Source organism: Belnapia sp. (assembly GCF_059504005.1).
Map to the genome: position 1 here is coordinate 1 of NZ_JCACHU010000002.1, position 51,116 is coordinate 51,116.

The 51,116-nt window shown below is 66.9% G+C and carries 44 protein-coding genes, 1 tRNA gene and 1 pseudogene; 30 read left to right on the plus strand and 16 right to left on the minus strand.

Annotation, left to right across the window (positions count from 1 at the left end; genetic code table 11):
• Positions 1-48: 48 nt before the first annotated feature.
• Together AC5JJ1_RS00245 and AC5JJ1_RS00250 are read right to left on the minus strand one after the other, a co-directional pair.
• A complete protein-coding gene (locus AC5JJ1_RS00245) occupies positions 49-489 on the minus strand; it encodes a CBS domain-containing protein (protein WP_495783108.1) in 441 nt (146 codons plus the stop codon).
• Between the two features lie 24 nt (positions 490-513).
• Positions 514-1,509 (minus strand): annotated as a pseudogene (locus AC5JJ1_RS00250) (SMP-30/gluconolactonase/LRE family protein).
• 65 nt (positions 1,510-1,574) lie between these two features.
• On the opposite strand from AC5JJ1_RS00250, the gene AC5JJ1_RS00255 reads away from it, so the two are divergent.
• From AC5JJ1_RS00255 to AC5JJ1_RS00275, 5 genes are read left to right on the plus strand one after another with little or no spacing between them, the layout of a single operon-like run.
• The gene (locus AC5JJ1_RS00255) at positions 1,575-3,263 is read left to right on the plus strand and encodes an acyl-CoA dehydrogenase family protein (protein ID WP_495783109.1); all 1,689 of its coding nucleotides are present in this window, start codon (positions 1,575-1,577) and stop codon (positions 3,261-3,263) included.
• Positions 3,263-3,886 (plus strand): TetR/AcrR family transcriptional regulator, encoded by a 624-nt coding sequence (locus AC5JJ1_RS00260; RefSeq protein WP_495783150.1) that lies wholly within the window; start codon positions 3,263-3,265, stop codon positions 3,884-3,886. Before AC5JJ1_RS00255 ends, AC5JJ1_RS00260 begins: the two co-directional genes overlap by 1 nt.
• A 49-nt stretch (positions 3,887-3,935) precedes the next feature.
• Entirely contained in the window at positions 3,936-5,090 is a 1,155-nt protein-coding gene (locus AC5JJ1_RS00265; protein WP_495783110.1) for a Gfo/Idh/MocA family protein, read from the plus strand.
• A gap of 3 nt (positions 5,091-5,093) precedes the next feature.
• Entirely contained in the window at positions 5,094-6,251 is a 1,158-nt protein-coding gene (locus AC5JJ1_RS00270) for a dihydrodipicolinate synthase family protein (protein WP_495783111.1), read from the plus strand.
• Positions 6,251-7,060 (plus strand): sugar phosphate isomerase/epimerase family protein, encoded by an 810-nt coding sequence (locus tag AC5JJ1_RS00275; RefSeq protein ID WP_495783151.1) that lies wholly within the window; start codon positions 6,251-6,253, stop codon positions 7,058-7,060. The genes AC5JJ1_RS00270 and AC5JJ1_RS00275 overlap by 1 nt, the downstream gene beginning before the upstream one ends.
• Here the strand turns inward: AC5JJ1_RS00275 and AC5JJ1_RS00280 are convergent.
• From AC5JJ1_RS00280 to AC5JJ1_RS00290, 3 genes are read right to left on the minus strand one after another with little or no spacing between them, the layout of a single operon-like run.
• The gene (locus AC5JJ1_RS00280; protein WP_495783112.1) at positions 7,032-8,291 is read right to left on the minus strand and encodes an alpha/beta fold hydrolase; all 1,260 of its coding nucleotides are present in this window, start codon (positions 8,289-8,291) and stop codon (positions 7,032-7,034) included. The genes AC5JJ1_RS00275 and AC5JJ1_RS00280 overlap by 29 nt on opposite strands.
• A 16-nt stretch (positions 8,292-8,307) precedes the next feature.
• Complete coding sequence (locus AC5JJ1_RS00285; RefSeq protein ID WP_495783113.1) at positions 8,308-9,888, minus strand: hydantoinase B/oxoprolinase family protein; 1,581 nt, start codon at positions 9,886-9,888, stop codon at positions 8,308-8,310.
• Positions 9,885-11,879, minus strand: a complete 1,995-nt coding sequence (locus AC5JJ1_RS00290; RefSeq protein WP_495783114.1) for a hydantoinase/oxoprolinase family protein — start codon at positions 11,877-11,879, stop codon at positions 9,885-9,887. The genes AC5JJ1_RS00285 and AC5JJ1_RS00290 overlap by 4 nt, the downstream gene beginning before the upstream one ends.
• A gap of 84 nt (positions 11,880-11,963) precedes the next feature.
• Here AC5JJ1_RS00290 and AC5JJ1_RS00295 point away from each other — a divergent pair, with 84 nt between their 5' ends.
• The 10 genes from AC5JJ1_RS00295 (at position 11,964) to AC5JJ1_RS00340 (ending at position 22,996) form a co-directional block, all read left to right on the plus strand.
• A complete protein-coding gene (locus tag AC5JJ1_RS00295) occupies positions 11,964-12,725 on the plus strand; it encodes an SDR family oxidoreductase (RefSeq protein WP_495783115.1) in 762 nt (253 codons plus the stop codon).
• Between the two features lie 55 nt (positions 12,726-12,780).
• Positions 12,781-14,376: an ABC transporter substrate-binding protein gene (locus AC5JJ1_RS00300; protein WP_495783116.1), complete on the plus strand. Its 1,596-nt coding sequence runs from the start codon at positions 12,781-12,783 to the stop codon at positions 14,374-14,376.
• A gap of 1 nt (position 14,377) precedes the next feature.
• Positions 14,378-15,400: an ABC transporter permease gene (locus AC5JJ1_RS00305; protein ID WP_495783117.1), complete on the plus strand. Its 1,023-nt coding sequence runs from the start codon at positions 14,378-14,380 to the stop codon at positions 15,398-15,400.
• On the plus strand, positions 15,397-16,242 hold the full coding sequence (locus tag AC5JJ1_RS00310; protein ID WP_495783118.1) for an ABC transporter permease: 846 nt from the start codon (positions 15,397-15,399) through the stop codon (positions 16,240-16,242). Before AC5JJ1_RS00305 ends, AC5JJ1_RS00310 begins: the two co-directional genes overlap by 4 nt.
• Positions 16,239-17,867, plus strand: a complete 1,629-nt coding sequence (gene nikE, locus AC5JJ1_RS00315; RefSeq protein ID WP_495783119.1) for a nickel ABC transporter ATP-binding protein NikE — start codon at positions 16,239-16,241, stop codon at positions 17,865-17,867. Before AC5JJ1_RS00310 ends, nikE begins: the two co-directional genes overlap by 4 nt.
• Positions 17,868-17,949: 82 nt before the next feature.
• Positions 17,950-19,158, plus strand: a complete 1,209-nt coding sequence (locus AC5JJ1_RS00320) for an acyl-CoA dehydrogenase family protein (protein ID WP_495783120.1) — start codon at positions 17,950-17,952, stop codon at positions 19,156-19,158.
• 206 nt (positions 19,159-19,364) lie between these two features.
• The gene (locus AC5JJ1_RS00325) at positions 19,365-20,177 is read left to right on the plus strand and encodes a 4-helix bundle domain-containing protein (RefSeq protein WP_495783121.1); all 813 of its coding nucleotides are present in this window, start codon (positions 19,365-19,367) and stop codon (positions 20,175-20,177) included.
• Positions 20,174-21,559, plus strand: coding sequence for a hypothetical protein (locus AC5JJ1_RS00330; RefSeq protein ID WP_495783122.1), 1,386 nt, complete (start codon positions 20,174-20,176; stop codon positions 21,557-21,559). The genes AC5JJ1_RS00325 and AC5JJ1_RS00330 overlap by 4 nt, the downstream gene beginning before the upstream one ends.
• The gene (locus AC5JJ1_RS00335) at positions 21,541-22,830 is read left to right on the plus strand and encodes a cytochrome c peroxidase (protein ID WP_495783123.1); all 1,290 of its coding nucleotides are present in this window, start codon (positions 21,541-21,543) and stop codon (positions 22,828-22,830) included. The genes AC5JJ1_RS00330 and AC5JJ1_RS00335 overlap by 19 nt, the downstream gene beginning before the upstream one ends.
• Before the next feature lie 89 nt (positions 22,831-22,919).
• A tRNA-Arg gene (locus AC5JJ1_RS00340) sits at positions 22,920-22,996 on the plus strand.
• A 111-nt stretch (positions 22,997-23,107) separates the two neighbouring features.
• Here the strand turns inward: AC5JJ1_RS00340 and AC5JJ1_RS00345 are convergent.
• From AC5JJ1_RS00345 to AC5JJ1_RS00355, 3 genes are all read right to left on the minus strand, one after another.
• Entirely contained in the window at positions 23,108-24,073 is a 966-nt protein-coding gene (locus AC5JJ1_RS00345) for a tyrosine-type recombinase/integrase (RefSeq protein ID WP_495783124.1), read from the minus strand.
• A gap of 457 nt (positions 24,074-24,530) precedes the next feature.
• A complete protein-coding gene (locus AC5JJ1_RS00350) occupies positions 24,531-25,289 on the minus strand; it encodes a peptidoglycan-binding domain-containing protein (protein WP_495783125.1) in 759 nt (252 codons plus the stop codon).
• Between the two features lie 404 nt (positions 25,290-25,693).
• Entirely contained in the window at positions 25,694-25,903 is a 210-nt protein-coding gene (locus AC5JJ1_RS00355) for a hypothetical protein (protein ID WP_495783126.1), read from the minus strand.
• Positions 25,904-26,159: 256 nt separating this feature from the next.
• On the opposite strand from AC5JJ1_RS00355, the gene AC5JJ1_RS00360 reads away from it, so the two are divergent.
• The 3 genes from AC5JJ1_RS00360 (at position 26,160) to AC5JJ1_RS00370 (ending at position 31,373) form a co-directional block, all read left to right on the plus strand.
• Positions 26,160-27,824, plus strand: a complete 1,665-nt coding sequence (locus AC5JJ1_RS00360) for a calcium-binding protein (RefSeq protein WP_495783127.1) — start codon at positions 26,160-26,162, stop codon at positions 27,822-27,824.
• 329 nt (positions 27,825-28,153) lie between these two features.
• Positions 28,154-28,864 carry an HNH endonuclease gene (locus tag AC5JJ1_RS00365; protein WP_495783128.1) on the plus strand — a complete coding sequence of 237 codons (711 nt, stop codon included), beginning with the start codon at positions 28,154-28,156 and terminating at the stop codon, positions 28,862-28,864.
• Positions 28,865-29,852: 988 nt separating this feature from the next.
• On the plus strand, positions 29,853-31,373 hold the full coding sequence (locus AC5JJ1_RS00370; protein ID WP_495783129.1) for a pentapeptide repeat-containing protein: 1,521 nt from the start codon (positions 29,853-29,855) through the stop codon (positions 31,371-31,373).
• A gap of 78 nt (positions 31,374-31,451) precedes the next feature.
• Here AC5JJ1_RS00370 and AC5JJ1_RS00375 read toward each other — a convergent pair whose 3' ends face one another.
• The 4 genes from AC5JJ1_RS00375 to AC5JJ1_RS00390 all read right to left on the minus strand — a co-directional run bounded on the left by AC5JJ1_RS00375 (position 31,452) and on the right by AC5JJ1_RS00390 (position 35,993).
• The gene (locus tag AC5JJ1_RS00375; protein ID WP_495783130.1) at positions 31,452-31,913 is read right to left on the minus strand and encodes a hypothetical protein; all 462 of its coding nucleotides are present in this window, start codon (positions 31,911-31,913) and stop codon (positions 31,452-31,454) included.
• A gap of 235 nt (positions 31,914-32,148) precedes the next feature.
• A complete protein-coding gene (locus tag AC5JJ1_RS00380; RefSeq protein WP_495783131.1) occupies positions 32,149-32,778 on the minus strand; it encodes a recombinase family protein in 630 nt (209 codons plus the stop codon).
• 716 nt (positions 32,779-33,494) lie between these two features.
• On the minus strand, positions 33,495-35,012 hold the full coding sequence (locus AC5JJ1_RS00385) for a DUF5906 domain-containing protein (RefSeq protein WP_495783132.1): 1,518 nt from the start codon (positions 35,010-35,012) through the stop codon (positions 33,495-33,497).
• A 519-nt stretch (positions 35,013-35,531) separates the two neighbouring features.
• The gene (locus AC5JJ1_RS00390) at positions 35,532-35,993 is read right to left on the minus strand and encodes a hypothetical protein (RefSeq protein WP_495783133.1); all 462 of its coding nucleotides are present in this window, start codon (positions 35,991-35,993) and stop codon (positions 35,532-35,534) included.
• A gap of 125 nt (positions 35,994-36,118) precedes the next feature.
• On the opposite strand from AC5JJ1_RS00390, the gene AC5JJ1_RS00395 reads away from it, so the two are divergent.
• Positions 36,119-36,325, plus strand: coding sequence for a hypothetical protein (locus tag AC5JJ1_RS00395; RefSeq protein ID WP_495783134.1), 207 nt, complete (start codon positions 36,119-36,121; stop codon positions 36,323-36,325).
• Positions 36,326-36,532: 207 nt separating this feature from the next.
• Positions 36,533-36,799, plus strand: a complete 267-nt coding sequence (locus tag AC5JJ1_RS00400; RefSeq protein WP_495783135.1) for a hypothetical protein — start codon at positions 36,533-36,535, stop codon at positions 36,797-36,799.
• Positions 36,800-38,265: 1,466 nt separating this feature from the next.
• Here the strand turns inward: AC5JJ1_RS00400 and AC5JJ1_RS00405 are convergent.
• Positions 38,266-38,844: a GNAT family N-acetyltransferase gene (locus AC5JJ1_RS00405; protein ID WP_495783136.1), complete on the minus strand. Its 579-nt coding sequence runs from the start codon at positions 38,842-38,844 to the stop codon at positions 38,266-38,268.
• Between the two features lie 161 nt (positions 38,845-39,005).
• Between AC5JJ1_RS00405 and AC5JJ1_RS00410 the strand changes: the two genes are divergently transcribed.
• The 3 genes from AC5JJ1_RS00410 (at position 39,006) to AC5JJ1_RS00420 (ending at position 41,599) form a co-directional block, all read left to right on the plus strand.
• On the plus strand, positions 39,006-40,241 hold the full coding sequence (locus tag AC5JJ1_RS00410; protein WP_495783137.1) for a CaiB/BaiF CoA transferase family protein: 1,236 nt from the start codon (positions 39,006-39,008) through the stop codon (positions 40,239-40,241).
• On the plus strand, positions 40,238-40,801 hold the full coding sequence (locus AC5JJ1_RS00415; protein ID WP_495783138.1) for a hypothetical protein: 564 nt from the start codon (positions 40,238-40,240) through the stop codon (positions 40,799-40,801). Before AC5JJ1_RS00410 ends, AC5JJ1_RS00415 begins: the two co-directional genes overlap by 4 nt.
• 84 nt (positions 40,802-40,885) lie before the next feature.
• Positions 40,886-41,599, plus strand: coding sequence for an SH3 domain-containing protein (locus AC5JJ1_RS00420; protein WP_495783139.1), 714 nt, complete (start codon positions 40,886-40,888; stop codon positions 41,597-41,599).
• A gap of 75 nt (positions 41,600-41,674) precedes the next feature.
• Here AC5JJ1_RS00420 and AC5JJ1_RS00425 read toward each other — a convergent pair whose 3' ends face one another.
• Both AC5JJ1_RS00425 and AC5JJ1_RS00430 read right to left on the minus strand, forming a co-directional pair.
• Entirely contained in the window at positions 41,675-42,595 is a 921-nt protein-coding gene (locus AC5JJ1_RS00425; RefSeq protein ID WP_495783140.1) for a PDR/VanB family oxidoreductase, read from the minus strand.
• Entirely contained in the window at positions 42,592-43,071 is a 480-nt protein-coding gene (locus AC5JJ1_RS00430; RefSeq protein WP_495783141.1) for an MOSC domain-containing protein, read from the minus strand. Before AC5JJ1_RS00430 ends, AC5JJ1_RS00425 begins: the two co-directional genes overlap by 4 nt.
• A gap of 235 nt (positions 43,072-43,306) precedes the next feature.
• Between AC5JJ1_RS00430 and AC5JJ1_RS00435 the strand changes: the two genes are divergently transcribed.
• The 7 genes from AC5JJ1_RS00435 to AC5JJ1_RS00465 are packed head-to-tail and all read left to right on the plus strand — an operon-like array spanning position 43,307 to position 50,394.
• A complete protein-coding gene (locus AC5JJ1_RS00435) occupies positions 43,307-44,086 on the plus strand; it encodes an ABC transporter ATP-binding protein (protein WP_495783142.1) in 780 nt (259 codons plus the stop codon).
• A complete protein-coding gene (locus AC5JJ1_RS00440) occupies positions 44,076-44,780 on the plus strand; it encodes an ABC transporter ATP-binding protein (RefSeq protein ID WP_495783143.1) in 705 nt (234 codons plus the stop codon). The genes AC5JJ1_RS00435 and AC5JJ1_RS00440 overlap by 11 nt, the downstream gene beginning before the upstream one ends.
• A gap of 4 nt (positions 44,781-44,784) precedes the next feature.
• On the plus strand, positions 44,785-45,657 hold the full coding sequence (locus tag AC5JJ1_RS00445) for a branched-chain amino acid ABC transporter permease (RefSeq protein WP_495783144.1): 873 nt from the start codon (positions 44,785-44,787) through the stop codon (positions 45,655-45,657).
• A gap of 5 nt (positions 45,658-45,662) precedes the next feature.
• On the plus strand, positions 45,663-46,688 hold the full coding sequence (locus tag AC5JJ1_RS00450; RefSeq protein WP_495783145.1) for a branched-chain amino acid ABC transporter permease: 1,026 nt from the start codon (positions 45,663-45,665) through the stop codon (positions 46,686-46,688).
• Positions 46,689-46,714: 26 nt separating this feature from the next.
• A complete protein-coding gene (locus AC5JJ1_RS00455; protein WP_495783146.1) occupies positions 46,715-47,926 on the plus strand; it encodes an ABC transporter substrate-binding protein in 1,212 nt (403 codons plus the stop codon).
• A gap of 25 nt (positions 47,927-47,951) precedes the next feature.
• Positions 47,952-49,160, plus strand: a complete 1,209-nt coding sequence (locus AC5JJ1_RS00460; protein ID WP_495783147.1) for an ABC transporter substrate-binding protein — start codon at positions 47,952-47,954, stop codon at positions 49,158-49,160.
• A 25-nt stretch (positions 49,161-49,185) separates the two neighbouring features.
• Entirely contained in the window at positions 49,186-50,394 is a 1,209-nt protein-coding gene (locus tag AC5JJ1_RS00465) for an ABC transporter substrate-binding protein (protein WP_495783148.1), read from the plus strand.
• A gap of 21 nt (positions 50,395-50,415) precedes the next feature.
• Here AC5JJ1_RS00465 and AC5JJ1_RS00470 read toward each other — a convergent pair whose 3' ends face one another.
• A complete protein-coding gene (locus AC5JJ1_RS00470) occupies positions 50,416-50,982 on the minus strand; it encodes a lipid-binding SYLF domain-containing protein (RefSeq protein WP_495783149.1) in 567 nt (188 codons plus the stop codon).
• Positions 50,983-51,116 lie beyond the last annotated feature (134 nt).

Sequence of the window (51,116 nt, forward strand, 5' to 3'; positions counted from 1 at the left end):
TCCTCTCGGACGTGCTGACCGCAGCAGCTTACTCCCTTTCAGTGAGGGTCAATAGCCGCTGCGCTGCTGCACGGCGGCCTTCAGCGCCTCGAGGTCGCGCTGGTGCAGCGTGATGCGGTGCTTCACCAGGTCGCGGATGCTGACGATGCCGGCGAGCTCGCCAACCTCCATCACCGGCAGGTGGCGGAAATAGCCGGCATCCATGATCTCCATCGCCTGGTCGATGGAGGTGCCCATGGAGATGGTGGTGACTTGACGGGTCATCAGGTCGCTTGCCGTCAGCTCCAGCACGCGGGCGCCGTGCTTGGCGAGGGCCTTCACCACGTCACGCTCCGAGACGATGCCGGCGAGGCCGCCATGGTCGGCGAGCACGACGACGGCGCCGATGCGCCGCGAGGCGATGATCGAGGCGATCTCGGCAATGGGCGCCTCGGGCGAGACGGAGACGACGTTGCGGCCCTTCTCGCGGATCACGGCGGCGATGGTCATGGCGTGCCTCCCTCCCTTATTGGCTCAGCCCCCGGCTGCGCCCTGGGTGTTCACGTAGAGAGCGTAGAGCGACTTGCTGGCCGGCATGAACAGCCGATTGCGGTGGCGGCCGCCGAAAGCGAGGTTGGCGCAGCGCTCGGGCAGGCGGATATGGCCGATCGGCGCGCCGTCCCGGTTCAGGATGCGGACGCCGTCCAGCTCCTCCCGCCCCATGCCCCATCCGCACCAGAGGTTGCCGTCCACGTCCACGCGGAAACCGTCGGGCGCCTCGCCCTCCTTACACTGGTGGAAGACGGGGCTGTTGGAAAGGCGGCCGGTCGCGCCGTCCATGTCGAAGGCGCGGATGACGCGGGGAGTAGCGGCGGCCTCGACGACATAGAGCTTCGACTCGTCCGGGCTGAAGGCGAGGCCGTTGGGGCGGCCGACCTCGCCGGTGGCGACGGTGATCCGCCCGGTCTGGCCGTCGACGCGGTAGAGGTTGGTTGGCAGCTCGGGCTGGGCCATCTCGCCTTCTTAAAAGCCGAGGATGCCGAAGGGCGGGTCGGTGAACCAGATGGAGTTGTTCGACTTCACCACCACGTCGTTCGGACTGTTGAGCGGCTTGCCCTCGAAGCGGTCGGCGATGACGGTGATGCTGCCATCGGGCTCGGTGCGGGTGACGCGGCGGGTCAGGTGCTCGCAGCTCAGCAGGCGGCCCTGGCGGTCGCGCGTGTTGCCGTTGCTGTTGTTCGAGGGGGCGCGGAAGGTATCGACCTGGCCGGTGCTCTCGCTCCAGCGGAGCTGGCGGTTGTTCGGGATGTCGGACCAGATGAGGCAGCGCTGGTCGCCGAACCAGGCCGGCCCCTCCGACCAGCGGGCGCCGGTCCAGAGGCGCTCCACGCCGGCCAATGCAAGTCGGTACCGGTTGAAGCTTGGGTCGAGAACCTGGACGGCCGGGTCCGGGTAGCGCTCCACGGGTTGGGCGAGGGCGGGCGTCGCAAGCAGGGCGGCGCCGATCAGGCCGCGGCGGGTGGCGGGCATGGGTTTCCTCCTCCGTTTTGCGGGGAGGCTAGCATGGACGGGGCCGGCGGCGGCATGCTGTGGGGATGGACAGCCTCCCTCTCCTGCCTCCTCCGACGGGTGCCGATGCGGTGCCGGACAGCCGAGGCCTGAACCTGTGGCGGGCCGACCCCTGGCTCGGGCCGCTGCTCGGCCTCTATGTGCCGGAGGGGCTTTTCCGCCATCTGCTGCCGCATCTCGACCGGATGGGGGCGCTCGCCGGCGGCCGGCTCGATGAGTTGGCCGGCACTGCCGACCGCAACCCGCCAGTGCTGCAGCCGCGAACGCGGCGGGGCGAGGATGCGGCGGCGATCGACTACCACCCGGCCTATCGGGAGATGGAGCGGGTCGCCTTCGGCGAGTTCGGGCTGGCGGCGATGTCGCACCGGCCGGGGGTGCTGGGCTGGCCGGAGGCGATGCCGCCGGCGGCGAAATATGCGCTGAGCTACCTCTTCGTGCAGGCGGAGTTCGGCCTGTGCTGCCCGCTCTCCATGACCGATGCGCTGGCGCGGACGCTCAGGCGCTTCGGCGATGCAGCGCTGGTGGCGCGCTACCTGCCCGGGCTGACGGCGACGGATTTCGACGCGCTGCGGCAGGGCGCGATGTTCATGACGGAGCAGGGGGCGGGCTCCGACATCGCCGCCACCGTCGTCATCGCCGAGGAGCAGGCGGATGGAAGCTGGGCGCTCTCCGGCGACAAGTGGTTCTGCAGCAACCCGGATGCGGGGGTGGCGCTGGTGCTGGCGCGGCGGGCCGGCGGGCCGGCGGGGCTGCGCGGCGTCTCGCTCTTCCTCCTGCCGCGGGAGCGGCCGGACGGGACGCGCAATGCCTACCGGATTGTGCGGCTGAAGGAGAAGCTCGGCACGCGCTCCATGGCCTCGGGCGAGATCCGGCTGGAGGGAGCGACGGCCTTCCTCGTTGGCGAGCCGGAGGCGGGGTTCAAGCAGATGGCCGACATGGTCAATGCCTCGCGCCTCTCAAACGGCATGCGGGCGGCCGGGCTGATGCGGCGGGCGGTGACGGAGGCAATGTTCGTCGCCCGCCACCGCATCGCCTTCGGGCGACGGCTGGTCGAGATGCCGCTGATGCGGCGGCAGATGATGAAGCTCGTCCTGCCGATGGAGCAGGCGCGGAGCATGGTCTTCCAGGCGGCCGACGCCCTGCGGCGGAGCGATGCGGGGGAGGAGGGCGCCTATGCCCTGCTGCGCATCCTGACGCCGCTACTGAAGTTCCGCGCCTGCCGCGATGCGCGCCGCGTCGCCGGCGATGCGATGGAGGTGCGCGGGGGCTGCGGCTATATCGAGGAATGGTCCGACCCGCGCCTGGTACGGGACGCGCATCTCGGCAGCATTTGGGAGGGGACGAGCAACATCGTCGCCCTCGATGTGCTGCGGGCGGCGCAGCGCGAGGGATCTCTGTCGGTGCTGCGGGCGCATCTGCTGGGGCTGCTCGGCAATGGCGATGCGTTGCCGGAGGCGATGCCGGCCTTCGGACGCGCCGCGGCACTGGCGGAGCGGGCGCAGGACCACCCGGCGCTGGCGCGGCAGGCGGCGAGCGCGCTCTACCACCTGACCTCGGCCGCGGCGATGGCCTGGGAGGCGGGGCGGCTCGGCGATCCTGAGCGGCTCGCGCTGGCGCGGCTAGTGCTGCGGCACCGGGTGTTGCCGCGCGATCCCCTGGCGGAGGCCGATGAGTCGGTGCCGGAGGCGCTGCTGGCGAAGGTGCTGGCGGCGTGATGGACGGGCTCTCGCCCCGCGCCGCCGCGACGCGGCAGCGCATCCTCGATGCGGCGCTCGCCGAATTCGCCGAGAAGGGGCTGGCGGGGGCGCGGGTCGACGAGATCGCGCTGCGGGCGGGCGCCAACAAGCGGATGCTCTACGCCTATTTCGGCAGCAAGGAGGAGCTCTGGCTCACCGTGCTGGAAGGCGCCTATGCCGCCAAGCGAGCGGAGGAGCGGGGCTTGCGCGTCGAGGCGCTGCCGCCGGAGGAGGCGATGCGGCGGCTCGTCGAGTTCAACCTGCGCTACACAGCGGCGCATCCGGAATTCGTCGCGCTGCTAAACCAGGAGAACATCCACCGCGCCGCCTATCTGCAGCGGTCGGAGGGGGTGCCGGCGCTCTACTCGCCGCTGCTCGGGCAGATCGGCGCGGTGCTGGCGCGGGGAGCGGAGGCGGGCGTGTTCCGCCGCGATGTCGATTCGGTGCAGCTCTACATCACCATCGTCGGGCTCGGGCATTTCTTTGTCGCCAACCGCTACACGCTCTCGACCGTGCTAGGGGCGGAGCTCGGGGGCGAGGCGGCGCTGGGTGCGCGGGAGCGGCATGCGGTGGAGGTAGTGCTCGGCTATCTGCGGCCTTGACTCCGTGTCTGTGTAACTGGATGGTTACCTAGACCAGGGAGAGGCGGCCATGGCGGCGAGGCGCATCGGCATCATCATGAACGGCGTCACTGGCCGGATGGGGACGAACCAGCACCTCATCCGCTCCATCGCCGCCATCCGCGCCGATGGCGGCGTCAGGCTGGCGAATGGGGATCGGGTGATGCCGGACCCGGTGCTGGTCGGGCGCAACCGGGAAAAGCTCGAGGCGCTGGCGCGCGCGCATGGCGTCGAGCGGGTCTCGACCGACCTCGGTGCCTGCCTCGCCGATCCGAAGGACGAGCTGTTCTTCGATGCGGCGACGACCCAGCTCCGCGCAGGGCTGATCGAGCGGGCGATCGCGGCGGGCAAGCACATCTATGTGGAGAAGCCGACGGCCGACAGGCTCGACGATGCGCTGCGGGTGGCGCGGCTTGCGCAGCGCGCGGGCATCAAGCATGGCGTGGTGCAGGACAAGCTGTTCCTGCCCGGGCTGCGCAAGCTGAGGATGGTGGTCGACAGCGGCTTTCTCGGGCGCATCTGCTCGGTGAAGGGCGAGTTCGGCTACTGGGTCTTCGAGGGCGACCTGCAGCCGGCGCAGCGGCCGAGCTGGAACTACAAGGCCGCCGAGGGCGGGGGCATCATCCTCGACATGCTCTGCCACTGGCGCTACGTGCTCGACAACCTCTTCGGCGAGGTGCAGGCGGTGAGCTGCCTCGGCGCGACGCATATTCCGGAGCGCATCGGCGAGGATGGCCGGCCTTACAGGGCCGATGTGGACGATGCGGCCTATGCGACCTTCCAGCTCAAGGGCGGCGTGGTCGCGCATATCAATTCGAGTTGGGTGACGCGCGTCAGGCGCGACGACCTCGCCACCTTCCAGGTCGACGGGACGCATGGTAGCGCCGTCGCCGGCCTGCAGAAATGCTGGACGCAGAGCCGCGTCAACACGCCGAAGCCGGTCTGGAACCCCGACATCCCGCAGGCGATCGACTTCTTCGCGGGCTGGCAGGAGGTGCCGAGCACGCAGGACTATCCGAACGGCTTCCGCGTCCAGTGGGAGATCTTCCTGCGCTACCTGGCCGGCGAGACCGCGAGCTTCCAATGGGATCTTTTCGCCGGCGCCAAGGGGGTGCAGCTGGCCGAGGCCGGGCTGCGCAGCTGGCGCGAGCGGCGGTGGATCGACATCGCGGCTTTGGAGGGCTGAGCAATGCCAAGCATCAACCTGCCGAAGGGCAATGCGACCGAGCGGTTCACGCTGAGCGAGCCACGGGTCTTTCCGAAGGCGCATCCGCCCTTCCCACGCATCGCGCTGGCGGCGGCGCATGTGGTCGCCGATCCGCGCGCGGAGCAGGACCCCTGGCTCGACATCAAGGTGGATTGGGACCGCACTATCGCCTTCCGGCGGCATCTCTGGTCGCTCGGGCTCGGCGTCGCCGAGGCGATGGACACGGCGCAGCGGGGGATGGGGCTCGACTGGGCGGGGGCGCAGGAGCTGATCCGCCGCAGCCTCGAGGCGATGCGCGACGTCCCGGGGGCGGTGATGGCGAGTGGGGCGGGGACGGACCATCTCGCGCCGGGGCCGGATGTCACGGTGGATGACGTGATCCGCGCCTATGAGGAGCAATGCGAATCCATCGAGCGGATGGGCGGGCGCATCATCCTCATGGCCTCGCGCACCCTGGCCAAGGCGGCACGCGGGCCGGCCGACTACGAGCGCGTCTATGCCCGCATCCTGTCCCAGGTGCGGGAGCCGGTGATCATCCACTGGCTCGGCGAGATGTTCGACCCGGCGCTCGAGGGCTATTGGGGCGCGGGCGAGCACTACAAGGCGATGGAGACGGCGCTCGCCGTCATCGCCGCGCATGCGGCCAAGGTGGATGGCGTGAAGATCAGCCTTCTCGACAAGGAGAAGGAGATCGCCATGCGCCGCCGCCTGCCGACCGGCGTGCGGATGTATACGGGCGATGACTTCAACTATGCCGAGCTGATCGCGGGCGATGCGGAGGGGCATTCCGATGCACTGCTCGGCATCTTCGACCCGATCGCGCCGGCGGTGGGCGGCGCGCTGGCGGCTCTGCAGGCGGGGGACCTCGCCGGCTTCCACGGCATCCTGGCGCCGACGGTGCCGCTCAGCCGGCATATCTTCCGGGCGCCGACGCGCTTCTACAAGACGGGCGTGGTGTTCATGGCCTGGCTCACCGGGCACCAGGACCACTTCACCATGCTCGGCGGGCAGCAATCGGCGCGAAGCATCGGGCACCTGGCCGAGCTGTTCCGGCTGGCGGATGCGGCGGGGCTGCTGCAGGACCCCCAGATGGCGGTGGCGCGGATGCGGGCGCTGCTCGCCGTGCATGGCGTCGCGTGATGGAGGGACTGTCGCTCAACACCGTCACCGTCCGGGACAAGTGGAGCCTAGCGCAGTGCATCGAGGGCTGCGCGCGGCATGGCATCCCGGGCATCTCGCCCTGGCGGGACAAGCTGGCGGAGATGGGCGTCGCCGCGGCGGCGCGGCGGATCCGTGAGGCGGGGCTCTTCGTTTCGGGGCTTTGCCGCGGGGGGATGTTCCCGGCGGCGGATGAGGCCGGGCGGCGCGCCGCCATCGAGGACAATCTCCGCGCCATCGAGGAAGCGGCGGCGATCGGGGCGCGCTGCCTCGTCGTGCTGGGGGGCGGGCTGCCGCCGGGATCGAAGGACCTACCGGGGGCGCGGGCGATGTTCCGCGACGGGCTGGCCGCGGTGCTGCCGGCAGCCCGGGCGGCGGGCGTCACCATCGCGCTGGAGCCGCTGCATCCGATGACCTGCGCGGACCGCAGCGTGCTCTCAACGCTCGGCCAGGCGCTCGACCTCGCCGAGGAATTCGGCGAGGGCGTCGGCATCGCGCTCGATGTCTACCATGTCTGGTGGGACCCAGCGCTGGAGCGGGAGATGCGGCGGGCGCAGGGGCGCATCGTCGCCTTTCATGTCTGCGACTGGCTGGTGCCGACCACCGACCTCGTCTTCGACCGCGGCATGATGGGGGATGGGGTGATCGACATCCCCGGCATCCGAGCGATGGCAGAGGCGGCCGGCTATCGCGGCGCCACGGAGGTCGAGATCCTGTCGCGGCGCTGGTGGGCCGAGGAGCCGGACCGGGTGCTGGCGCTGATCAGGGAGCGTTGCGCAGCCGCCTGCTGAGCATCTCCTCCAGCACGGGCAGGAGCTGCGGCTTCAGCGCCGGCCAGTTCTCGCTCATCGGGAAATGGCCGAGGCCGGGCATGATCGTGAGCGTCGCGCCGGGGATGGCCGCGGCGGTGGCGCGGCTGTCCTCCGGGCGGCAGGAATAGTCGTACTCTCCAGTGAGCAGGGCGACGGGGCAGCGCGCCGTGTCGATCCGCGCCAGCTTGGGGCGGAGGTCGCCTTCCTCGACGTAGAAATGCAGGTCGCCGCGGAAGATGCCGGGGCCGCCCTGGGCGTAGTGCCAAAGCGTCTCCCATTTCGAGGCTTCGGGCGCAGCGGGGCCGACGAGGCCGGAGACCATGGCGGCCGAGGCCTCGCCGCCATGGATATGCGGGTGGTGCAGGGCGCCGAGCTTGTAGTAGCGGCCGGTGAAGGCGCTGCCCTGCAACCCGATGACGCCGCCGAGCGCATCCGGGTGCTCGGCGGCGAGGTCGAGCACGATGCGGCCGCCGATGGAGCAGCCCATGACGATCGGCCGGTCGAGGCGGAGGGCGGCGGCGACGGCCATCACCAGGCCGGTATAGGCGGTGGTGGTGAGGCGGTACTCCTCGCGCTCCCAGCCCGGGGGCGGGCTCGACTTGCCGTGGCGGGGCATGTCGAAGGCGATGCAGCGGAAGCGGCCGGTGATGTCAGCGTCGTTCAACAGGTCGCGCCACTGGCGGCCGTCGCTGCCGGCGGTGTGCAGCAGCAGGAGGGGTGGGCCCGAGCCGGCCTCCTCGACATAGAGGCGGTGCGGGCGGCCGGCGATGTCCATGCGCAGGTAGCGGCCGGTGATGGGCTCCACCGTGACCGAGCCGAAGGCAGGCGCCTCGGTGGCGACCGGGGCGGGGTGGCCGGCGAGGAGGGCGAGCAGGCCCTTGAACCAGAGCAGATGGGCGAAGAAGAGGTCGGTATCGCCCTCGACGATAAGGGCGCCCTGGCGGCGGAGCGCCAGGAGGTCATGCCAGCCGGGCTGCGGTTCCGGTGCCGCGAAGCGGGCGAAGCCCTCGCCGGAGATGCGGAGCGCGAGGGTGGAGCGGGGCATCAGAAAGGGCCCGGCCTGGAGGGCGGCGAGGCGGCCGTTATGCAGCGAGAGCAGCCAGGCCGCCTCGCCGATCTCGAGCAGCAGCTCGGCGGTGAGGTGGCGGCCGTGCCGGGCCAGCGCCGGCTCGGCGAGGCGGGATGCGAGGTCGTCGGGGAGTGTCGGCATGCCTCGGTTCCTTTCCTCAGTCGGGCGAGCCGTAGCCGCCGCCGCCGCTGGTCTGGAGGACGACGCGGTCGCCCTCGCCGACCAGGAGGTTCGCCTTGCCGCGCAGCACCTCCTCCGTGCCGTCGGGGCGGCGGAGGAGGCAGCGGAAGGGCGCGCCCGGCTCGCCGCCGGCCAGGCCCCAGGGCGGGATGACGCGACGCTCGAACATGGTCGTCAGCGACATCTCGCGGGACAGGACGTGGTATTCCCGCTCCGTCCCGGCGCCGCCCAGATGCCGCCCGGCGCCGCCGGAGCCGGGGCGCAGCGCATGGCGCTCGATTCGGATCGGGAATTCCGCCTCGATGATCTCGGCAGGGGTATTGTTGGTGTTGGTGAGGTGGACGCGCGTCGCGGCGCGGCCGGGGCGGTCGTGCCGGGCACCCTCGCCGCCGCCATGCGGCTCATAGAGCGTTTTCCAGGCGCCGTCGCGGCCGGCGCCGCCGAAGATCAGCAGCCCCGCCGTGGTAGAGCCGCCGGCCGAGAGGCGCTCCGGGATCGCCTCGGCGAAGGCGCGGAAGATGGCATCGACCAGCCGCTGCGAGGTCTCGTGGTTGCCGCCAACAAGGGGCTTCTCCTTCGGCGGGTCGAGGAGGGAGCCCGGGCGCGTCACGACGCGGAGCGGGCGGTAGCAGCCGCCATTGGGCTGGATCTCGGGGCCGGCGATGGCCTTCATCGCGTAGTAGACGGCCGCCGCCGTCACATAGGGCGTGGTGTTGAGCGGGCCGGCGAGCGCGTCGTCGGTGGCGGAGAAGTCGAAGCGTGCCGTCTCGCCCTCGATCGCGATGCGGACGCGGATGCCGGCGGGGGCACCGCCCGGGCCGTCATCGTCGAGGAAGTCCTCGCCCTCGAACGCGCCCTGGGGGAGGGAGGCGATGGCAGCCCGCATGGCGGCCTCGGAGCGGTCGTGGAGGGCGGCCATGGCGGCCTCCACGACCGTCGCGCCATGGGTCGCGCAAAGGTCGAGCAGGCGGCGCTCGGCCGTCGCGGTGGCGGCGAGCTGGGCGAGCATGTCGCCCTCGCGCTCGGCCGGGCCGCGGATGTTGTTGAGGATGACGGCGATCTTCTCCTCGTCCGGTCCGTCCGCGGTGAAAAGGCGGAGCGGCGGCAGGCGCAGCCCCTCCTGCACGGCCTCGGTCGCGGCGGCGACATAGGAGCCGGGCCAGGCGCCGCCGATATCGGCCCAATGGGCGAGGCTGACGGCGAAGCCGAGCAGGCGGCCCTCGGCGAAGATCGGGCGGATGGCCTTCACGTCCGGCAGGTGGTTGCCGCCGAGCTCGGGCAGGTTGGTAAACCAGACATCGCCGGGGCGAAGGCGCTCGGCCGGCACGCGCTGGAGGAAGGCGCCGACGGTGAAGCTCATCACCCCGAGATGGACGGGGATGTCGCGGCCCTGCGCCACGAGCTGGCCCCCTGCATCGGTCAGCGCCGAGGAAAGGTCGCCTGCCTCGCGCAGCAGGGGCGAGCGGGCCGAGCGCATGACGACGAAGGACATCTCCTCCGCGATGCCGGTGAGGGCGTGGCGGAGGACTTCCAGGCGGAAGGGGTCGAGCGCGTTCATGCATCCTCCCGCAGCAGCAGGATATGGCCGCCAGGCCTGGCCGTTGCCGACCAGCCGGGCGGGACGAGGATGGTGGACCAGTCATCCTCGATGATGGCGGGGCCGGCGATGCGGTGCGGCGGGGGGAGCCCGGCACGCTCGTAGCGCGACGTCGGCACCGGGGCGCCGGGCGCGAACCAGCAGGGATCGGTGGCGAAGGGGCGCGGCGGCGCGGGCTCCGGCACCGGCGGGGCGAGGGCGAGGCTGCGCGGGGCGGCGAGGCGGAGGCGGAGGCCGAGCATCTCCCAGGCCTCGCCCGAGGCGAAGCCGAAGAGGGCGCGGTGCCGGGCCTCGAAGGCAGCGCCGAGGGCTGCGCCGTCCGCCGGGCCGGAGAGGGGGACGTCCACCGCATAGGACTGGCCGCGGTAGCGGATGAGGCCCGTCTCCTCCGCGGTGAGCGCCTCCTGGGGCACGCCCTGGGTGAGGAGGGGGGCCGAAAGCTCCTCCATCAGCGCGGCGCGGGCGGCGGCGAGGCGATCAGCATCGAAACCCTCGCCGGGGAGGCGGAGAGTGCGCTGGCGGGTGTAGCTCATCTCGGCGGCGACGCAGCCGAGGGCTGAGAAGGCGGAGGAGGCATGCGGCACCAGCACGCGCGTGATGCCGTAGGTGGCGGCGAGGCCGGCGGCATGCATCGGTCCCATGCCGCCGAAGGCGAGCAGCGTGGCGCCGCGGCCATCGACGCCGCGCTCCACGGTGATCTTGTTCAGCGCGCGGGCCATGGTGGCATCGGCGATGCGGAGGACGCCGAGCGCCAGCTCCACGACCGGCAGGCCGAGCTGCTCCGCGAGCGGGGCGAAGGCGGCCGTGGCGCGCCCGGCATCGAGGGTGATGGTGCCGCCGAGGCGGCGGCGGGGGTTCAGGTAGCCGAGGATGGCATTGGCGTCGCAGACGGTGGGCGCCGTGCCGCCGCGGCCATAGCAGGCGGGGCCAGGCTCGGCCCCTGCGCTCTGCGGGCCGACGGAGAGGCCGGCCGGCCCGTGGCGGATGATGGAGCCGCCGCCGGCGCCGATCGACTCGATGGCAACCATGGGCTGGCGGAGCGGCTGGTCGGCCAGGCGGGCATCGACGGTGATCTCGGCGCGGCCGTCGAGGATCAGCGCGACATCGGTGGTGGTGCCGCCCATGTCGAAGGAGAGGAGGGCCGCCTCGCCGGTCTCGCGGGCGGCGGCCGCCGCGGCGGCGACCCCGGCGGCAGGGCCGGAAAGGGCCATCAGCAGCGGCCGCTCGGCGGCGGCCTCGGGCGAGGCCATGCCGCCGGCGGAGTGCATCACATGGAGGCGTGCGGAGGCCGGCAGCTCGGCGCGAAGGCGGGCGAGGTATTCGGCGGCAAGCGGCATGACGGCGGCGTTCAGCACGGTCGCCACGCAACGCTCATATTCCCGCGCCTCCGGGTTCACCTGGTGGGACAGGGAGAGGTAGGGCACGCGGCCGCGGAGGCGCTCGGCCAGCGCCAGCTCATGCTCGGGGTTGGCGTAGCTGTGCAGCAGCATCACCGCGACGGAGCGCGTGCCGGTTGCCAGCGCGGCATCGATGGTGGCCCCCATCCCCGTCAGCCGGCGGAGGATGCCGCCGTCATGCGCCATCCGCTCGGCGACGGGAATGCGGCGCTTGGCCGGAACCAGGGGCGCGGGCTTCGGCGGAATGTCGAGGCGGTAGAGCTCCCGCCGGCTCTGCCGGCCGATCTCGATAATGTCCTCGAAGCCCTCGGTCGCCAGCAGGGTCACCGGCTCCAGCTTGTTCTCGACGATGGCATTGGTGACGCGGGTGGTGCCGTGGACCAGGTCGGCGATGTCGCCCGGGGCGATGCCGATGGCCTCCAGCGCGGCGAAGATGCTACCGACCGGATCGGCGGGGCGGGAGGGCACCTTGGCCGTGCGGAACTCGGTGTCCCGGGCGGCGACGATGTCGGTGAAGGTGCCGCCGATATCGATGCCGACCTGCCAACCCGTCATGCGCTTCCCCTCCCGCATCGCATCCTGACGGCGCCGTTGCAGGCTGGCTAGCCCTGGGCGAAGCTCCCCCGGCGGAGGTGGGCGATGCGGCTCAGGGACAAGGTGGCGGTCATCACGGGCGGCGGCTCCGGCCTCGGGCGGGCGAGCGCGGTGCTCTTCGCCCGCGAGGGAGCGCGGATCGCCGTGGTGGACCGCGATGCGGAGGGAGCGGCCGAGAGCGTGCGGCTGGTGGAGGCGGCGGGCGGGGAGGCGATGGCGCTCGCCTCGGATGTCGGCGAGCCGGGCAGCGCGGAGCGGGATGCGGCGGCGGTGCTGGCGCGCTTCGGGCGGATCGACGTGCTGTGCTGCTTCGCCGGCTACTCCTGCGGGGGGACGGTGCTGACGACCGACCCGGCGGACTGGGATGCGGTGTTTCGCGCCAATGTCGGCGGGACCTGGCTCTGGGCGCGGGCGGTGATCCCGGCAATGCAGCGCCAGGGCGGCGGGTCGATCGTCACCACCGCCTCGCAGCTCGCCCTGGCCGGTGGGCGGGGGAACAGCGCCTATATCGCGGCGAAGGGGGCTATCCTCTCGCTGACGCGGACCATGGCGCTGGATTTCGTCGGCGATGGCATCCGGGTGAATGCGCTGGTGCCGGGGGCGATCGACACGCCGTTGCTACGGCGGAGCTTCGCCCGGCACAAGGAGCCGGAGCCGGTGATGGCCGCCTCCCGCGCGCGGCATGCGATGGGGCGCTTCGGCAGGCCAGAGGATGTGGCGGAGGCTGCCTTGTTCCTGGCCAGCGATGCCGCGGCTTTCACCACGGGGACGACGCTGGCGGTGGATGGCGGGTGGCTGGCGGCCTAGGGCCGCTGGTACGGGGATTGCTGGTGCGGCGCGGCTTTTGACCGGGAGAGATGACATGAGGATCGGGCGTCGGGACATTCTCGCAGGGGCTGCGGCGCTGGCGGTGCCGGGCAGGCCGGCGCTGGCGCAGAGCCGGGCGGAGACGCTCAGGCAGGTGACGGGGAACACCGTCAACACGCTCGATCCGACCATGCCCGGCTCGACGCGCGAGGCCTTCGGCGTCAGCGTCAATGTCTATGACCGGCTGGTGGGTTTCGGACGGAAGCAGTCGGGCGCCGGCTGGGTCTTCGACCCGGACACCATCCGCGGCGAACTCGCCGAGCGGGTCGAGACCAGCGCGGACGGGACGACCTTCACCTTCCACCTCAGGCGCGACGCCAAGTTCCACGACGGGACGCCGGTGACGGCGGAGGATGTGAAGTGGTCCTTCGACCGCCATGTGACGGCGCGCTCGCTGGCGGCGGTGCAGATCCAGACCGGGTCCTGGACGAAGCCGGAGCAGTTCCGCGTCGTCGATGCGCATACCTTCGAGGCAAAGGTCGAGCGACCGGACCGGCTGGCGCTGCCCAATCTCTGCACGCTCTACTGCATGATCATCAACAGCAAGGTGGCGAAAGCGAATGCCACCGCCGACGATCCCTGGGCGCAGGCCTGGCTGAAGGACAATGCGGCGGGGTCCGGCGCCTATCGCGTCGAGAGCTTCAAGCCGGGCGAGCAGGTGATCCTCCGCCGCAACGACGACTGGAAGGGCGGGCCGCTGCCCTTCTTTCGCCGGATCATCAACCAGACCATCCCGGAGGCGGCGACGCGCGCCAACCTGATCGAGCGGGGGGATGCGGACCTGTCCATCGACCTGCAGGCGAGCGACGTGTCGGCGCTGGCGCAGCGGCCGCGGGTGAAGGTGGTGTCCACGCCGCAGTTCAACGCCTTCACCATGGTCGCCTTCAACACGCGGATGGCGCCCTTCGACAACATCAAGCTGCGCCAGGCGGTGGCGGCGGCGCTGCCCTACCAGGACATCTTCAAGGCGGCGCTGTTCGAGCGCGGGGCGGCAATGTTCGGCGCCGATTGGAGCGAGACGCCGCCGACCGCGCGCTTCCCGCAGCCGATGCCGTTCAAGACCAACCTGGAACGTGCCCGTGCGTTGATGGCGGAGGCCAGGTATCCGAACGGGCTGGACACCACCTTCTCCTTCAATGTCGGCTCGGCGGCGACGAGCGAGCCGATGGCGGCGCTGGTGAAGGAGTCGCTCGCCCGCATCGGCATCCGCGTCGAGATCCAGAAGCTGCCGGATGCGCAGATCTCGACGCTGGTGACGGAAAAGAAGCTGCCCTTCCTCACTGAGACCTCGATCGCCTGGCTGCCTTCGACCGACTACTTCTTCCGCAACTTCTTCACTGGCGAGCAGCGCTGGAACTACAGCAGCTGGAACAATGCGGAGATCAACGATCTGACGGCCAAGGCGCGGTTCGAGCGCGACCCGGCAGAGTATGAGAAGCTCTGCAAGCGGATGATCGCGGTGCTGGCCGAGGAGGTGCCGCTGATCCTGCTCTGGCAGCCGAACCAGGATGCGGTGATGACGCAGGCCATCGACGGCTACACCTACCAGTACCACCGGCAGGTGGATTACCGCGACCTGCGGCGGGTCTGAGATGAAGGGCGTTGCGGGGCGGGCGGGGCGGCGGTTCGTCTCCTCGCTGCCGGCGCTTTTCGGTGTTCTGGTCTTCACCTTCCTGCTGATGCGGGTGCTGCCGGGCGACCCGGCAATATTCTTCGCCTCCGGGCCGAATGCGGGGCAGGCGGAGATCGAGGATATCCGGCGACGGATGGGGCTCGACAAGCCGGTGCCGGAGCAGCTGGTACTCTACCTAAGGGATATCGGCACGGGGAATCTCGGGCGGTCGATGACCACCGGGCAGCCGGTGCTGAACGACCTGCGCAACCGGCTGCCGGCTTCGCTGGAGCTCACCTTCTGCGCGCTGCTGATCGCGCTGGTGCTGGCGGTGCCGCTCGGGATCCTCGCGGCGCTCAGGCCGGGCTCGGTGGTGGATCATGGGATCCGGCTGCTCTGCACGCTGGGCGTCTGCGTGCCGACCTTCGTCTCGGGGCTGCTGCTGATCTATGTGCTCTACTACCTGCTCGGCCTCGCGCCCGATCCGACGGGGCGGATCGACATCTTCGCCTCCCAGCCGCCGGAGGTGACGGGGTTCCTGCTGGTGGACGCGGCGCTCGCGGCTGACTGGGAGGCGTGGTGGGCGGCGGCGAGCCAGCTGGTGCTGCCGGCCTGCACCATGGCGCTCTTCGTGCTGGCGCCTCTGGCGCGGATGACCAGGGCCTCGATGCTTGCCGTGCTGACCAGCGACTTCATCAGGACGGGGGAGGCGCTCGGCCTGTCGCGGCGGCGGGTGATCCTCGTCTACGCGCTGCGAAATGCGTTGCTGCCGGTGATCACCATCATGGGCATCGTCTTCTCGACCATGCTGGGCGCGAATGTGCTGGTGGAGAAGGTCTTCTCCTGGCCGGGCGTCGCCTCCTATGCGCTGGATGCGCTGCTCTCCTCCGACTATGCGCCGGTGCAGGGCTTCGTGCTGCTGATGGCCTCGATCTTCGTGCTGGTGAACCTGGTGGTGGACCTGCTCTACGGCCTCGCCGATCCGCGGGTCTCGATCGGATGAGCGCGACCTTGCGGCATGCGGGTTGGGTGCTGCGGGGCAATCCCGTCACCCTGCTGGCTGGGTGCGGCTGCGGGCTGATGGTGCTGGCGGCGCTGCTCGGGCCCTGGGTCGTCCCCTATGACCCGATCGCCTCCGATGTGCCGAATGCCCTGCAGGCGCCGAGCGCGGCGCATTGGTTCGGGACGGATCAGTTGGGGCGGGACGTGTTCAGCCGGGTGCTGGTGGCGGCACGGCTCGACCTCGCCATCGCCGCCTCGGCGGTCAGCTTGTCCTTCCTCGTGGGCGCGACGGTCGGCAGCTTCTGCGGCTATGCGGGCGGCAGGCTCGACGCCTGGGTCGGGCGCTTCGTCGACGTGCTGATGGCCTTTCCGCTCTTCGTCCTCGCCATGGCGATGGTGGCGGCGCTCGGCAACCGGGTGGAGAACATCATCTATGCGACGGCGATCATCAACCTGCCCTTCTATATCCGCTTCAGCCGGGCGGAGGTGAATGTCAGGCGGGGCCTCGGCTGGGTGGAGGCGGCGCGGGCCTCGGGCAACAGCCATGCGCGGGTGGTGCTGCGCTTCCTGCTGCCGAACGTGCTGCCGGCGATGGCGGTGCAGATCTCGCTCAATCTCGGCTGGGCGATCCTGAATGCGGCGGGGCTCTCTTTCCTCGGCCTCGGCGTCAGGCCGCCGACGCCGGAATGGGGGATCATGGTGGCGGAGGGGGCGCGCTTCATCACCACGGGCAAGTGGTGGCTGGTGGCCTGCCCGGGGGCGGCGCTGATGTTCGCCGTGCTCTGCTTCAACCTGCTGGGCGATGGGTTGCGGGATATCCTCGATCCTAGGATGCGGACATGAGCGCGCTGCTCGAGGTCGGCGAGCTGCGGGTCGAATTCGGCACGCGGAACGGGGTGGTGGAGGCGTTGAGGGGCGTCTCGCTCGCGGTCGCGGCCGGGGAGACGCTCGGCGTCGTGGGCGAGAGCGGGTCGGGCAAGTCGGTGACGGCCTTCTGCGTCATGCGGCTGCTGGACCGGGCCGGGCGGATCACCGGCGGGCGCATCCGCTTCCGCGGGGAGGACATCACCCGGGCCGGGCGGCGGGTGCTGGCGCCGCTGCGCGGGGCGGCGATGTCGATGATCTTCCAGAACCCGCGCGCAGCGCTCAACCCGATCCGGCCGGTCGGGCTGCAGATCGCCGACGTGATCCGGGCGCATGAGGCGGTCTCGGCGCGAGAGGCGCAGGAGCGGGCGCTGGCCCTGCTCGAGGCGGTGCGCATCCGCGAGCCGGCGCGGCGGCTCGAAGCCTATCCGCACGAGCTCTCGGGCGGCATGTGCCAGCGCGTGATGATCGCCATGGCGATCGCCTGCGAGCCGAGCCTGCTCATCGCCGACGAGCCGACCACGGGGCTCGACGTCACCACCCAGAAGGCGGTGATGGACCTGCTCGCCGAGACCACGGCGCGGCGGGGGATGGCGATGCTGCTCATCACCCATGACCTCGGCCTCGCCGCGCAATATTGCGCGCGGATCGCGGTGATGGAGCAGGGACGGGTGGTGGAGGAGGCGGCGCCGGCGCGGCTCTTCGGCGCGCCCGGACATTCCTACACGCGGCGGCTGGTGGCGGCCTCGCCGCGGCGGGATTCGACCGTCGCCGGGCTGGTCGGCGAGCCGGAGCCGGCGCCGGTCGCGCCGACGGGGCGGCGGCTGCTGGAGGTCGCCGGGCTGCGCAAGGAGTTCGGCGGCGCGGCGGCGGTGGAGGGCGCCTCCTTCCACCTCGATGCGGGGGAGAGCCTGGGGCTGGTCGGGGAGAGCGGCTCGGGCAAGAGCACGCTCTCGCGCCTGGTTTGCCGGCTGCTCGACCCGACGGCGGGGAGCATCCGCTTCGAGGGGGAGGAGATCGGCGCCATCCCGGCCGGACGGTTCCACAAGAGCCCGTGGCGGCGCGAGATCCAGCTCGTCTTCCAGGACCATGGGGAGAGCCTCAACCCGCGCTTCTCCGCCTTCGACTCCATCGCCGACCCGCTGCGGCGGCTGCTCGGGATGCGGGAGGGGGCGGCGCTCAGGGCGCGGGTGGAGGAATGCGCCGGGCGGGTCGGGCTGCCGGGCGAATTGCTCGGGCGCTTCCCGCACCAGCTCTCGGGCGGGCAGAAGGCGCGGGTCGGCATCGCGCGGGCGATCGCGCCGGGGCCGCGGCTCCTGGTGCTCGACGAGCCGACGGCGGCGCTCGATGTCTCGGTGCAGGCCGTCGTACTGCACCTGCTGGACCGGCTGCGGCGGGAGGCGGGGCTCGCCTATCTCTTCGTCAGCCACGACCTCAACGTGGTGAGGATGATGTGCGAGCGCACCATCGTGCTGCAGGCCGGCCGCATCGTGGAGGAGGGGCGGAGCCAGGCGCTCTTCGCCGCGCCGCAGGCCCGGTACACGGCGGAGCTATTGGCGGCGATCCCGCATTTCGAGCCCGAGGTGGAACCGGCGCTGGGGTGAAATTTGGTCGATCGACCGTCCGTGTCGCTTGCCGGGGGGAGGGGGCGTGACTAGCTTCGGCTGATCTCGGAGGAGACCGGTCATGGCTGCTGCCGAACTCGGCGTGCTGGCGCCTGAGGCCCCGGAGAGGCTTTCCACCGCCGGGCCGGTGGAGCGGGCGCGGGCGCTGATCCCCCTGCTGGAGGCGGCCGGGCCGGCCATGGAGCAGGCGCGCGAGCTGCCGGCCGAGGTGCTGGAGGCCTTGCGCGCCAATGATTTCTTCCGCCTGCTGACCTGCCGCGAGATCGGCGGGCAGGCGCTGCCGCTGCCGGTCTATGCCGAGATCATTGAGGCGCTGGCAATCGGCGATGCCAGCGTCGCCTGGTGCGTGAACCAGGGCAACGTCTCGGCGATGAGCTCCGCCACCTACCTTCCGCCGGAGGTGGCGCGGCGCTTCTTCGGCGACCGGGAGTGCGGCCTGGCCTGGGGCGCGCAGCATACCCGCGCGGCGGCGGTGCCCGTCGCGGGCGGCTGGCGGGTGACGGGGCGCTGGGACTTCGCCAGCGGCAACCGGCATGCGCGGCTGCTCGGCGCCCATGTGCCGGTGGCGGAGGCGGATGGCTCGGTGCGTGCCGGCCGCCCGGAATTCGTCACCGTGCTCTTCCCGCGCGAACAGGCCAGCATCACCGAGGACTGGGCGGCACTCGGCCTGCGCGGCACGGGCAGCGACAGCTACGAGGTGCGCGACCTCTTCGTCCCCGAAAGCCATGCCTGCTTCCGCGACAAGCCGGAGGGGCGGCAGGAGCGGGGGCCGGTGACGCTCTTCTCCTCGCATCTCTGCTACGCGACGGGCTTCGCCGCGGTGGCGCTGGGAACGGCGCGGGGGCTGCTCGACCGCTACGTCGCGCTCGCCCGCGGCAAGGCGGCGCGGGCGGCGGCGCAGCCGATGAAGGAGAACCACTGCGTGCAGTCGGAGGTCGCCCGGCTGGAGGCACGGCTTCGGGCCTGCCGGATGTACTTGCTGGGGACGGTGCGGGAGGCCTGGGTGGAGGCGGAGGCGACGGGCGCGCTCAGCCTCGATGCCCGCATGGCGATGCGCCTCGCCACGACGACGGTGATGGGGGATGCGACCGAGGTCTCCATCGCCTGCTACCGAGCCGGGGGGACCACGGCGATCCTCGAATCCGAGCCCTTCGAGCGGCGGTTCCGCGATGCGATGTGCGTCTCGCAGCACCTCCAGGCCAGCCCGTGGCATCTGGAGATGGTGGGGCGGCACCTGCTGGGGACGGAGCAGACGGTCGCCTTCCTCTGAGAGGCGGCTTCGGCGAGATGAAATCCTTGCCATGCTTGCGGCGGCTTGTCGCAAGAATGGCGGCCCTGGGTGTCGTGGCGTCCAACCTCGCTGCAACCTTGGCCCATGGAGGATGTCAGCGCTGTAATCTCTGGACTTTGCAAGGTTGCGAGCGGGAGCGCTGATCCTCTAACGAACTGCGAGTAGTTCGCACTCGCGGTGGTCCCATGCAGCGACGATTCCTCCTCGCCCTCCCGGCCCTGATCGGCGCCGGCTCAGCCCTTCGCGCCATGGCGATGCCGGGGGCGCCGGCCCTGTTGCCGGACACGCCGATCTGCCGCGGCGGCCTGCGCCGCGTCGCCGAACTGCAGGAGCGGGACACCTCGACGCCTTCGGCGGTGGATGCCGATTACCTGGAGAAGGTCGGCCTGCTCGAGGGCCATCTGCTCGTCGGGCGGCGGCTGCTGGAGGCGGGGCAGGCCCGGCTCGCGGTGCCGCATTTCGGGCATCCGATCCGCGAGCTCTACACCTGGCTGGAGCCGCGCATGGCCCGCCGCAAGGTCGAGGGCTTCGAGGCGGAGCTGCAGGCGATGGAGGCCTGGGCCGAGGGCGGCAATACCGGCACGGCCGGGCGGTTCGGCGCGGCCTGGCAGAGCCTCCTGCCGAAGCTTGCCGCCGCGAAGGCGGCGATCAACCCGGCCTTCCGGGCGAGCCCGCGCTTCATGCTCGGCCATGTGGCGATGATGGTCTACGACGTCGCCTCCGACTACGGCGAGAGCATCGAGCGCGGCCGCATCGTCAATGTCGTGGAATACCATGACAGCATGGGCTTTCTCTTCTACGCGGCGAACACCGCGAAGGAGTGCCGCGCCGGCGGGCAGGCCGAGGCGGAATGGGCCGAGGCGGAGGCCATCCTCGAGGATCTGCGCCGCATCGCCTATCCGGAGCTGCTGCCGCCCGGCCGCGTGCCGACCAGCGTCAGCTCCGTCCGCAGCCGCTCTAACCGCATCCAGGCCATCGCGGAGCGCGTGCAGGCGTGACCTTGCTGAGCCTGGCCTGCCGGACGGAGGGACGCTGCCCCTCCGCGCTTCCCGCCAGGGGCCATGGAGCCCCTGCACGCGATCAGCCGGATCGCCCCGCACCGCGGTTCGGGGGCGCGCCGGAATGCAGGGCGCGGCGCCTCCTGCCCGCGCTGCTGCTCGCCCTGCTCCTGCCCGTCGCCCCCGCCATGGCGCAGATGCGCAATGTCGGGCCCGGCGTCGCGGACCGGACGAGCACGCAGACCCGCGGCGGCGGCGATGACGTCGTCTTCGGCGGCGAGATCCAGACCACGCTGGAGCTCGACATCAACGGCCGCCGGCGGCAGCAGCGCGCCTATGGCGACCTCTTCACCGAATCGCTGGCGGCCGCCTACCTGCTGCTGCCCTACGGCTTCGCGGTGAACGGGGTGCTGCGGCTGGAGCCGAACGACGCCGCGCCGGACGGGCGGGGGCGGTTCTTCCGCGACCAGGCGCTCTGGGCGGACGAGCTCTACCTGACCTGGAGCCGGGGGGTGCTGGACCTCTTCGGCGGCAAGATCCATCCCCGCTTCGGCAGCGCCTGGGACCGGGGGCCGGGGCTGTTCGGCACGGATTTCGGCCAGGAGTACGAGATCACCGAGAAGATCGGCGTCGGGGCGCGGCTCTGGGCCTCCGACCTGCTCGGGCTGACCTCGACGATCGGCTCGCACAATTTCATGGCGGAGTTCTTCCAGGCGGACCGCTCGATCCTCTCCTCCTCCGGCTTCAACCCGCGCTGGGCGCAAAGCCGCAGCGCGGTCGACCCGGATACGGGAGAGGCCGTGACGCGCACCGCCTTCCGCTGGCGGAACCGGCGCGGGACGGGCGGGCCGGACAATACCGATTTCCTCGGCGGCACGGTGCTGTCGCTCGCGGGGTACGGCATCCCCATGCCGCGGGGGCAGGCGGGCTATACCCTCTCCTGGTCGGCGCGGCGGCCGGGGCAGGATGCGGCGGAGGCCGGGCGGTCGGGGACGGAGCGCGGGTTCAGCGCGGGGGCCTTCTGGACCATCCCGCTGCCGATGCGGCTGACGGCGGCGCCCTTTGCGGAGTATACCCGGCTCGACCAGGCGGGCGGGTTCCGCGACCGGAACTCCGACTGGGTAACGGCGGGGTTCGACCTGCGGCGGACGCCCTGGACGGTGTCCTACGCCTACCTGACCAACCGCAACGAGGACAAGTCGGAGGGCGCACGGGGGAGGCGGACGGAGAATACGGCGAGCCTCACCTACGACCTCTATTTCGTGGTGCCCTATCCGGTCCTGCGCAGCGCCTCTCTCACGGTGGGGTGGCGCCGGCTGCGGGAGGCGGGCATCGCTGCGAATGATTTCGGGGGGCTTCTCGGGTGGGCCTGGAAATTCTGAAGCGGGGGGCGGTCGCCGCCTTCGCCCTGCTGCTGGGGGCGGCGGACCTGCCGGAGGGTTCCGTGACGGAGCCGGCGGTGGGGCGCTTTCCAGCGCAGCTGCTCCGGAGCGAGATCGCCGGCGGGCGGCAGTCCTTCCTCGTGGCGCTGGGCAACACCGCCTTCTCCTCGCCGCTGCTTTTCGGCGAACCGGCGCGGTCGGCCGGGATCTCCTGCAACTCCTGCCATGTGAACGGGCACAACAATCCGGACTTCTTCATCCCCGGGCATTCGGCACGGCCGGGGGGCCTCGACCCGACGGGCGGGCTGTTCAACCCGGCGGCGGAGGACGGCGTCGAGAACCATGTCGACATCCCGAGCCTCAGGGGCATCCGCTACCTGGCGCCCTATGGGCGGGACGGGCGGATCGCCTCGCTGCGCGAGTTCGCGCGGCATGTGATCGTCGTCGAGTTCGGCGGCGAGGAGCCGGCGCCGGCGATCCTCGATGCGCTCGTCGCCTACATGAACGAGTTCGAATTCCTGCCGAATGAGCGGCTGACCGGCGACGGGCGGCTGGCCGATGGGGGAAGCGAGGCGGAGCGGCGGGGCGAGCGGGTCTTCGCCGCGCAATGCGCGGCCTGCCACCAGCCGGGGACGGGCTTCACCGACGGGCGGGCGCATGACGTCGGCACGGACGGGCGCTTCCGCACGCCGACGCTGCTCAATGCGGCCGACAGCGCGCCCTACGGCCATGACGGGCGCTGGGCGGACCTGGCGGCGGCGGTCGACGGGCATGCGGCCGGGCCTGCCCGCGATCGTCCCGAGGGGACGCCCTCGGGACGCGAATCGCCGGCTCCGGGTATGACCGCGCAGGAGCGGGCGGACGTGCTGGCCTTCCTCGACGCCGCGGCGACGGTGGAGGATGCGGCACGGCCGGCGACCTTCCGGCTCGAGATGGGGGAGCTTGCCGCCTATGTCGGGCTGCTCGACGAGACGCTGCGGCGGGGCGATGCGCGGCTGACGCGCTTCGTTGTGGACACGGTGAAGGCGGAGATGCAGCGGGTGGCGCGGGCCTTTCCGCAGGGTGATGCGCTGCGGCTCGCCGCGCGGCCGGACCGGCACAAGGAGGTGCCGCTCGACTACGGCGCGCTCGATGGCGGGCTGGAGCGGGTGGCGGCGCTGGCCGAGGCGGGGCGGCGGGCGGAGGCGGGCGCGGCGCTCGACGCCTATCACGACATGGCGGAGCGGATGGTGGCGAACTATCCGCGGCCGGCGCGGCGGAGGGGCGGGTAGGCTGGCTGCCGCGCAAGCCGCCCCGATCGGGGTTTGCGCTCTTGGGGGCTTCCGTCCGGCGGCGGGCTGGGCTAAGGGAAGGGCGCGCTGGACCCGTAGCTCAGCTGGATAGAGCGTTGCCCTCCGAAGGCAAAGGTCGTACGTTCGAATCGTATCGGGTCCGCCATTTTCTTCATTGAAATCAAGCACTTAAAAAGGCACCCGGTTAGGGTGCCTTTTCAATTTTTGCGAGGATCGCAGAATTCCGGTACTTAGCGGATACAACCAGAGAACGCCGCTAGAACGCTAGAGCCTTGGCTGCACCGGCGACGAAGGCTGGCGAGTGGTGTCCGTAGACCCGCTCGATTACCTCCTTCGACGTGCTGGTGAACTTCGCAATCTCCTCAAACGTCATCCCGCCGTGGACCATCCACGTAATCGCCGTATGCTTCAAAACATGGGCGCTAATCTCCTCGACTCCCGCGCGGCGGCAGGCCGCCGCCATGGCAGTTTTGACGTCCTTCACCCTCTCGCCCCGGTATTCGATCACATAGTGGCTCGCGGCCGTGGCCTTGGCTGCTTTGAGGGCTTCAATCAGCCTCCCCTGACCTGCAATGGGCGTGGAGCCCCGCCGCTTGTTTTCAATGTCCTCACCAAAGTTGATGAACTCATGTCCCTGCATATGCAGGCTGACGCGGTCCCAGGTCAGGGAGAGGATTGCCTCCCGCCGCTTTGCCGTGGCGAGCGCAAGCAGAATGAAGAGGGCGAGGTGTGGCGCTGCTTCAGCCACCAGCTTATTGGCGTCCTCCTTCGTGATCCAACGCAGGCGCGTGTCTCCGCTCGACACCTCGATGCGAAAAGTCGGCAGGCGTTCAATCAGCCGTTCGGAAGCCGCCCAATTCAGCGCGGCGCGTAGTGCCCGAAGTTCCTTGCTGATCGTCGCCTCGCTTACCGGATCACCCTTCCAGCGCCCCGCCTTACGCTCTACCGGTTCGTCCTCGCGGGTCTCGATGTAGCTGTCTACCGTCGTCTGAGTAATGACATCGGCGTACAATGACCCCAGGTGCCGCTTGATTGGGCCGTACGAGTAAGGAAGCGTCTTCGGAGAGGCAATCAGAGGTGAGCGGTACGCCACGTAGGCATCACAGACTTCCGCCAAGGTGGGGCGCTTTGACACGCTCGGCTTACGGTAGTCATGGACGAACCTTGCCCTGAATGCCTCGGCCTCATTCGGGTCTTTGGTTCCCGTAGCCTTGTTCTTCACCCTGCCATTCTCAGTGTAGCGGATGTCGTAATACCCGTCTGCACGCCGCTGGAGGTTGAAGTTGGGGGTTTGGAGCTTAGTGCGTGGCATGCTCGATACCCGTCCGGCCAATGTGGGGCACGAATTTTAGACCGAAGCCGGAACAGCACAACACGTGTGCCGCTGCTGATGCTGCGACGAGCTTCACGATGAGGGGAATCATTTGGTTACTCCTAACTGCAACCCCGCACGTCCGGCGGGGGCAAAAAGGCAGTCAGGGTGTGTCGCTATAGTGGCTGGAGCCTTGTTAGAAGTGCATCCGCTAGCATTGCTCAGCAACATTTTCTGCCCGACGAAGGTCGCACCGGATCGCAGGCTCGATGCGACCAACCTTCGAAGCCTTTGCAAATGCTACCAAAGCCAGAAGACCAAAGCCGAGAATGCAGGGCAGCACGGCTGACCCTGCTAGTGGACCACCTTAGCGGAAGGTACTCTCGTATCTACTCCAGAGGGCTGGATTTATGATGTCCAATACGCCTGATTGGAAGCGCCGCTGTGTAAACAGTCGGCCAATCTCACTGCCATCATCCAGCGCAAAGACTTTGCTATTCACATATTGCTCCGCAGAGCATGTAGAGTCTGACCTGCTTCTACGCAGCATCGTGACCCTCTTTGCGCGCGTGTCGATGTATAAGGTGTTTGTGACGCACAGATGAGCGATCTCAGCCTGTATCTCAGTGCTTGTCCATCGCATGATCTGATATTCGTTGATGAAGGAGTGTAGCGAGATCAAACCTGAGCCAAGGTCCACGTATGAAAACGACTCCGTGCAGATTCGCTTTTCCTGACTGCACTCAATCCTTGCACTGTTGAGCGGGATAGCGTGTCCTTCGGTCGGTTCCGTCCAAGTGCCTTCAGCGACGACGTAGCCTTCGACTCCCCGCACCCTTTTCGGCCCAAGATTAATTGGTGGAGAGCTGAGTAGCTTGACTGCCTCATTGACTCGCCGAACTTGCTCGACAGTCAGCTCACCTGATACAGGCGCTCCGATCCGGCGTTGGAAGGCACCCGCAGCCTCGCGCAACTGCTCGTCCGACGCGTCCTCAATGCCGAAACTACCATAGCCAAGCTGAGCTAAGCCTCGCTGTACCAAAAATCGATGTGCGCCAACGCGAGCTGGTTCAAATGCCCGGATCATAGCGAGGTAGCTGAGGCGGTTGGCGCTGGCCTCGTCCATCGCTTCAATCTGAGCCCGCGTGTATGTCTGAGGTGATGCAGAGGCAGCAAACGTCAGCCCCAAGACGAGAAGCCAAGCCCCCGAAAATCGCGCCACGCCCATCGCAAACTGCCTGTGTTGATCAACCATAAGCTTGTATCACAACTTCGGTGTTCACCATCGCGGTTTGCGCTTGAATCCTTCCGAGTCAAGTGGGTCGCCGCCTAGGCGCTGACTTCCGCAGCACCACGAAGCGCCTGTCACGCAGAAAGCGAGCCTGCCACTCAGCCGTAGCTAGGGCATCCACCCTCTCTTGCCACGACCGCTGCTTGCCCTTCTCGTCGAAGCACAGGGCCGAGTAGAGGGCATCAGCCAGGTCAGCCAACTCGACCTCGCTCAACGCCTCGGGATCGGCAGCCCGCCGCCTAGGCATGGTTGCGCAGCGGCGGGCGGCGCATTACGACGAAGCGACTGCGGATCAGGTGTTCCACCAGCCACTGCGCAGTCAGATGGTCGTTGGCTCTAAGCTTGACGCCTCTTGGTTTGCCGCTCGCATCCCAGCCCAGCGCATACTGAATGCAACAAGTGACCTCTTGCAGGTCGGCAAGCATGAGGAGTTTTTCATCGTCGGCCATGATGAGAACAAATCACGAACTGAGTCAGAGTTCAAGATTGTTCCACAAACCTCTTTCTGTGGATACAACCGACACACTCTACGGCCTCGCCGTCACTCGCGTCGGGTCCTGCCATAACTTGTCTCAATTTAGTGATTTAATGCAACTTTGTAGCATTAAACGTTGACTAATTGTTAAGATCTAGCATCATTCCGATAGCGCCCCTGGGATGTGCGCAGCGCGGAGTAATCAAGCCCGCGTGCAGGTGGGACCAGACATGTCAAAGAAGATCAAAAACGGCACCAATGGTTCCGAGTGGATGAGTGACGTCATCACGGCGCAAGACATCGCCAATGGCGTCGACGGTCTTTGGATCAACGCCATGGGAGGCAATGATGGCGTGAATGGGTCACACCTTCATGACTCCTTGGAAGGCGGCGATGGTAATGACCAACTCTTCGGCAATGCTGGTAATGATACACTAATTGGTGGCGCTGGCCTTGACACCCTTTATGGTGGCGACGGCGACGACGTCCTGAAAGACCAGTTCGGCACCGAAGCTGCGGTGATGTTCGGCGGCATCGGCAATGACTACATCGAGGCAGCCGACGGCAACGACACCCTCTACGGTGAGGCCGGTGGCGATTACATCCTCGCCAAGGCCGGCAACAACGTGGTCGATGGCGGCGAAGGTGGCGATTATATCGTCGCACTGGACGGCAATGACAGTGTCGTTGGTGGCCGCGGCAGCGACGAGATCTGGACCTTTGGCGGCAAGGACACTGTCTTTGGTGGTGACGATGGTGATTTGATCGTCTCCGGGGAAGGTGATGACAGTGTATCCGGCGATGGTGGCAATGATACCATCGATGCTGGCGATGGTAACGACACGGTCTATGCTGGCTCCGGTAATGATTACATCAATGCTGGTATCGGCTCCAACCTCGTGGTTGGCGATGCAGGCAACGACACTGTTCATTCCGGTATAGGTAACAACACGATCTTCGGAGGGGCCGGCGATGACTCTATCCGAGCCGCTTTTGGCCAACATTTCATCACTGGCGATGACGGCAACGACCAGATTTATGCTGGAGAGAGCAGCGGCCAAATCTTTGCGGGCGCTGGTGACGATCTAATCGTATCACAGGGCGGCTCGACCTTTATCACGGGCGATGCTGGCAATGATTTCGTGATCCTGTATACCGATACGAACCAAGACACGGTCTTTGCTGGCGACAACGATGATCTGGTAGTAATCCAGAAAAACAGTCCTGTAGGTGGCCCACTCGATATTGTTGATGGCGGCAACGGCCAGGATGTGCTGCGCTTGAATGTTGGCAGCGAGATGGGTTCCGCAGCTTTCCAGCAGCAGTTCACGGCCTACAAAGCACTGATGGCGAGCCGGCCTTGGGAGAGCTTTGACTTCGGCACCATTGGCGCCAAGGTCTCCGGATTCGAGAAGGTGTATTCTGAGGGTTGGTTGACCTTTGAGGACGCTGCAACGCTTGCTGACGGACAGGAACAGCCACTCATCACCTATGGCGGCTTTACCTTCACGCAGATGGGCGTCTACAATCCCGTCGAGGGTGGCGCCCTTGGCTACAGGGCAAACGGTAGCAACCTCGCATTCTTTGCCGAGGCGATCCCAGCCCAAAACCTCGATCTGCCTGGCTACCCGGGCAACCCTGGCGATCCGATCGTCATGCAGCGAGCCGATGGCAGCGACTTCTCGCTGACCCAGGGCCTCTTCTCCTCGGCCAACATCGACCACCTTGCAGTATCGGTTAAAGGCTACAATGACGGCGTACTCAAGTACGACCTGGTCCTAGACGTTGGCAAGGGGGTGTTTGACTACAAGTACCTGAACCTGCAAGGCGTGGACAAAGTTGAGTTCCACGCCGACAACTACTTTGGGATGGATGATTTGAACGTCATCATCTGACTGCCACTCAGTCAGAAGGAAGCCGGGCCCAAAGGCCCGGCTTCGTCGTCTGTGATAGCCAGAGAGCACCCTCGCCCTCAAAGCTGTGTCCGCGTAGCGCATTGCAGTTGACCCATCTCAGTGATCCTGTGAGGGGCGCGTAGGGGCTCCTAGGGCACCCTCAGGGGTAAGGGCAGGGGGCATATGCCCCTTCAAAGCTAGCAACCATCCATAGAGCTATCGCCCCCCAGTCAGTTTCCTGCCAGTGCAATTGACGAACCTTTTCCACAACGCATGGTTTAACGCATAGTGCGACGATAACGACAGGTTGGGTTAAGGGGCGGGTGGAGATGTCATTTCCGGCTTCAGTAAAGGTGGCGGCGCTGGTCGCGTGTGGCCGCCACTGCTGCATCTGCCACAAGTTTGCAGGAACGAAGATCGAGCTACACCACATGCAGCTTGCTAGCGAGGGCGGAAAGGACGACTTCGACAACGCGATCCCGCTGTGCTTAGACTGCCATGCAGACCAAACAAGCTACGACCATAAGCACCCCAAGGGTACGAAGTATACCTCACAGGAGCTAAGACAGCACCGCGACCTTTGGTACGAGAAGATGCGTGCCTCACCTGCTGTGCGATCCGACTACGACAAGAAGCCGGCTGATAAATCCCTGTTCCATGAGATCCAGGAGGCACTGCCTTGGCAAGCAGTGCAATTCGTTGATGAGCACGACTTCGGTGCTTTCTTCTGGCAGAAAAGTCTTGCGCCTTTCGACAACTTCCTCGACAGGCGGAGAGATCCAACGTTCCAGTTCCTTGATGCTGACCTTGAAGGGCTTCGCGCAGGACTCGTATCCCGCATAGACGCGTTCCTTGAGGTGGTATTAGCAAACACGTTCAGCGTCGAGCGGAGGCCTGGTATCTTGAAGCTTCCGGATGATTGGCGCAGCACAGCTCCAGAACGTCGGCGCAAAGCACATCTTGATATGAACCTAGCGGCTCGCGATCTTGCCGAAGCTTACCGAACTCTGATCGCCGAGTGTCGGATTCGGCTGAGTTAGGATACTGGTAAATAGCCGTATGGCTCGAAGTCGACTACCAGACGAAATCAAAAAGCTCCAAGGCACGCTTCAGAATTGCCGCGTCAACACCCAGGCGCCCAAGCCTGCCTACGGCTTCCCAGTCGCCCCCAGCTACTTCACTGCCGAGGAGCGCAAGGCGTGGGATCAGGCATGTCAGCTGAAGGCGAAGACAGACTCCGACTCTGACAGTGAGGGGCCGCAAAACACCCACACCGTACGGAGTGTGGGTGTGGGTGGCTAAGGCGTGTCACCTCGCCTACGCGGCGACACAAGGATCATGGGGGGGTCGCAGTAAGGAGGTGGGAGGAGGTCCTCCTTTTGAACGATCCAAGCAGGTGGGACCACGCCCCAATAGATGAACCAGGTCTTCGCCTTGGCGCGTCCGCCACCGGCCTCTTCATACGGCTTGCGCCACTTCGGGCAGACGTGCTTGTTCGCCCACGACTTCCAGGAAACGAGCGAACGGTCGCCGTGGGGGACCTTCACGGTCAGCCGCACTGCGCGCGTGTTCGGCCATACCAAATCATCAGTCCACGGCAGCCGGAGGAATTGAGCATCCTCCGGTGTTACTGGACAGCCGCCCGAAAGCCCGTGCCCGTCCGTTGACCTGTCCGAAGTGAGCCATACGGCGTTGAGCCAATCGTGCGGCCCAAGCGCGACTTCGCCCTTGTTGATGCCCTCCCTAGTAATCGAGGGCCAGCATTCGTGAGCGGTGTAATGATAGAGAAGCATTTGTGGGTTCCATTCTGCGCTTCGGGGAATTGCTCAAAGCGTCAAAAAGGAAGGGGTCGCGCACCTGACCTCGCAAATGTTTGTGGGGGATTGTGCTGAGGTCCAATTTGATCGGTACCAGTGATGAGAGGCAGCTATAATTACAGCGGGGGGCAATGATGCGGTGGTCGCGAAGAGAACTGCCTCAAGCATGTTATTCGATGTATGCTCATGTGAGCTTGTGAGTATCGTTACGATGACGAATACGAATCACTTTGATTTGCTGCGACGAGGTGTCGAGACTTGGAATGCATGGAGGGCAGCAGAGCCCTCGGTAAAGCCCGACTTGGGTGACGTGGACTTCGATGGAGCGCAGCTTGCGAAGGTGAATCTTCGAGGAGCGAACCTCATTGGGGCGCGTTTTATCGAAACAAACTTAACGGACGCCGATTTGCGTAATGTGCTCCTTGGCGGAGCCGACCTCGCTGGGGCTGACCTTCGGGGAGCAGATTTGGGTGGGGCGGATCTCCGCGGGGCTAACCTTCGCGGTGCGCGCCTCGCTGAAGCCAGCCTCCACTCAACAACCCTAGTCAATGCAAACCTTCAAGCCGCCGATTTGGTCGAGGCAGAACTTGTTGGAGCTGATTTGAGCGGGGCGAGCCTTGGCGGGGCGGACTTCTGTGGGGCGGATTTCACTGAAGCAAATCTGCACGGAGCAGACCTTGGTCAGACGAATCTCGACAAGGCAAATCTCGCTAAAGTGGACCTCCGAGAAGCGCATTTAGTCGACGCGTCGCTTTCTCGGGCGAACCTTTATGCGGCAAATCTTAGGGGAGCGAATCTCTCTGGAGCGAGTCTCAGCCGTGCAGACCTCAGGCTTGCGAATCTAATTGATGCTCGACTTGATAACGCTGACCTGACCGGAGCAAGGCTTTGGGAGACTCAGCGCGCAGGTTGGTCGATCAAAGGTGTAACTTGTCAGCGCGTCTTTTGGGACCGAAGAGGTGAAGCGCCGACTTTTTACGAGGAAGGCGAGTTTGAGCGCATCTTCGCTGAGAGGCCGCGCATCATGCTGCACTACCCTGGCGGGATGTCCTCGATTGATCTGCTTGCGCTACCGCTCATTGTAGAACGCCTACAGGCTGAACACCCCGGCAGCACGCTCCGTGTCCAATCGATACGTGATGACGCAGGCGGTGCTTTGGTTACAATCATGGTGGAGGATCGCTTAGGCCGTAGCTCTGAGGTCTTCGGGCAGGATCTCGTGCGGATTCAGGCCAAGCTGGAGTGTATTGTTGATGAACGAGATCGCCTTCAGCAACGCCTCGACTCGATCGTATCAGCAGGAGTTTCGAAAATCGCCGAGTTCCTGGCGCTGCCGAGACAAGAGAACCACATCTATCATCCGAACGCGCCAACAGCGATTGAGGGCCCCAACATGAGCCGAGACATCTACAACGTTACGGGACAGGCCGGAGCGGTTGGTCCTGATGCACACGCCCACGACAACACCTTCCAGCAAATCCAGGGCGGCATTGATCTACCGAAGCTCGCGGAAGAGCTAGGATTTCTGCGCACGGCCTTGAAAGGCGAGGCTACGGGGACGCGCGAGCAGGACAAGGCAATCGGCGTAGTTGCCGACGCTGAAGAGGCGGCTGCCAAAGGCGACGGCCAGACCGCCCTTCGATACCTCCAAAACGCCGGTAAGTGGACGCTGGGGGTCGCGGAGAAGATCGGCGTAGCCGTCGCCGTCGAGGCGCTGAAGAAGGCGATGTAGGAGGTGGTCGGGCGTGATGTAGCTCGTAAAACAGCACGAAAGACCCGCGCCTCTCGGCACGGGGCTCGGTAAAGTACTTTAACCTGCCTGCAGGGTTGCCCAGATACGCCGGACCTCGGTAGCAGAGCCGGCGCCTGCGAAGGCGTGACGGAAGAACTGCTTTGCCACTACGTCCCAGTGGGTGGCGAGCCACATGGCATCCTCCCGCTGATTCTCAGGCATCCCACTGAAGTCGCTGCCTCGAAGCCATGAATTATACTCCCGCTTGTTGAAGCACGCGTAGCTGGCACTAAGAAGGAACTCCCCAACGATCCGCCAATGACGACGCTCCTCCGCTGCGCGGGCGCGCTTCTCCTGCCACATGCGCCCCGCGGCACGGGAATACCGATTCGGCTCGCGCGGCGGAAGGTACACTTCGATTTCGACGCACTCGACGATAGTGGCGGCATCATCGGAGGAGGGCCTCGTACGGGTAACATTGACGACGTTGCTGGTGGCGCCGGTGGTGTCAGCATGGAAGTAGGTGGATGCGTTAAGCATGGTTGAATCCTATATGAGGTGAACAAGAGTGGTCGCCGCAGCTTCAAAGCGAACCAAAAAGGACGGCCCGCATGTGCGAACCGTCCCTCCTCCTCATCTCAATAATATGCTTATGCCCCCGTCTTGCCCGCTTCAGTGACCGGCCGTGCTCGGCGAGCTTTCGTGCTTCCTTCTCTATAAGGGACCAGTATTCGGCCTCGCACGCGATCCCGGCCGCGGGAGGTAATGTTGTGCGCTATGCTGCGCCACTCGCTTCCACCCGGATACGTGCGGCGACCTTCGCCACAGTCGCACGGCTGCAAGCCGTCGCCGCCTGGACCTGCGTCCAAGACATGCCCTTGGCCAGCATGGTAGCGATAGCTGTGTTACGCGCCTTGTCCTCCTGGCGCCCGGTGTAGCGGCCTTCGGCTTTCGCCTTAGCCTGACCTTCGGCCTGCCTGCGGCGGCGGTCCGAGTAGTCCTTGCGAGCTACAGCGGCAAGCACGTCGAGCAGCATCGAGTTCATGGCGGCGAACATCCTGCCCGTGAACTCGTCACCGGGTACGGCAAGCATCCATGAGGTCGGAAGGTCCAGCGCGACAACCCGAACCTGACGCGCTTCGATCTCAGTTCGGAGGCGGCGCCAATCTGCTTCTGTCAAACGGCTCAAGCGGTCAACCTGCTCGCAAAGCAGGATATCGCCAGGCTGGCTGTCCTTAAGCAGCCGCCACAGTTCAGGGCGTTCGAGTTTCGCGCCACTCTCGTTTTCGATGTAGGTGGCGGCGATCCGCAACCCTCGTTCAGCGGCGAAGGCTTCGACGGCTGCGCGGGCGCGCGTGGCGTCCTGAGAGGCATCAGAGGCGCGTAAATACGTGCGGGCGAGCATCGGGAGAGCCTTGGTCTGTTTTGAGTGGTCTCCTTATCGCCGGTCTGTTTTGGTTGGTCAATAGGTAACTCTCAGACCAACAACAAACTGGTTCAGCAGGGGCATACCAAACTGAACCAATACCCAACGCCACATACAGCCGCATGCCAACGTTGGCCGCGCCAAACCCGCATCAGACCTCACTTCCCAATGCGTTGGCTCTGAAACCGGCAACGCTTTCGCCCTGCGGCGGCATAGCTCAGAAACGCTGGACCAACGCGGAAGACCGATGGGCATTGCGGGACGGCAAAGGGGACCCAAAGGCAGGGGTATAATTGCCGGCGATCTGGCGACAGGTGATATGGCGGGCGTTTGGTACAGTTGGGTGAGGGATGCTGACGAGCGAGCGAGGATGCTTCTGTTACCTTGATACCGACCTGTTACCAAAAAACCTAGAAAACAGTAGGACGGTAACAACGTAACAAGGTAACAACTAAAATTAGTAGATAGATAGAACCAGCCATCTCCTACTCTCGCATTCGTCCGTAAGCATCAACGCTTCCCCCAAACTCCTCTCCCCTGGCAAATGCGCACAACCCTTGTTACCGCGTTACCTTTGCTACAACCCAGGACTTGCCTAGGTTTTTTGGTAACAGGAGAGGTATCAGGTAACATCACCGCCTGGATTCAGACTTCGAAGCGAAGAAGGGAGAGACTTTCGCCTCTCCCTTCTCCAGTTAAGTCAAATCATCCACATCGATCTTCAAGCGTTCTGCAACCTGCTCCCGCAGCTTGGCCAGTGGGGGGACATCGTACCGCCGCTGGTTCTCGCCCTTGATCTTCTTCTGCTTCGGATACAGTCCAAGCACCTTGTCCATCGCCGCCTGGAACTTCGGCCGCGTCAGGTCGTACCGCGCCCCGCGTTCCTTGATGTAGTCCCCATACCGCCGAAACAGCTTCTCCTTGAACTCGGATGCCACAGGAAGCCGTAAGTCTTCGTCTTCATCGCTTGCCGGAAACAGATCACGGCTACCCTCAGCAAGCAAATCAATGAAGAACTGTTCAGGCGCGCTGAAGGATTGGAGGCGCTGCTTGCTCATCTCCCAGGTGTCGGGCGGATTACGCAGCACGCCGTCATCGATGGGCCACTCCATCAACTCCCTCGCCCACGCCTCGCGCCCTCCGTAGTTCATCTCCGCGATCATGGCATCAAAGTAAGCTCGATCGCCCTTCTTGTCGGAGCCGACATCGGTGACGAACCACCGCCTGGCATCAGCTCCAGCAGGCACAACCCAAGATTCGTTCGAGCACATCAGGAAGCGCGTGAAGTTCGGCATCATGAAGAGATCGACGCCCTTCAGCTCCACCGGCATCCGGTCGCCCGTGACGAGCTGCTTCAGCGTCCCAAAGCGATTCGAGCCGGCGAACAGCGCTTCCTCAACCTGACAGAACAGCGCGTAGCTCAGGTGCGAGTTGAAGTTGCCAAGAACGTGCCGCTCCGTGCTTGCGACGATGGCATATCGATCACCGAGGAGCTTGGCGAACTCCTCGCCCACCAAGCTCTTCCCGACGCCTTCCTCACCACGGAAAATCATCGCGCTTCCGGTCTTCCTGCCTGGATTCCGCAGAATGTCCGCGAACCACATCATGACGAAGTTGAACCGCTCTTCGTCCCGCTGGCAGACGATGTCAAAGAGGTGTTCGCGGAACATCGGATAACCACCGAGGTTGTCGGTCTTAAAGCGAAATCCATTGAAGATGTTGTACTGAATAGCCGCTCGAATATACGGCGTATGACCCTCAGTCGGCGGCGCAAAGGTGACGCCCTCTGAGAAATTCTGGCGCTTCGGAAACATGCACCAAAGATCGGCCAACGTCAGTTCGCGCTGGGTCTTCTCGAACGCCTTATTGTAAACTGGGTATCGACGATTCAGCGTCATCGCCTTGTACGTGTCCAAAGGCATCGTCTCAAACTTCGCAGCATGAAGATCGATGACGCGGTGTTTCCCTCCGACTAAGGCAAGCGCGTAGCGGTCGGTGTGGTAAATGAGCGCCTGCACTACCTGACTGAGGAAGTGATGTCCGCCACTGCTATCGAATGGGCAGCCGAGCTTTGATTCAGCGAACTCGTAAGCCCACCGACGCTTGACGTCATCCGGGGCTTCGTACCAGTACTGGTAAGAGACATAGTCCACTTGAGTGGCGGACGTGCTATCGCCTTCGACAGCGGGCGATGTTTTAGGTTTATGATTCATGTTCAACTCTAACTAAGAAATCAGCAGGATAGGCACCCTGCCTAAAAAGGTCAGATGCTGACCTGTAAGGTTTGCGTGCAAACTCCAGCAAACGCCACTATTATACATTTATTGTTGTTGGTGTGCAATCACTTGCTATTGCAGAGGTGATTCAAGTATAATAGTGCTTACTGGAGCAATCTCATGAACAATACAGAACCATCATTCGACCTTTACAAATCCATCGCGTCTGGCGATCTCATTTGCATCAGCGCCGCAGCCATCAAAACCGGAATTGGGTATTGGACCATTTGGCGGCGGATTCGCCGCGAGCAGGTCCCCACTTTCCGCCTTCGCGGACGCCGGTACATCTCGGTAGCTGATCTTTCGAATCCCGCTCTCCGAGTACCCTGATAGGCCAAAAAAAGAGAGCGCGCAGTTACCCGCGCGCCCTCCAGTTTGCCTATCTTACTGCTGTCGAACAGTAGTTTCTTAGTACAGCCGTGCATATTATATCGCGGTCTTACTTCATCTTGCAACTTATAAATAGAGATTATGCACAACCATTCTTCTGAAACTCTTCGTAGCCGACTTGCCGATCTGGAGCTTTCTGCCGAGCGGTCCGCCGTTGCCTTCAGCGATGCTCGCGTTGCTCATGCCAAGGCGATCAAAGCCGCTGTCCTGCACGGCGATCACACTGCCGCCGAGCATGCTGAAGTCGTCCTCGCCGCGGCAAGCGCCACATACACCCACGCACTCGCACTCGTTGAGGAAGCCCGGACTTGTCTCGCCGCCGCCCTCCGCGTTGAAAAAGCCGAAGCCAAGGACAAAGCCCGCCTCGAAGCCGAAGTTGAACTTGCCTCTATGGCATCCGACGCGGACGACATCGACGGCGCGTTCGCCGCGCTGGTAGATCGCGTGATGAAGCTTCGTGCCCGTGAAATCGCCCTGCGCAATCGGACTCGCCAGACACATCGAGAGGCAACCGGCGGTCCCGAGCATCTTAATGCTCTTCGCTCGCTGGCGAGTTATCTTAACGCCGCAGCGTCCTGCCTGAATCCTGACGCGCCCAAAAGTGTCACGCGCGCGGTTGCTGCGGGGACCAAGGCAATCAGGAGCGCACTTCAATGACCGTTGAAGCAACCCGCTACGTCATGCCGGACGGTTCGGTTATACGGGGCTACGCGTATGACGGGCCGGAACTGGAAATCGCCACCGTGCAACACCGCCTCGAAGACGGGTCTGTCTTGTGGGAAACCATCGTTCGTCGCGTCGAGACACCGGCACCGGTTGAGACCGCACCGCAGGCAGAGACACCTTCCCATGCGGGGTGACTTCGAGCTGCCAAGCGATGGCACCCGCGGCCCCCGATCCAGGCGCCCCGCAGAACCAGAGGTGCCGCCGCAGGCCTCGCCAGCCGCGCCCGTGGTGCCAGAGACCCCTGAACCCGACCCCCCAGGGCCCGCAGTGACCCCGCTGCCTTCATGGGCCGCGTATAAGGCCCCTAAGCGCTCCCCTCGCTGCATTGGCGAGGTACGCTGGTGACGCCTGACGACATCGCCCAAACGGCCGAAGACTTGAACCTCGCCCAGCGGCAGCTTCAAGCCATTGGCGTCATCCTCGCCGGTCTCGCCTTCACGCTGGCCGACGAGATGAAGCTCAAGGCCGAGGCGGCGAAGGCCGAGCGCGCCTCAGCTAGGCGGGCGAGGAAGGCTGAACGGAAACGCCTCCGAGCCTCTTCTCTACTAGGGACCAGTATTCCGAGTGCCTGCCGGAGGGCTGCTTTGATGTCGGCTCGCCGGGCATAGGAGGCTCGACAGGACCGCCCACAGGGTTCTTCTCTCCAAGGGACCATTTGATCCGACGCCTTGCCAGAGGGCTGGTCGAAGGTCACCCACCGAGCGAAGGGCCATGAGCTGGTTTCTTCTCTATAAGGGACCAGTATTCGCCCGCGACCTACACCGGCGCTGCGTCGCTGCGGTTTAAAGTACTTTTGGCAATGCTGGACCGGAGGGAAGAAGCGCCCGCTTGACAAGCGCCATCGCCTCGGCTGCTGCCTTCACCGCTTCGCGAACGGGCAGTTAGCAATACATATGATGATAGCCGCCCCTGACGCAGGGATTGGGCGTCTGGATCGGTCGGCCTTGGTAGTCGAACCACTGGCCCGGTGCAATCGATGGAGCGATGGGGGCTGGGTGGACAGGCGGCGGCTGCGGCGGACGCGGGTTGTAAGCCTGTGGTGAGGGAGGAGCAGCCTGCCGTGGGAAGAGGATGTTTCTGAACTCTGCGCCCCAAGGAGCCATGCAGTCCAACTGCCTCTGAGACAGGAGCGCCCCTTCTTTAGAAACCTCTCTCTCAAGGGTAGAAACTATCCCTTCCGTTTCGGCACGTGTGTAACCTGCCACTGCTCCTGCTCTCATTCCGAGGAGGTTCTTTAGAGCAGCTTTCAGGTCTAGTTGAGCGCGATACTCCTGACGCTCGTGTGTGATGCCGCAGGTCTGCTTCATCACAGAGATAGCTCTCTCAATCCGCTGCATCGTGTCAGCGTCTTGGGCCTGCGCCCAGCTGGACAACGTCACGGCGACGAATGCGCAGGCTGATACCGCGATCAACCCTTGAAGCTGCTTCATGACAGCCGCCTCCTCGTAGAACGGTAAGCCTAAACCTGTGTTTCGTTCCAACGCCATATTCTTAGTCATGCGAGTGTGACCGCGGGTGGGCGGCTCGGTCGTCTGGCATGGACCGGCAGACGCTGCACGACCGAGTCGTCCGCTTCCATGCAGAAGGGGCGGATGCGCTGCGCAACCACCCATATTCCGGTGCCCGGCCCAAGTGCGCTGGCACCCGTTGGGGCAAGTCCGGGTCGTGCTGATGGGCACGCTTAGCCGGGGCATGGCACTACCATGAGGTGTATGAGAGGCACCTGCAGCGCGGAGCCTATCCGTCCAAGGCAAGGGCTGTGATCGAGGGCTGAGTACCACCAAACTCCCCTAATCCTGCGTTAATACTTCTTCTAACCACTGGACGCGAACACCGATGGGAGGCGGCTAATCTCCTGAAAATGTTGGTTTTTCAAAACTGCGAGACCTCGCGGAATTGCCCCACCAAGCCTCTCTATTTTGAGTAAATACTAAATAAAAGAATTAGTAGATGCTATATGGTTATTTCGATCATAGATGCTGTGCCTGAATACTGAGGAAGTAGAAACAAGTAACGTTCCGCCCTCCGAAGGCAAAGGTCGTACGTTCGAATCGTATCGGGTCCGCCACTTTCCTCATCCCGTCAGCCGTTCCGGCCTTGCCGCGCTCGTCCAGGCCTGTCGGGTCATCCTGTACAGCAGATGCAGGCGCAGCCTGTGGTCGTCAGGCAGTCGGGGATGCTCGAAGGTGCCGGTCGGGCGCATGCCGAGCTTCGCCATCAGCAGCCAGGAGGGCGCGTTGCCCGGCACGGTGAAGGCGAGGACCTCGCCGAGGCCGATGCGGCCGAAGCCGGCGGCGAGCGAGAGGCGCGCCGCCTCCTCGGCATAGCCTTGGCGCTGGTGCGCGCCGGCGATACGCCAGGCGATCTCGACGCCGGGGGTGAAATCCGCATGCCAGGGGATGGTCGCAAGGCCGACGGCGCCGATCAGCCCGGGTTGCGCCTTGCGCTCCACCACCCAGACGCCCCAGCCATGCTCGGCGAAGTGCGCCTCGACCTGATCCAGCCAGGCATCGCTCTCGGCCCGGCTCATCGGCGCGGGGAAGTGGCGCATCACCGCCTGGTCGGCATGGAGGGCGGCGAGCGGCGCGCGATCCTCCATCCGCCAGGGGCGGAGGCGGAGGCGCGGACCTTCGAAGGTCAGGGGCGCGGGCATGATGCTGGCATCGCCCGGCGCCGTCGGTTCGGCAAGCCCCCGGCGTCGGCCAATTCGCGCAACGACCGGGTTCGGTCTACAGAGGGGGGAGAGCAGGCGTTGACGCCGGGCCGCCCCCGGGGGAGACGCTTCCGGAAGCGAGACGCGAGGATGAAGCTGCGATGACGGAAGCCGCACCGCCGGCGGGGCTGGGCCTCGCCCGATCCGAGGGGGCCCTGGCCGGGCTCCGGGTGATCGACCTGACGCGGGTGCTCGGCGGGCCCTACTGCACCATGGTGCTCTCCGACCATGGCGCCGAGGTGATCAAGCTGGAGCCGCCGCAGGGCGACGAGGTGCGCGACTGGGGCCCGCCCTTCAACGAGGCGGGGGATGCCAGCTACTTCGTCGGCGTCAACCGCAACAAGCGCTCGGTCGGCCTCGACCTGTCGAAGCCCGCGGGGCGCGAGGTGCTGCTGCGCCTGCTGGAGGGCGCCGATGTGCTGGTCGAGAATTTCAAGCCGGGCAGCATGGAGAAATGGGGCCTCGGCTACGAGGCGGTGCTGCGGCAGCGCTTCCCCCGCCTAGTGCATTGCCGCGTCTCCGGCTTCGGGGCCGAGGGGCCGCTCGGCGGCTTCCCGGGCTATGACGCCGTGCTGCAGGCGATGACCGGGCTGATGTCGATCAATGGCACGGAGGACAGCGGCCCGACGCGGCTGGGGACGCCGATCGTCGACATCGGCACCGGCCTGTTCAGCGCCATCGGCATCCTGATGGCGCTGCAGGAGCGGGCACGGAGCGGGCTCGGGCAATATGTCGACATGACCCTGCATGACTGCGGCATGGCGCTGCTGCATCCGCATGCGGCGAACTTCTTCCTCAACGGCAAGCGGCCGCGGGCGACCGGCAATCCGCACCCGAACCTCGCCCCCTACTCGAAGTTCCGCACGCGGACCTGCGAGATCTTCATCGCGGCCGGCAACGACCCGGCCTTCCGCAAATTCTGCGACTTCCTCGGCCTCCCGGAGCTGGCGCGCGATCCGCGCTTCGCCACCAACGGCGCCCGCGTCGTGAACCGGGAGGCGCTGACCGCGGTGCTCGAGGAGCGCTTCGCCGGCGAGGACGGGCATGAGCTGACGCAGCGCATGCTGGCCGCCGGGCTGCCGGCCGGGCCGGTGCTGCATGTGGACGAGGCGATGGCGGCGGCGCATACGGCGCACCGCGAGATGGTGACGGAGCTCGGCGGCTACCGGGGGCTGGGGACGCCGATCAAGCTCTCCCGCACCCCGGGCGGCACACGGGCGGCGCCGCCGCGCTATGCCGAGCATACGGACAGCGTGCTCTCGGCCCGTGGTTTCTCCGAGGCCGAGCTGGCGGCGCTGCGCGCCTCCGGCGTATTGGTGGATGCACGCCGGACATGAGCGACACGACCCCCCCGCTGCTGCGGCTGCAAGCGATCGAGAACCGGGCCGAGGTGCAGGCGCTGTTCGACACCTGGCGCCGCGCTCTGGCCGGCGACGAGCGCTTCAAGGGCGCCCGCAACAGCTTCAAGGAGGCCGGGGAGCCGGTGAAGGGCGCCTATGAATGGCGGGCGAACCTGCGGCCGGCAGGGGCGCCTGCGGGGCTCGACATCGTCATCCGGCTCAACGACGTCTCGGCCTCCTACACGCCGCTCGACCGCGGCTCGCCGGGCGCCTTCGGGCGGGACCTGGCGGATGGGGCGGTCTATGCGCTGCGGCAGTGGTACGATTCCAAGCGCATCGGCAGCAAGCCGCTGAAGGAGGAGAACCTCGCGCAGTACGGCGCGCCGCAGAGCGCGGAGCTGAGCTACCCGGCCTCGCAGGGAAATGCCGGGCGGGGGCGGCTCTACCTGGTGCTGGCGCGGCTGAGCGACCCGGCGGAGGCGGTGGCCCAGCACTGCTTCGATGCGCTGGGCGGTTTCCACCGCGTGGCGGCGGCGGCGCGGGAGGACCTTTGGTAAGGCTTCCGGCTCTGCAACCATGATCGGTTTGCCGGCTTATCCAGACGGCGGCTCGGCGCTGCCGGTTCGGGGATGAGGCAGGGCATGTGGCGGGCATTGGGCGTGGTGACGGCCGTGGTCATGGCAACGGGCATCGGCTTCGCCGTGCTGGCGGTGGCGCCGGGCGCCCGGGTGCCGCAGGTCGCGGCCGCCTCGCCGGAGCAGGTGCTGAGCCAGGTGGCGGAGGACTCGCTCCGCCGGCGGCTGCGCAACCCGCCGAACCTCCGCTTCTCCGATATGAGCGTGGTGCGCTTCGGTCCGGAGGATGAGCGGGCCGTCTGCGGCAAGGTGGGCGGGGTGGACTTCATCCTGCGCGTGCTGCTGCCGCGGGACGGCTCCGTGCCGCAGGAGCGGGACGGGCGGGGCTTCGCCTACACGACGGTGCTGGAGCAGGGGCCCGGCCTCCCGCCGATGAACGGGGCGGCGGAGCGCTTCTGCCGCCAGGGCGGGGCGCTGGTGGCGCGGGCGACCGGCCCGGCGCCCTCGCCCGACGCGGCGCCGCCGGCGCCGGTGCCGGCCCAACCGGTGGCCGCGGCCCAGGGCAGCGGGCCGGGCATCCAGGCATCGAGCGGGGCGGTGCAGGTTCGGAGCAATGCCAATCTGCGCGCGGCGCCGGTCGGCGGCTCCGAGGTGCTCGGGGTGGTGTCGCAGGGCTCGGCGCTGCGCGTCTTCGGCCGGGCGCCCGGCGGCTGGGTGCAGGTGGGAGATGCGGCGCCGCAGGGCTGGGTGCATTCCAGCCTGCTGGCCGGGGCGAACTAGCTCCGGTCAGGCGGGACCAGTTGATCGGGGCATTCCGCTCGATCGGACGCCAAGCCAGGGCGAACGGAAGCCGATCTAGAGATCGAGGATCAGGCGGGGGCCGGCACAGCCGGCGACGCAGGCCATCAAATGCGTCTCGCGCTCCTGGGGCCGGAGGACGCGGTCGCGGTGCAGCGGCGGGCCTTCCAGCCAGCGCACCCGGCAGGCGCCGCAGATGCCGCCCTCGCAGCTCGATTCGACCGCGGCGCCCAGGGCATGGAGCGCCGGCAACAGGGGCGCGCCGGCTGCGAGGTCGAGGCTGCGGCCGGATTTCGCCAGGACCAGGGTGAAGGGACGGACCTCCGGCAGGGGCGGCAGCGGAGGCGGGGTGAAATGCTCGACGCGTGCCTGGGCTGCGGGCCAGGTGGCGAGGAAGGCCTCGATCAGCCCGGGCGGGCCGCAGCAATAGGCCTCCGTGCCCGGCTCGGGCGGGCCGAGCAGCGGGGCGAGGTCCGGGCGGCCGGCGCCCGTGTCGTGCAGGGTGACGCGGTCCCCGAGGGCGGCGAGTTGGGCAGGCAGCGGCGGCGCGCCGCGGTGGAGGAGGTGGAGACGGTAGTCGCCGCCGCTCCGGCCTAGGGCGGCCGCCATCGCCAGGAAGGGCGTGACGCCGATGCCGCCGGCGAGGAAGAGGTGACGCCGGGCGCCTTCGGCCAGCGGGAAGGTGCAGCGGGGGAGGGAGGCGGGAAGCTCCTCGCCGACCGCCAGCCCGTCATGCAGCCAGGCGGAGCCGCCGCGGCCTTCGGGCTCGCGCTTCACCGCGATGCGCCAGCGATCGGCCTCGGCCGGGTCGCCGCAAAGGGAATAGGCGCGGGTCAGGCCGCCCGGCAGATGCAGGTCGACATGCGCGCCGGGGCGCCAGCGCGGCAGGGGCCAGCCGTCTGGGTCCATCAGCGTCAGCAGCCGGATGCCGGGCCCGGCCGGCTCGGCGGCGCGGAGGGCCAGGCGGATATGTCTCATGCAGGGCGGATCGGGTCGCCGAGGCGGACGGTGCCGCCTTCCAGGATGCGGCAGTTGAGGCCGGAGCGATTGATCATCGGGTCGAAGACCGGTTTCTCCAGGATCTCCTCGATGTGGCGGCAGGGAATGGAGAGGCGCGTCGCCTCCAGCAGGCATTCGCCGAGGCGGAAGCGGCGGCCGACCAGATGGGTCAGCGGCACGCCGCGCGTCGTCACGTTGCGGCGATGCTCCTCCGGCAGCAGCTCGATGCCGTGGTCGCGGCGGATGGCCTCCAGCGCCTCCTCCTCGAACAGGGTGATCTGGCGTCCGGGCTCCGGCTTCGGCGAGTAGAAGCCCTCCTCCACCCCGATGCGGTAGCGGTCGCCGAGGATGCCCTCGCCGGCGACGAGGTCTATCGCCTCCATGGCGCGCATGGGCAGGAAGGCCCGCGCGGTGATGTGGAGATGGGCGACGAGGCCGTTCCAGCTGGTGGACATGGGATGCTCCGCATTCGACAATATGGTGCCCCTGTTGCGGCAAAGGCTTCAAGCCACGCACCTTCGCTACCTTTTGTGGCTTGCGCGATGGCGGCAATGGCCGCTCAAATGCCGCACGTCTAGGAAACGAAGGCGCAGGACCCGGAACGGGCAGGAGGGGAGGCTTCGATGGCAGACCGTCAAGGTCCGTCGCTGTTCCATGGGCGGCCCTCCCCGGATCGGGGTGGCTGACGGGATGGCCTTGCTCGAGGTGCGGGACGTGGTGGTGCGCTTCGGCGGCGTCACCGCGGTGGCCGGCGTCTCCTTCGATGTGGAGGAGCGGCAGATCTGCGGGCTGATCGGGCCGAACGGGGCGGGCAAGACCACGCTCTTCAACGTCATCAGCGGCATCTACAAGCCAACCGAGGGGCAGGTGCGCTTCGCCGGGCAGATGGCGACGGGGCTGCCGCGGCACCGCATGGCGCCGCTCGGCCTCGGGCGGACCTTCCAGAACCTGGCATTGTTCCGCAGCATGACGGTGCGGGAGAACGTGCTGGCGGGCGCCCATGCCGAGGGGCATGCCGGCTTCCTCGCCAATGCGCTGCGCCTGCCCTCGGCCCGGCGCGAGGAAGCGGCGGCGGCGGAGCATGCGCGCTCGCTGCTCGCCCTGCTCGACCTCGAGACGGTGGCCGACGTGCCGGTAGCGGCGCTGCCCTTCGGCACGCAGAAGCGCGTGGAGATGGCTCGCGCCCTGATCGGCAAGCCGAAGCTGCTGCTGCTCGACGAGCCGGCCGGCGGGCTGAACCATGGCGAGGTGGACGGGCTCGCCCAGCTGCTGCGCGACATCAAGCGGAATTTCGAGCTCAGCATCCTGCTCGTCGAGCACCACATGAACCTCGTCATGCGCGTCTCCGACAAGGTCGTGGCGCTCGATTTCGGCAAGAAGATCGCGGATGGGACGCCGGATGAGGTGCGCAACGACCCCGAGGTGATCCGCGCCTATCTTGGGGCGGAGGCCGCCGCGCATGCTGCTTGAGGTCAAGGGCCTGCAGGCGGGCTACGGGCAGACGCATGTGCTGCATGGGCTCGACTTCGTCGTGGAGGATGGCGGCGTGACGGCGCTGCTCGGCGCCAATGGCGCGGGCAAGACGACGACGCTGCGCGCCATCTGCGGCATGGTAAGGACTGAGGGCGACATCACCTTCCTCGGCGAGCGCGTCACCGGCCGGGCGACGGAGGACATCGCGCGGCGCGGCCTCGCCCATGTGCCGGACGGGCGCGGCACCTTCATGGAGCTTTCGGTCGAGGAAAACTTCCGCCTCGGCGCCTATGTCCGGCGCGACGGCGAGGTGCGGGCCGACTTCGAGCGGATGTTCGAGTGGTTCCCGCGCCTCAAGCAGCGCTGGCGGCAGCAGGCGGGCACGCTCTCGGGCGGCGAGCAGCAGATGCTGGCGATCGCCCGCGCGCTGCTGCTGCGGCCGCGGCTGCTGCTGCTCGACGAGCCGAGCTTCGGCCTCGCGCCGCTGATCGTGCAGGAGATCTTCGGCATCATGCGGCGCATCCGCGAGGAGAGCGGCGTCGGCATCCTGCTGGTCGAGCAGAATGCCAACCTGGCGCTGGAGCTCGCCGACCGGGCCTATCTGCTGGAGACGGGGCGCATCGTCGTCTCCGGCCCCGCCGCCGAGATCCGCGAGGACGAGGCCGTGCGCCGGTCCTATCTGGGGTATTGAGAGCATGGACGGCTTCGCCCACCAGATCATCGCCGGCATCGCCACCGGGGGCATCTATGCCTCGGTCGCGCTGGCGCTGGTGATGATCTACCAGGCCACGCACCATGTGAACTTCGCGCAGGGCGAGATGGCGACGCTCTCCACCTTCATCGCATGGTCGATGGTCGAGGCGGGCTTTCCCTACTGGGTCGCCTTCGCCGCCACGGTGCTGGTCTCCTTCGTCATCGGCGTCCTGGTGGAGCGGCTGCTGATGCGGCCGGTGCAGAACGCGCCGGTGCTGACGCATGTCGGCGTCTTCATCGGGCTGCTGCTCATTGTCGGCAACATGACGGGGTGGATCTTCGGCTACACGACGAAGGTGTTCCCGAGCCCCTTCACCAGCAGCGGGCCGCTGATGGGGGGCCTCATCTCGGCGCATGAGCTGGGCAGCACGGCGGTGACGCTGGTGGTGCTGATCCTCGTCTTTCTCTTCTTCCGCTACACCTCGCTCGGCCTTGCGATGCGGGCGGCGGCCTACAACCCGCGCTCGGCGCGGCTGGTCGGCATCCGCGTCGGCTGGATGCTGGCGCTGGGCTGGGGGCTGGCGGCGGCGATCGGGGCCGTGGCGGGGATGATGGTGGCGCCCGTCGTCTTCCTCGACCCGACCATGATGACCGGCATCCTGCTCTATGCCTTCGCCGGCGCCCTGATCGGCGGGATCGACAACCCGCTCGGCGCCGTCATCGGCGGCTTTGCGGTCGGCGTGCTGGAGAACCTGGCCGGGGCCTATGTGGTCGGCACCGAGCTGAAGCTGACCGTCGCCTTGGCCATCATCATCGGCGTGCTGGTCGTGCGGCCCTCCGGCCTGCTCGGTCGCGTCGTCACCAGCAGGGTGTAAGGGCCATGAGTGCAAGCGAGGATGTGGCGATCCCCGGGACCATTCCGCAGGCGGTGCCGGTCCAACGCGGACTGGCCGGGTGGCAGCTGGCGCTGGTGGTGGCGGGCGGGCTCGTGGTCGCCATTGCGCCGGCCTTCGTGCTGGAGAGCTTCCCGCTTTTCCAGCTGACCATGGCGGTGATCATGGGCCTGGCGGTGCTCGGGCTGAACATGGTGACCGGCTTCAACGGGCAGATCTCGCTCGGCCACGGCGCCTTCTTCGCCCTCGGCGCCTATGCGACGGCGATCCTGATGTCGCATCTCGACTGGTCCTTCTGGGCGACTTTGCCGTTCTCCGCCGCGGTCTGCGGGCTCGTCGGCTACGGAATCGGCTTTCCGGCGCTCAGGCTCGGCGGGCTCTACCTGGCGCTGACGACCTTCTCGCTCGCCGTCGCCGTGCCGCAGATCCTCAAGCACAAGTCGATCGAGGACTGGACGGGGGGCGTGCAGGGCCTGTTCCTGGTGAAGCCGGATGCGCCGGGCTGGCTGCCGGTGACGCTGACGGCCGACCAGTGGATGTATTTCGTCGCGGTCGGCGTCTCGGCCGTGTGCTTCCTGCTCTGCTGGAACCTCATCCGCGGCCGCATCGGCCGGGCGCTGATGGCGACGCGCGACCACCCGACGGCCGCCGAGGCGATGGGGATGGACACGGCGACGCTGAAGACGCGGGCCTTCGCCGTCAGCGCCATGGTGACGGGCATCGCGGGATCGCTCTCGGCGGTCGCCGTGGAGTTCGTGGCCCCCGACAGCTTCAGCCTGATGGTCTCCATCACCCTCTTCGTCGGCATGGTGGTGGGCGGCGTCGCCTCCATCCTCGGCTCGCTCTTCGGCGGGCTCTTCGTGCTCTTCGTGCCGAACATCGCCGAGGCGATCTCCAAGGCGGCGCCGGGGGTGATCTACGGCATCCTGCTCATCGCCTTCCTCTTCATCCTGCCGGATGGTTTCGCCGGGCTGCTGCGGCGCATTGCCGGGCGGCTGCGTCGGCGGGGCTGACGGCCAAAAGACCGGGACCGCAACACATGACCCTGCATCGCCGTGCCGTGCTGACAGGGGGCATCGCCGCCCTCGCCCTGCCCAACCTCGCGCCCGCGCAGGAGGCGCCGGGCGTGACGGCAAACGAGATCCGCATCGGCAGCACCAATGCGCTGTCGGGGCCGGCCTCCTCCTACTCGGTCATCTCGCGCTGCCTTGCGGCGATGTTCAAGCGGGTGAACGACCAGGGCGGCATCGCGGGGAAGCAGATCAACTTCATCGTCTATGACGACGGCTACGCGCCGCCGCGGACGCTGGAGCAGACCAGGCGGCTGGTGGAACAGGACAAGGTCGCCTTCCTCTTCAACCAGCTCGGCACGCCGACCAACAGCGCCATCCACCGCTACGTCAACCAGCGGAAGGTGCCGCATCTCTTCCTCGCCACCGGCGCGGACAAGTGGGCGCAGCCGCAGGAATATCCCTGGACCATCGGCTGGCAGCCCAGCTACCGGACCGAGGCGCAGATCTACACCAAGTACATCCTCGAGCAGCGGCCACAGGCGAGGATCGGCGTGCTCTACCAGAACGACGACTTCGGCAAGGACTATGTCAACGGCGTGCGGGACGTGCTGGGGCCCCGCTTCGACAGCATGGTGAAGCTCGCCTCGCACGAGGCGACGGATGCGACGATCGACAGCCAGATCGTCACCCTCCAGGGCGCGGGCATCGATGCGCTGGTCTGCGGCATCATCCCGCGCTTCGCCGCGCAGGCGATCCGCAAGGTCTACGACATCGGCTGGAAGCCGGCGCTGATGTTCATGAGCAACGTCTCGATCTCCGGCGCCGTGGTCATGCAGCCGGCGGGGCCCGAGAAGGGCATCGGCCTCATCACCTCCGACTACCGGAAGGACCAGTCGGACCCGGCCTGGGCGGATGATCCGGGCATGAACGAGTGGCGCGACTTCATGCGGCGCTACATCCCGGACGGGGAGCTCGGCGACAACAACTACACCTATGGCTACGGCGCCGGCAGCACGATGATCCAGGTGCTGAAGCAATGCGGCAGCAACTTCTCGCGCGAGAATGTCATGAAGCAGGCGACGAGCCTCGCGCCGCTCGAGATCGGCACGCTGCTGCCTGGCGTGAAGGTGGCGACGACCGCAGCCAACTACTACCCGATCCGCCACATGCAGCTGCAGCGCTGGGACGGCAAGTCCTGGGCGCGCTTCGGCGGGGTGATCGAGGGCGCCAACGTGTAACAGGCAGGGAGCGGGGCGGATGCGGATGCGCGGCAGACGGCAGGTCCTGGCGACGGCGGCAGCGGGCCTCGCCCTGCCCGCCCTTGCCCGGGCCGAGGAGGTGGTGGGCGTCACCGCCGGCGAGATCCGCATCGGCAACATCATGCCCTATAGCGGGCCGAACAGCGCCTATGGCGTCATCGGCCGGACGGAGCAGGCCTTCGTCCGCATGCTGAACGAGACGACCAGCTTCGCTGGGCGGAAAATCAACTACCTCAGCTATGACGACGGCTTCAGCCCGCCGAAGACGGTGGAGCAGGCGCGGCGGCTGATCGAGCAGGACAAGGTCGCCTTCCTGTTCAACCCGCTCGGCACGCCGACCAACAGCGCCATCCAGCGCTATTGCAACCAGCGCAAGGTGCCGCAGCTCTTCGTCGCAACGGGTGCGGATAAGTGGGGGAACTGGCAGGAATTCCCCTGGACCATGGGCTGGCAGCCCAGCTACCGGACCGAGGCGCAGATCTACGCCAAGCACCTGCTCGCCGAGCGGCGGGACTTCAAGCTGACGATCGTCTACCAGAACGACGATTTCGGGAAGGACTACATCGCCGGCATGCGCGATGTGATCGGGGCCGAGCGCTTCGACCGGACCGTCAAGACCGCCTCCTTCGAGATCACCGACCCGACGCCGGACAGCCAGATCCTTTCGCTCCAAAGCAGCGGCGCGGATGTGCTGATGATCGCGCTCGGGCCCAAGGCGGCGGCGCAGGCGATCCGCAAGGTGCACGACATCGGCTGGCAGCCGCTGCGCTATCTCACCAATGTCTCGCTCTCGGTCGGCGCCGTCATGCAGCCGGCGGGGGCGGAGAAGGGCATCGGCACCATCACCTCCGGCTATCTGAAGGAGCAGGGCGATCCCGCCTGGCGGGACGATCCGGGGATGGGCGAGTTCCGTGCCTTCCTGAAGCAGTGGATGCCGGAGGCGGACCCGGCCGATTCCAACGTCGTCTACGGCTTCGCGCTCGGCCTCACGCTGCGGCAGGTGCTGGCGCAATGCGAGGGCAACTTCTCGCGCGAGAACATCCTGCGCCAGGCGGCCGGCCTGCGGGGCGTGGCGCTGCCGGTGCTGCTGCCGGGCATCGCGCTGGAGACGGGGCCGCAGGACTACCGGCCGATCCAGAAGATGCAGCTGCAACGCTGGGATGGCGCCTCCTGGGTCCGCTTCGGCGGCCTCATCGAGGGCGCGACCGTCTAGAAGACCACCAAGGGAGAGACGATCCATGATGCCGACGCGACGCCTTCTGCTTGCGGCCGGGGCCGCGAGCCTTGCCGCCCCCGCCATCGCCCGCGCGCAGGAGACGCCCGGCGTCACCGCGAGCGAGATCCGCATCGGCAACACCATGCCCTATAGCGGCCCGGCGAGCGCCTATGGCAGCATCGGCCGCTCCCACCAGCATTTCTTCAGGATGGTCAACGAGCAAGGCGGCATCGCCGGGCGGAAGATCAACTTCATCACCTATGACGACGGCTACAGCCCGCCCAAGACCGTGGAGCAGGTGCGTCGCCTGATCGAGCAGGACAAGGTCGCCTTCCTGTTCAACCCGCTCGGCACGGCGAGCAACAGCGCCATCCTGCGCTACGTCAACCAGCGCAAGGTGCCACACCTCTTCCTCTCGACCGGCGCCGACAAGTGGGGGAACTACCAGGAGACGCCCTGGACGATGGGCTGGCAGCCCAGCTACCGGACCGAGGCGCAGATCTACATGAAGCACATGCTGGAGCAGAAGCCGGATGCGAAGCTGGCACTGCTCTACCAGAACGACGATTTCGGCAAGGACTACGTCACCGGCGTCAAGGACATCCTCGGCTCCCGCTACGACAGCATCGTCAAGCCGGTCTCCTACGAGGCGACGGACCCGACCATCGACAGCCAGGTGGTCTCGCTGCAGGCCAGCGGCGCGGATGTGCTGCTGACGGCGGCGACGCCGAAATTCGCGGCCCAGACCATCCGCCGCGTCGCCGATCTCGGCTGGAAGCCGCTGCACTACCTCACCAACGTCTCCATCTCGGTCGGCACGGTGATGGAGCCGGCGGGGCCGGAGCGCGGCGTCGGCATCATCACCTCGGCCTATCTCAAGGACCCGACGGATCCGGGCTGGGCCAATGACGCGGGCATGAACCAGTGGCGGGCCTTCATGCAGAAATACATCCCCGACGGGGACATGAAGGATGGCAGCTTCCCCTTCGCCTTCGGCGTCGCCACGACGTTGATGCAGGTGCTGAAGCAGTGCGAGGGCAATTTCGCGCGCGAGAACATCATGCGCCAGGCCGCCAGCCTGAAGAATCTCGAGATCCCGACGCTGCTGCCGGGCGTCCTGGTGAACACCGCGCCGGACAATTTCCATCCGATCCGGCACATGCAGCTGCAGAAGTGGAGCGGCAGCACCTGGGAGCGGTTCGGCAACGTAATCGAGGGAGCGAAGGTCTAGCCTTCGCCACCTCCGCCCGCATCACCCGGCCTGCGGCGTGATGCGGGTGATCTTGGTGCCGTTCAGGGCGAGTGCCGCCATCAGCCCCTCCTGGTTGAAGGTGATGGCGTAGACCGGCTCGGTCAGGGTGGTGGTGGAGGCATTGGCCTGCAGCCCGCGGTCCAGCGCCACCACGGTCGGGCCGGTGCCGACCTCCCAGCCGTCGCGCTGGCGCAGGGCGGCGATGGCCTGCTCCGTCATGAAGAACATGGCGAGGCCGGCCGACTGCGCCCCGGCGAGGAGGCCGAGCGAGAGGCCGGCGATGGAGTAGTAGCCCTCGGTCCGCTCGCCGCGCACCACCGCGCCCTCGCCGTACTGCCCGCCGACGATGAAGCCGCCGCTGATGATGCGCGGGAAGACCAGCACGGCATGGGCCTGATGCAACAAGGTCTGGGTCTGCGGCAGGGCGCGCAGGCGGACCAGCGCGGCGGCGACATCGGCATCGATCTCGCGCCGGGTGTCGGCTGCGGCGGGGCGCGGGGCGGCGAGGGTGCCGGCAGCGGCGCCAGCCAGCAGGGCCGAGAGGGAACGTCGGGATACAGCGGTCATGGCGGCATCGGCCTCCGTGGTTTTGCTGCGGCGCAACGCCGGGCGGCGAGGGCGGGTTTCGTGACGGAATGAAACCCGGACTAGTGTTCTGACTCCAACACTTGTTTCCCTCGACGGACCTTGTCGAGAATGTC

Excerpts from the sequence above, each read along its gene's own strand:
- AC5JJ1_RS00405 (WP_495783136.1), bottom strand. The coding sequence starts at position 38,844 with ATGCCCGCGCCCCTGACCTTCGAAGGTCCGCGCCTCCGCCTCCGCCCC.
- AC5JJ1_RS00430 (WP_495783141.1), bottom strand. The coding sequence starts at position 43,071 with ATGTCCACCAGCTGGAACGGCCTCGTCGCCCATCTCCACATCACCGCG.
- AC5JJ1_RS00390 (WP_495783133.1), bottom strand. The coding sequence starts at position 35,993 with ATGCTCGGGACCGCCGGTTGCCTCTCGATGTGTCTGGCGAGTCCGATT.
- AC5JJ1_RS00325 (WP_495783121.1), top strand. The coding sequence starts at position 19,365 with ATGCAGCGACGATTCCTCCTCGCCCTCCCGGCCCTGATCGGCGCCGGC.
- AC5JJ1_RS00265 (WP_495783110.1), top strand. The coding sequence starts at position 3,936 with ATGGCGGCGAGGCGCATCGGCATCATCATGAACGGCGTCACTGGCCGG.
- AC5JJ1_RS00460 (WP_495783147.1), top strand. The coding sequence starts at position 47,952 with ATGCGCGGCAGACGGCAGGTCCTGGCGACGGCGGCAGCGGGCCTCGCC.
- AC5JJ1_RS00380 (WP_495783131.1), bottom strand. The coding sequence starts at position 32,778 with ATGCTCGCCCGCACGTATTTACGCGCCTCTGATGCCTCTCAGGACGCC.
- AC5JJ1_RS00415 (WP_495783138.1), top strand. The coding sequence starts at position 40,238 with ATGAGCGACACGACCCCCCCGCTGCTGCGGCTGCAAGCGATCGAGAAC.
- AC5JJ1_RS00285 (WP_495783113.1), bottom strand. The coding sequence starts at position 9,888 with ATGAACGCGCTCGACCCCTTCCGCCTGGAAGTCCTCCGCCACGCCCTC.
- AC5JJ1_RS00290 (WP_495783114.1), bottom strand. The coding sequence starts at position 11,879 with ATGACGGGTTGGCAGGTCGGCATCGATATCGGCGGCACCTTCACCGAC.
- AC5JJ1_RS00425 (WP_495783140.1), bottom strand. The coding sequence starts at position 42,595 with ATGAGACATATCCGCCTGGCCCTCCGCGCCGCCGAGCCGGCCGGGCCC.
- AC5JJ1_RS00440 (WP_495783143.1), top strand. The coding sequence starts at position 44,076 with ATGCTGCTTGAGGTCAAGGGCCTGCAGGCGGGCTACGGGCAGACGCAT.
- AC5JJ1_RS00435 (WP_495783142.1), top strand. The coding sequence starts at position 43,307 with ATGGCCTTGCTCGAGGTGCGGGACGTGGTGGTGCGCTTCGGCGGCGTC.
- AC5JJ1_RS00465 (WP_495783148.1), top strand. The coding sequence starts at position 49,186 with ATGATGCCGACGCGACGCCTTCTGCTTGCGGCCGGGGCCGCGAGCCTT.
- nikE (WP_495783119.1), top strand. The coding sequence starts at position 16,239 with ATGAGCGCGCTGCTCGAGGTCGGCGAGCTGCGGGTCGAATTCGGCACG.
- AC5JJ1_RS00365 (WP_495783128.1), top strand. The coding sequence starts at position 28,154 with ATGTCATTTCCGGCTTCAGTAAAGGTGGCGGCGCTGGTCGCGTGTGGC.
- AC5JJ1_RS00360 (WP_495783127.1), top strand. The coding sequence starts at position 26,160 with ATGTCAAAGAAGATCAAAAACGGCACCAATGGTTCCGAGTGGATGAGT.
- AC5JJ1_RS00295 (WP_495783115.1), top strand. The coding sequence starts at position 11,964 with ATGCGGCTCAGGGACAAGGTGGCGGTCATCACGGGCGGCGGCTCCGGC.
- AC5JJ1_RS00375 (WP_495783130.1), bottom strand. The coding sequence starts at position 31,913 with ATGCTTAACGCATCCACCTACTTCCATGCTGACACCACCGGCGCCACC.
- AC5JJ1_RS00455 (WP_495783146.1), top strand. The coding sequence starts at position 46,715 with ATGACCCTGCATCGCCGTGCCGTGCTGACAGGGGGCATCGCCGCCCTC.
- AC5JJ1_RS00350 (WP_495783125.1), bottom strand. The coding sequence starts at position 25,289 with ATGGACGAGGCCAGCGCCAACCGCCTCAGCTACCTCGCTATGATCCGG.
- AC5JJ1_RS00370 (WP_495783129.1), top strand. The coding sequence starts at position 29,853 with ATGACGAATACGAATCACTTTGATTTGCTGCGACGAGGTGTCGAGACT.
- AC5JJ1_RS00450 (WP_495783145.1), top strand. The coding sequence starts at position 45,663 with ATGAGTGCAAGCGAGGATGTGGCGATCCCCGGGACCATTCCGCAGGCG.
- AC5JJ1_RS00275 (WP_495783151.1), top strand. The coding sequence starts at position 6,251 with ATGGAGGGACTGTCGCTCAACACCGTCACCGTCCGGGACAAGTGGAGC.
- AC5JJ1_RS00470 (WP_495783149.1), bottom strand. The coding sequence starts at position 50,982 with ATGACCGCTGTATCCCGACGTTCCCTCTCGGCCCTGCTGGCTGGCGCC.
- AC5JJ1_RS00355 (WP_495783126.1), bottom strand. The coding sequence starts at position 25,903 with ATGGCCGACGATGAAAAACTCCTCATGCTTGCCGACCTGCAAGAGGTC.
- AC5JJ1_RS00385 (WP_495783132.1), bottom strand. The coding sequence starts at position 35,012 with ATGAATCATAAACCTAAAACATCGCCCGCTGTCGAAGGCGATAGCACG.
- AC5JJ1_RS00445 (WP_495783144.1), top strand. The coding sequence starts at position 44,785 with ATGGACGGCTTCGCCCACCAGATCATCGCCGGCATCGCCACCGGGGGC.
- AC5JJ1_RS00260 (WP_495783150.1), top strand. The coding sequence starts at position 3,263 with ATGGACGGGCTCTCGCCCCGCGCCGCCGCGACGCGGCAGCGCATCCTC.
- AC5JJ1_RS00270 (WP_495783111.1), top strand. The coding sequence starts at position 5,094 with ATGCCAAGCATCAACCTGCCGAAGGGCAATGCGACCGAGCGGTTCACG.
- AC5JJ1_RS00320 (WP_495783120.1), top strand. The coding sequence starts at position 17,950 with ATGGCTGCTGCCGAACTCGGCGTGCTGGCGCCTGAGGCCCCGGAGAGG.
- AC5JJ1_RS00245 (WP_495783108.1), bottom strand. The coding sequence starts at position 489 with ATGACCATCGCCGCCGTGATCCGCGAGAAGGGCCGCAACGTCGTCTCC.
- AC5JJ1_RS00280 (WP_495783112.1), bottom strand. The coding sequence starts at position 8,291 with ATGCCGACACTCCCCGACGACCTCGCATCCCGCCTCGCCGAGCCGGCG.
- AC5JJ1_RS00410 (WP_495783137.1), top strand. The coding sequence starts at position 39,006 with ATGACGGAAGCCGCACCGCCGGCGGGGCTGGGCCTCGCCCGATCCGAG.
- AC5JJ1_RS00300 (WP_495783116.1), top strand. The coding sequence starts at position 12,781 with ATGAGGATCGGGCGTCGGGACATTCTCGCAGGGGCTGCGGCGCTGGCG.
- AC5JJ1_RS00395 (WP_495783134.1), top strand. The coding sequence starts at position 36,119 with ATGACCGTTGAAGCAACCCGCTACGTCATGCCGGACGGTTCGGTTATA.
- AC5JJ1_RS00305 (WP_495783117.1), top strand. The coding sequence starts at position 14,378 with ATGAAGGGCGTTGCGGGGCGGGCGGGGCGGCGGTTCGTCTCCTCGCTG.
- AC5JJ1_RS00310 (WP_495783118.1), top strand. The coding sequence starts at position 15,397 with ATGAGCGCGACCTTGCGGCATGCGGGTTGGGTGCTGCGGGGCAATCCC.
- AC5JJ1_RS00420 (WP_495783139.1), top strand. The coding sequence starts at position 40,886 with ATGTGGCGGGCATTGGGCGTGGTGACGGCCGTGGTCATGGCAACGGGC.
- AC5JJ1_RS00255 (WP_495783109.1), top strand. The coding sequence starts at position 1,575 with ATGGACAGCCTCCCTCTCCTGCCTCCTCCGACGGGTGCCGATGCGGTG.